This is a genomic window from Shewanella sp. 125m-7, assembly GCF_052977045.1.
In genome coordinates this window covers 57672-115342 of the sequence record NZ_JBRILQ010000008.1, presented here as the reverse complement: position 1 = coordinate 115342, position 57671 = coordinate 57672, and the positions used below count along the sequence as shown (strand labels likewise).

The window sequence follows — 57671 nt, the reverse complement described above, 5'->3', positions numbered from 1 at the left end:
GGTGTACTGCAGCTGTCCATAATGGATAGTCAGGAGAGGGCACTAACACCTCATCACCGCTATTAAGCAGGCCCTGCATCGCCATAACGATAAGTTCTGATACGCCATTACCAATATAGATATCTTCAATATCGACACCGAAAATACCTTGAGACTGGTAATGCTGCACAATGGCTTTACGAGCAGAGAACAGACCTTTGGACTCGCAGTATCCTTGAGCACTTGGCAGGTTCAGAATAACATCACGAACGATCTCTTCTGGGGCCTCAAATCCAAATGGGGCTGGGTTACCGATGTTAAGCTTTAGAATTCGATGACCTTCATCCTCTAGTCGACGGGCTTCTTTATGCACCGGACCGCGAATGTCATAACAAACAGAATCTAATTTATTGGATTTGATAATAGGGCGCATCTACACCTCGAAAATGCTGAAAATATGAGCCAAACAGACATTTGGCATCCTTGATGGCACAATAGCTAAAATTAAAGGATAAATAAAGGGGTAAATCACTAATTTAACGCACTTTAAAAGAGCATGATCTCAACTTGTGTCTCTGCACTTGCTGGTTTTGGTGTTTTACTCTGAACCGCGGCGATTAAATAGAGAAAGTGCAGCTTAGATTGATAGCGACACCATATAAAAAGCAATATGTAAAAATGTTAGCTAGATCTACCTTAGCGATTGTCAGGGTATTCGGGGCAATAAAAAAGCCAGCGTATACGCTGGCTTTTCAAAGCGTGTGTAAAATTAAACGCGCTTCTTGAACTCGTTAGTACGAGTATCAATTTCAATCATATCACCAGTCTTAACGAAATCAGCAACACTTAGTGTGCCGCCGCCAGTGATAGTCGCTGGCTTCATTACTTTACCTGAAGTATCACCACGAGCAGATGGCTCAGTGTAAGTGACTTCACGTACAACTGAAGTAGGTAGTTCAACTGAAATCGCTTTGCCTTCGTAGAAAGTTACCTGGCAATTCTCTTCCATACCGTCAACGATGTATGCAGACGCATCGCCTAGGTTCTCAGCTTCAACGTCATACTGGTTGTATTCTGCATCCATAAATACATACATAGGATCTGCAAAGTACGAATAAGTACAGTCAAGACGTTCAAGAATGATATCTTCCATCTTGTCGTCACCTTTGAAGGTGCTTTCAGTAGATGAGTCTTGTAGAACGTGCTTAAGTTTTAATTTAACGATAGCAGCGTTACGGCCAGAACGAGTTGTTTCAGTTTTTTGAACAACCCATGGGCTGCCATCTAACATGATCACGTTACCAGGACGGAGTTCATGAGCAGTTTTCATTACACTATTTCCTATTTTAGGTTTTTCTATTTAAACATAGTATCTTAGCTATTTTTGACGAATTGAACTAGTCGAGAAGCAAGATCTACGTCATTTATTACATCGATTGGCCATCGTTTTGCGTGTTGCAACAGTGGCAAATCAGCTAAATTAAGTTTCTGCCAATGAGCTGTGGTCTGCTCTTGCTGTTCTGTATTGAACGCAAGATTGAGCGCTTTCCAAGTTTCAGCTAATTCCGGCGGCAGATTATTACAGTAAAGCTGCATAAAGGCATCTAATTTTATTAGATGATAGTCATCTTCTTGTGCATAAATGTGCCAAATGAACGGTTTTGCAGCCCATTGGGCTCTCAAAAACGAATCTTCACCGCGAACAATATTAAAATCACAGCTCCATAATAACTTATCGTATCCCTCTTGATCTGTCATTGGCAATATATGGATGACTAAATTCCCCCGTTTTATCTGCATGCCTGCACTGAGTTCATCAATGGGGCAGGCGAGTAGCGATTGTAGGCTATTAAGGCTTCGCCCTTTGGGGAACAATGCATGAATGATTTGTTTGCTATGCTGCCAAGTTTCACAAAGCGCGAGTAATGCGCTTGATTCATAACTAAAAACGCTAATGACTTTGTCTTCAGTATTGATACCGCTAAGCCCGAGACTGGCAAATAGTGCCTGTCGATTTGTTTGGTCTTGCTGCCAAGCATCGCGCTTTTCAAACAGGCCATTCTCACAAATCAATCCACCCGTTTTTGCGATAAATCCCGGGAAATAAAAATATTTCTTTAATCCACTGGCTTGCATGGATGGCAATCCGTGGCAGCCCTCAACCCATGATTCAGCGCTGAGGTATTCAAGGTTCAGCCACACAGGTGGTTTTGGCGCATGAGGGTTGAGTTTCACGGCGTGTTGCATTGAGATCAAGCTGTTTTTAACCTGCTCAGGCAATTCACAGGCAAACGCTTCAATCAGCACATTACCAGCCTGGTAACTAACAGCTAACGGCTCTGACCATTGATTGATGGTGACACCAAAATGGACTTGGCTAATAAGATTTGGGTCCAACGCGGGTAATATGTGAGAAAAGCTTTTTAAATCATCCACCCATAGGGTAATGATAATAGATTTCTCAGCAGACAGTTGCTTAGCTAGCCGCCATGTGACGCCTATATCACCATAATTATCAACGACTGCACAAAATATATCCCAACATTGTGGGCTATTTCTACTTGCCATATTACAAAAACTCTCGGTATCGTCTCAATATGAGGGGGGAATCAAGCGATAGATTGGCCAAATTAATCAGACAAAAAAGCGGCATATTAATATGCCGCTTTTAAAGTGAATGCAAAAAGTAAATAATTACTCAATATCGCTATTCTTTAGTCTTCTAGCTCAGCTAAACACATCTCTTCGTAGATCTGCTTAACCCAAGCGTCAACACGCTCTTCTGTTAGTTCAGGTTGACGATCTTCGTCGATACCTAGACCAACAAAGTGCTTGTCGTCAGCTAAACCTTTAGATTCTTCGAAATCATAGCCTTCTGTTGGCCAGTGACCAATAACGATGGCGCCGCGAGCTTCAACGATTTCGTTGACCATGCCCATTGCGTCAAGGAAGTACTCTGCGTAATCTTCCTGATCGCCACAACCAAAGATTGCGACTAATTTGTCTTCGAAGTTGATTTGCTCAAGTTCAGGGAAGAAATCATCCCAGTCACATTGTGCTTCACCATAGTACCAAGTTGGAATGCCGAAAATAAGCAGATCGTAATCTGCAATTTGTTCCTTGGTACTTTTGGCAATATCTTTTACCTCAACCATTTGTTTACCCAATTTTTTCTGGATAATTTTGGCTACGGCTTCGGTGTTGCCTGTATCAGACCCGAAAAAAAGACCTACAGTTGCCATTGTTGTTCCTTTAATATCTAGTTAACTATTAATGGTATGCGTGCATAAAAAGTGGGTTAGTCACTAACCTTCTTTTGTAGTATAGATTCGATTAGTTGGCTGCGGCTGATATTACTGGCCATAGCTTGTTCATTCAAGGCGTCATACAAATCTTGTGACACCTTTAACTCTATTCGTTTTAATCCGTTCGCTCGATCACGCTGTATTTGGTTTCTTTTATTAATTTTGAGCTGTTGGTCCCGAGGCAAAGGATTGCTTCGAGGCCGACCACGTCGCTTTTCTGTTGCAAACAGATCAATGGTGGTTCTATCTGATGTTTCTTTTGCCATTGAGTTCGTATTTACCCGATCCCTGAGCTTTCCCAGGTAACCTGTATAATCCCTTTTGCAATAAACCCGGCGCAGCCGAGAAATAAAACTAGCCATACAATGTTTCGCCCAAACGTTGGCACATTACCTTGTTTGAGTACATCTCTTATGGCCATACCAATAAAAAAGAAAATGGCTGCAAAAAACAGGTTTAAGCCGAGTGCTTCAATCTGCTCCATATATTGCATTAACATTCGCCATTCCTTTCTAGGCTAAAAAAAGTTGCGCGAATATACCATATAAGTTTTCGAGCGGCTATATGCATTACAGCTTTCTGCGCTGAAAACTCGCGGATTAAGCTGTAATGAAATCTTTAACTATACGGTTAAAAATGTTGGCTTTTTGAGCATGTAGCCAATGGCCCGTACCAGCAATTGTTTTTGCTTTTACTGTTGGAAACTGAGTCATAATCGCTTGTCTATATTCCGCCGTTACATAATCAGAATCGCCGCCACGAATAAATAAGCATGGGCCGGTATAGCTGCGATTAAATTGAGGCCAATCAATAATATCAGCGTAACTCGCTTTAAGACCGGCCAGGTTCATTTTCCAAGCAAAACCTTGTTCTGTACGGGTGAGGGATTTTAATAAAAACTGCGCCGTACCGTCATCAATATCCCAAAACTGCATATGAGACAGCGCCTGACGGCGATCGATAATATTTGCTAATGGCATAGCTTCTAACGCGGCAAAAACCTTATCGTGACGACTTTGGTAAGTAACCGGTGCAATATCTGCAACCACCAATTGGCTGACAAGTTCTGGGTAACAAAGGGCGGTCGCCATAGCAATTTTTCCGCCCATGGAATGGCCAATAAGGATTGCTGTTTCGCAGCCAAGCTCTTCAATGAACTTCGCCATGTTATCTGCCAGTGTTTGATAATCCATACTCGCAACTTGAGGGCTGCTTCCATGATTTAATACATCGACACGGACCACGGTAAAGCGGTCTTCAAGCGATTTCGATAGCAGTTTAAGATTATCCGAATCACCAAATAAACCATGGATAAGAATTACTACAGGGCCTTGGCCACTTGTCACAAAATGCATTTTTTTTGCCGGTTACGTGGAACGTGTGGCGCAGATTGTGCCTTGGTTTACGATAAATTCCAACAATGGCCAGCTAACGGGCGTCTTGTTGCTGTAAAAGTAATCAGAGTTTGTTTAGTAAATAAGATCTTTCTTCTCTGGATCGCAGTTTTCATTTATTGACGCTTTATCAAGACTCTAAACCTCGCTACACTGAGCAGATCATTCGGGACAGTTATGCGATCTTTTGCATTTGAGAACACCGAACCGCTTTTCTACTTAAGGAAGATAATCGTTATGAAGTATATCGAAGTTGATGAAGAGCTTTATCGACACATCGCCAGCAAAACTGAACATATTGGTGAGAGTGCTTCGGATATTTTGCGCCGTATATTAGGGTTAGACGTTGACTCAGTGGTTCATCATGAACCAGAAGAGATCAGTTACCCAAGTCTTGAGAAATCTTCTCCTAAGGTCGAGAAAAAAGTAGCTAAAACGGCGGTAAAGCCTGTTTCTGAGTTTAGTTCTTTATTAAAAGCCGATGAGCTTGCCGCTCAAAAGGGTGCTGTAGGGCGTTTCCTATTTATTCTTGATACTGTTTATAGGGCTTCTACAGAGCAATTTGAGCAAGTGTTACAGGTCCAAGGTCGTGATCGCTTGTATTTCGCAACATCGAAAGAGGCTTTGTTAAAGGCCAGTAAATCGGCGAATCCAAAAGAAATTGGTCAAAGTGGTTTCTGGGTAACAACAAACAACAATACGGCGAAGAAACGCACCATACTGTCGGAAGTATTGATGCAGTTCGGTACTGACGAAGAGCAAGTTGCTCAAATTATAGAAAAAATTTAACGTCATCAAGCGTTAATGTAAAACGTATAAACTTGCTGTGGCAACATATAAATACGGTAAATAAAGGAGAGGGTACTTGGCTATACACAAGAGAGCAGGATTGATTGCTGAGCAAAAGGATTTGGTCAATATCCCCAAACTCGTTAGCCTATATTATAGCTTAACGCCTGATGTGAATAATGTGGCTCAAAAAGTCACATTTGGGACCTCGGGTCATCGTGGCAGTGCGATGCAAAAAAGCTTTAATGAAGCACATATTATTGCGATTACTCAAGCGGTTGCTGATTATCGTAAGCAAGCCAACATCACAGGTAAACTGATATTAGGCATCGATACTCATGCACTATCACAACCTGCAGCCTTGTCGGTTATTGAAGTGCTAACCGCTAACCAAATCAATGTTGTTGTGCATAAAAATGATGGTTATACACCGACCCCTGTGATATCTCATGCCATAATTTGTGCAAACAAACAGCAAGATGACGGCCTAGTCGACGGCTTGATTGTTACACCTTCACATAATCCGCCTCAAGATGGCGGGATTAAATATAATCCACCCCATGGTGGTCCTGCAGAAGGCGAGATCACTAGCTGGATTGAAGACCGCGCCAATGAATATCTTGCTAAACAGCTCAAGGGTGTAAAGCGCACGCCATACAGCGAAGCGCTTGATAGCGGCTATGTAATAGAAGCCGACCTGATCACGCCTTATGTTAAAGAGTTAAGTAACGTTATTAATATGCAAGCGATTGCCGATGCCAAAATTCGGTTGGGCGTTGACCCGCTTGGTGGCTCCGGGATCCATTATTGGTCACCGATTGCTAAGCATTACGGCATCGATATAACGGTACTTAACCAAAAAGTTGATCCAAGTTTCAGTTTTATGCCGCTGGATAAAGATGGCAAGATCCGCATGGATTGTTCGTCACCTTATGCAATGGCTGGTTTATTAGCACATAAAGATAATTTTGACCTTTGTTTGGGGAATGATCCTGATTTTGACCGTCATGGTATTGTCTGTCCGGGTAGTGGATTGATGAACCCAAATCATTTTCTTGCTGTCGCTATCGATTATTTAGTGACACATCGTCCACAATGGACTGAGCAGATGGTGATTGGTAAAACACTGGTATCGAGCGCAATGATCGATAAAGTCTGTGCGATGCATAATAAGCCGATGTCAGAAGTACCGGTGGGCTTTAAGTGGTTCGTTGAGGGCCTTGCCAACAGTGAATTTGCCTTTGGCGGTGAAGAAAGCGCTGGAGCGGCCTTTTTAAGAACTGATGGCAGCACTTGGTGTACAGACAAAGATGGCTTTATTTTATGTTTACTTGCCGCAGAAATGCTTGCTGTGACGGGTAAAACACCACAGCAGCGGTACGATGAACTAGAAGCTCAATTTGGTAAGAGTTTTTATCAACGAATTGATAGCCCTGTAAGCCTAGAAGACAAAGCTAAGTTTTCGAAGATCTCAGCAGATGCGATTGTAGCAAGTACCCTTGCGGGCGACCCTATATTGCAAAAGCTGACTCATGCTCCAGGTAATGGCGCTGCTATTGGTGGCATTAAAGTGGTGACTGAAAAAGGTTGGTTCGCAGCCCGTCCATCAGGTACAGAGGCCTTGTTTAAGCTTTATGGCGAAAGCTTTGTAAGCCAAGCGCATCTTAGCCTGTTACTTGAAGATGCCCAGCAGATTGTGGCCGCTGCATTAAGATAAATGGATCGTTTGTTATTAGAGGCAAGCATCAAACACAGTAGGTAGCTTTGATAGCTTGAGCATATAGCTTGAAATCCTTGGTGCATAAGGGATTGCAAAATCCACTGTCCACATATCGCAACTGTTAGCACATCACAACAAAAAGCCCCAAAATTGGGGCTTTTTCATCAGATTTATAGCCTGTTGCTGAATGTGCAAACACTTCAGTGACACGGTGAGTAAAGCGAAGCTTTGGGTTACGAACGAGAAGCATGGATGCTGAACTGGCCATTAGATATGGATATCGTTGCAAGCACATCTGATCTGAATTGTCCCTATAGCCTCTAAAGGCGGAATCAATCAAACTTCGTTTGATAAAGGTCGTGAGCTTCCAGCTCACACTCGGGCAAGGAGGACTGCTCGTCCTTATCCTCCTTGCATCCACCATGACGCCCCGACGAAGTTACATGCATTAGATACGGGCCTCATACTTATTCGAAATAGTCTAACGCTTCCGATGGGACATCCTGTCCCGCGAAAGCTATGCCCACATCCGTGTGGGCATTACGACAATTTCTTCAACGTACTTCGGCAACTTCGATGGGGAAAAGGTGTTATTCGTAAGGAGTATAGAAATACTAGATTACCTCTTTCTCTAAAAACCTAGTATGAATGCTCTAAACGGTAAATGGACAAAAGCTATTCACCACGGCGAATATGGCGAAGCATGTGCTAATAAGCGAGAGCTAGGGATAGCGAACTGGCCGTTAAACACGGATGTTATTGGGACACGGAGCGCTACGCTACACGAAGAAAAGCAACAGCTAGAACAAAAGCAACAGTAAAAGGCTCGTCATCAAACATTTTAATCTTTTGCTCTACGATCTTCTCCGTGACCTCCGTGAAAGCGAAGCGCTTCGTGGTGAGATTCGTGCTTTGAAAGAGTTATGCCTGTTCTAGATTTTCTGTTTCATTAGATTTATAGCCTGTTGCTGAATGTGCGAACACTTCAGTGACTCGGCGCGGCTGAAGTGTCCCTATAGCCTCTACGACAGCTTCCCTGCTGCCGAAGGTCACTGCCGTATTCACATCTCAGCATTCATCTCTCCGAATTAGCTACTTCAGATGTTACAAACTCATTTCTGGACAAAAGCTATTCACCACGAAGGACACGGAGCGCTACGCTACACGAAGAAAAGCAACTGCTAGAACAATAACAACAGTAAAAGACTGGCATCCAACATTTAGATCTTTTTCTTTACGCTCTTCTCCGTGACCTCTGTGAAAGCGAAGCGCTTCGTGGTGAGATTAGTGCACGCCATAATCGCTTGGTGATCACAGATACTTTCAGCGTTCGCTAACTCGTTTCTGGACAAAATCAAGTTAGAGTATCTACTTAATTCGATAAAAAACGAATTAATTTAAGTATAAAACAACACTGGCAGTATGGACTAGATTACAGGCCAGATTATCTGATGCCACATCAATTCCTATTATCTGCGCTTTTCCTCATCTTTTAGGATCTGGCACTTAAGCTCACCTATTTGATATAACTGATACACAAAAAAAGTTGGCATCAACAATGTCGATAAAAATGCTAAGATCATCATTAATGCAACTAATTTTGCCTTAATTCCAGTATGAATTACTTTATCTTTTGGGATTGAAAATTCTTTAAATGGCCAAGCTGATTTTATTAAAGATAGAATTTTAAATGCGATAAACCATAAGAACACAGTTAAAAAGGCATAGAGTAAAACTTCATAATTAGATAATGCACTGCAGGCATTATGAATGTTATTCATAATGAAGGTACCAGCCATAATAGCCCGCATCCTGCTTCGCCTATCAAATGACCAGTAACCTGCCCAGCAGTGTTGTTTTCAGTTCCATAACTGAAGACCAGTTTTCTTTTTTGAGCATTAAGCTTGCTTAACATTTCAGCTAGTTTTTCCCTTCTCTTGATATCTTTTACATCACAAGCTGTGATTTCAGTATTTACCATATTTATTTGTTCATTTAACGGTTCTAATAGATCACCAAGTTGACTATTTGATCTATACCAACTAACCAAGCCTGAACCAGCCACAATCACAGTGCAGCTTCCTCCCAAGATGGCCGACTGCCCATTCGGGTCAATAAATCCAACTGGATTTCCATCAACATACTCATAAGTATTAAGCCCAGTCGCTAAACCAATCGGATCTTTGGTTAACCAGCGACCTATACTTGGATCATAGTCTCTGGCTCCAAAGCGAGTAATACCGAGGTTTTGGTCATACAAGCCACCCGCAAACCCGAATGGTTGAAATGCCGGGTTGGTATCATTAAGGGTATTACCGAAGCTATCGTAATCTATCCTTTGTGCTATCGTCCCTGTCGCAGTATCCACTACCAACCTGACACTGCCTAAGTGATCTGAAGTGATGCGATAGATCTTGCCAGCTTTTGTCATGTAATTCGATCGGCTCCCTAAATAGACTATTAAAGAGCTGAACTCTCACTATCTTACATTTTTGTAGAGGCGCATTAGCTCCTATCGCTGTGCCATCAAATACAAAGACAATACAAACAATATAAATAAGCTAGCGAAGCAACTGAAATAAATGAGCTCAATTATTCTATTGTAAGACAGTAGTTTGATAGTTTTCTCATCTTCAACACCTTTCCAAAGATGGGGAGTTACGAAAAATTTTCCCAATTTTGCTGAAGATTGAATACTACGATTAAATATACCGGAATTTGAAAAGTACTCATCAAAAACCCGTGACTCATTGTGTTGCATTCTGGTTTTAATCTTTTTTCTGAGCGTTTGTACTAACACGGCCAAAAGAATCAGCATTAAGAGTAGTACTCCAATCACAAGCTCGAGTATTCCAATTAAAAATTCAATGTTCTCCATTATGACTCCCGCTAGTCTTCACAAGGTTTGCAGAAGTCAAAAGGGAATATTGACATTGTACCGCCCATCGTATTCCCCTTCGCCTGTAACCAACATCACTTGCGAAAACACCGTGAAACTTCCTAAATACCACTTCTTCCCGGGTTGCAGGTACTTTTATTATGACTCACTGAACCTGTTTGCTTATTTCCAATGATTTTTCCAATACACTTTAACCCTCTCTAATTTAACATTGGTAGAGATAGTGAGTTTATTGAACTTTAGGCCACGCGCTAACTCCCCGTTAGCATTAAAAAGAAGCAACCTTGCTTCCCCCCCACCAATAGAGGAATTACCTGTGTAATTCAACTTTACCTCCCTATTACTTTCGGTTCTAAGTGTTACTTCAATGGAATCAGCAGGAAACATTTCAGAAATCCAACCTCTAACTTCAATTAAATCACCTTCGCTGAAAGAAGGAAGCGATTCGGTTACATCAACCTGAACATTAGCCCCTGTGGTAATCGCGCTTAAAGGTTCATTTAACTCAATAACAAACTCGTAATCACCCGGGTTGATATTTACATAATCAGGCGTCAACAAAATCATTTTTGAAAAAAACAACATCAAGAAAAAATCAAACATTTTATTGGCTCTCTTTATATATTTCGCTCGCTCTATCTAAAACGTCATCGACCCAAGTTTGGCAATTCCGAGCTCCAAATAGATGTGGAGTAGTCAGCGGATAAGCATACACGTTATACATTGGCTCACCTATTTCACCGGCTGCTTTTCTTACAGCATTATCAAATACCTCACTTTCAGATATCACTTGGCATAGGCCATTGTCTAGGGATTCATTATCAGCAACCTTTCCCTGGCTCAGCAACATATTTCCTTCAGGTCCAAAACTAAATATTTCATCATCAACAATTAAATAATCATGCCTTAAAAGATTACCCGAAGGCTCCACTGCCGGCATAGTATTGTCTCCTAACCCCCTAGCACAGCGCTTTGTTATTAGTCCACTAGGGTCTACCCAATTGACAGGATCCCCCCGAACATACCCATAAATATTAAACCCTCCCGCTATGAAAATAAAGCAGGCCACCCACTGAAAATAAAGCAGGCCACCCACAATAAATGGTGCATTTTTCCTCCTCCAACTAAGCTTTGGTTATTGGTAGAACTAGGAGATTAATATGCCCCGCGCTAGACGTACTCAAATAAGTGTTGAAGACACGCCTTTTTATCACGCAGTTTCAAGGTGCGTACGCAAGGCCTGGCTTACAGGCGTTGATTCAGCGACCGGAAGGTCCTATGAACACCGACGAGAATGGGTTGAATCTCAGTTACTTAAGTTAGGTGAAGTCTTTGCTATAGATATAGCTGCTTATGCAGTGATGAGCAATCACCTGCATCTGGTGCTTCGAATAGATATTGAGTTAGCCAATAGTTGGAGTGATAGGGAGGTGGTAGAGCAATGGCATCAACTGTTTAATGGCACTGAGCAGACACAAAGGTTTGCCAAATAAAGCAGGCCACCCACAATAAATGGTGCATTTTTCCTCCTCCAACTAAGCTTTGGTTATTGGTAGAAGTAGGAGATTAATATGCCCCGCGCTAGACGTACTCAAATAAGTGTTGAAGACACGCCTTTTTATCACGCTGTTTCAAGGTGCGTGCGCAAGGCCTGGCTTACAGGCGTTGATTCAGCGACCGGAAGGTCCTATGAACATCGACGAGAATGGGTTGAATCTCAGTTACTTAAGTTAGGTGAAGTCTTTGCTATAGATATAGCTGCTTATGCAGTGATGAGCAATCACCTGCATCTGGTGCTTCGAATAGATATTGAGTTAGCCAATAGTTGGAGCGATAGGGAGGTGGTAGAGCAATGGCATCAACTGTTTAATGGCACAGAGCAGACACAAAGGTTTGCAAAAGGTGAATTAGTAGAAGAGCGAAACTTGGCACCGCTGAGGCATTCAATTGCTCAATATCGAAGTCGCTTGAGCGATATTTCTTGGTTTATGAGGTGCTTAAACGAACCCATTGCTCGAATGGCAAATAAGGAAGACAAGTGTACAGGCCGATTCTGGGAGGGGAGGTTTAAGTCTCAGGCTTTGCTTGATGAAGCTGCAGTTTTGGCCTGTATGGCCTATGTTGATTTAAACCCTGTTCGAGCGAAAATGGCGCAGACACCTGAGCAGTCAGATTACACCAGTATTCAAGCTCGCATAAAGGCCGCACTTAAAGGTGAGCAACCTCAGCCCTTGCTGAGTTTCGTTGGTAATGAAAAGCTAAACCAGCCTAAAGGGATTAACTTTGCCCTAAAAGACTATCTACAGCTAGTTGATGAAACGGGGCGGGTCATCCGTGATGATAAAAGAGGCTCTATATCTTCAAGTTCAGCTAAGATATTAACAAGGCTCAATATCTCATCGGAAAACTGGATAAAACTCGCCACAGAATTTGGTAAAATATTTCACGGTCCTGTGGGTAATACTCAAGAGTTAACCACCTTTTGTGAGCATCTTCAAAAGCGTAGGCGGCACTTTGCCAAGTGTTGCAAGTATCTAGAAGCTGGCTGACAACAAACTTAGCTAAACCTCCTTACCTTTAAAAGCTATTTTCACACTGCCCAATCCTCTTTAATAGCTTGAGTTCACCAGCCTTGCCTGAAATCCGTCTTTCTCCCTAGAAATAGCCAAATTAACTGGTCGTAAGCAGATTAAGTGACACTAGTATCTCCGAGTTGACCACTTAACTGGCTGTCTATGTTGAAAGCTTATCAAGGTAGCGCTATGTTATTGATTTATTGTGGGTGGCTATATAAATTTGCCGACCTAAACCAGCGTGAGCTCTCACGCCGCTACTTACTATATAAAGGTATCACTTCCTACAAACCCGGGCTTGTTCAACACTCGGGATAAGGACGCGGCTACGCGCGGCCTATCCTTATTCGTTATACCGCTGATTCACGGCTATCTAGTTGAAATGCCATAATAGAGTTACTAATTGTGTCTTTAGATTTAAATTCAGGTACGCACGAAAATCTAAGCCACTCATTTATTAGCAGATGATTTCCACGAAACTTTATAAAAGATTGAATTTTGGCGTAACGTTGCAATTGCTTAGAGTCAGTGTAAATACGAACCAATGTAAAAGCTTTTTCATAAGATAAAAAGTAATAGAAACAATATGTATAAGGCAGTAAACCAACAGAAAGCAACATTGGTACAAGAAAGTCTCTAAATGTATTAAGGCTAAAAAATTTACCATTGTTCTCTATGGCATAAAAAATAGAATCCGCTACAAGGTAAAAACCTATTATGTTAATAGTAATACCAACAAGTTTATGCACTTGTGCGTGTGATGGTTCTCTTTCTGACACAACACTAATACAGGCTAAAAGTGTTAGACAAGCAACTAATACAAGCTCTACAAAATAATTATAAGAATGAAATGCGACCAAGAACTGAACAAATACAATTAATTTTAGTTGGCTGTTTAGGCTCGTTCTCAAATATTGTTTTGGATTATCTATATTTGTAGTATTCAGTAGTTGAGAGCCACCAATAAAGAAAAGCCATATTAAAGTATTTTTTAATTGTCCTTGATTCAAAATGCCACTCCACTCCAGAAGTAACACTAAGCCTATTGTATATATGACAAATAGGCTTAGATGAATAACTATACTTTTTTGGAAGAAAGCAGATATCACATTAACTAAAGACGATCTGACACTTTCACTACGCATTGAGAAAAGAATAAAAACACAAAAAAGTGTGGTTGAAGCAAGCTCTCTATTATTGAATACTGCTAGCATATTTGCTCCGAATCCTTTCTGCGGTATAACGTCTTAGTATTTGTACGTTGCGCTGTTTGCAGGGCACAAATCGCTTGTTGGACTTGGCCACTGCCACATCCAGATTAGCTGGTACACTATCATGCGATAGGGATTTGCTTTTTTTGATGCTGGGACTGGGCTGTAGAGCAGGTCGACAACTGATATCGAGTAGATTGTAAGCTTTTCATTCAAATTCCTTTCTCATACTTGTGTTCCTTCACATATCTTTAAGTCTAACTGATTCAAAGTCGGTTAGACACTCAATTGAAGCTTATTTAGGCTCCGCGCAGCGGCATAGTTCAACATTTGTATTTGTGCGCATGTGCGTTTATTTGGCAAAACGCGCATGCACATTTAATAAACCTATTATTTAAAGCTTACTAAAGTAAAGCTATTGATTTATAAGCACTCTATCAGAGAGGCACTGAATAAACGAGCACGGCAAATTGCAAAGTGAGCATTGATATTGATGTCTTATCTAAAGATTTAGTAACAGTCACTTATCGATTAGCAAAAGTAGGTCAACTATCTTGCTACTGTTCTGTGCCGCTTATCGCCTGAAACTGGTTTTGGGGCATTTCCAAGCTAGCAATCAAACCTGCACGGCCCAAATGAAGGCACCAATTATCCGGTGTAGATACGGCCGTGACCGTCCATGTTTTGGTGAGAGGTAACGGAGTTATCAAGTTTTCGAACGAGAGGCAGGATGCCGAACTGGCTTTTTAGCAGGGATGCTATTCGTCATGGCCGAGCTTCCAAGGATGGACTTGCAGCGTGTCACGGCTGTGTCTGCACATGCGCCCGCTGCAGGCGATTGATAACTCTAAAGCGACTATTTCAAATTAGCAGCCCTGTAGCCACAGCTCAGACAAAAATGTAATGACCCTTCATTTGAAGGTAAACTCATTTTGGGGAAAAAGCGTGTTTCAACTTGGCCTAGTGAATGTCCGGAAATGGCACAAAATTACCGCCTTTAGCAACTAAATCTCTACTACGTTCTGCCGCTGATAGTGATAGAATCTCCGCATCAGAATTACCGAGAAACTCTATGTATATCCATCATGTTAACGGCATCGACTGGCTGGTGATTACAGCTTTTGAAGAACTGAAAACGTTATTTATCGAAGAAGCCGGTGCGCTCACCTTTTGCTTATCTACCGCCAGCGAATTGAACCTGATTGATCAAGCCAAGCGCACTTATGGATATTTGCCTACACTCAGCGGCGTAATCACCGATACCGGCACATTTCAAAGTCAGGATAACGAAGAAGATTTGAACCCACAGCTTGCCTGCCTAGTTGAGGGGCGTGGTCGGGTATTTATCTATCACGGCGGCTTTGTGGCTTTTGTGGATGACGAGCAAACCTTTATTACCCAAATGGACTGAAAATGATTCAGTAAGTTGAAATCGGCGAATTGGCATCCTTAGCAATTCACCACAGAGGACACGGAGAAGAGCCACTGCTTAGGCCAGTTAAGCTCTTCATCTTTATCTGCGTGCATTTGGTGAAAGCGCAGCGCTTGTGGTGACATCCGCGCTTTAGAATATCCTATTTACTCAAATTGAATAATGATAACTCTTGTGATCATTTTTTAATGGGTAAGGGGGGCAGGTCCACCCTTGTTCAAAGTAGAAGTGCACCTATCATTAGCTGACATGGCTAAAGTGGATAAACAGGTAAATGTCGTTCCTGTTACAGTCATGAGTTTCATTATGGAACCTTGAGTGCCTTTTTGTTGCCCTTAAATAATTGAGTAAGGAATATCAATTATGACGAGCTGTTTACCGGTATTAATAACTGATATGACAGCTAGGCAGTTCGTTCTTGGCTAAATAATCTTGATGGTATTCTTCTGCCTGATGAAACTGCTGGCAAGGGACGATTTCGGTAACAATTTGTCTTGCCCCCCATTTTTGGCTTTTTATTAACGCGAGTTTTGACGTTTCAGCCTGCTTTTTTTGCAGCTTGTCGTGGAAAAAAACAGTGCTTCTATACTGGTTCCCAATGTCGCCACCTTGTTGGTTTAGGCTTGTCGGGTTATGGTTTTGCCAAAATACATTGAGTAATTCGTCAAAAGTGACGATTCCTGCATCGTATTGGACTTGCACCACTTCAGCATGACCTGTAGAACCGGTTTTGACATCTTGGTAGCGTGTATAGCCGTCCTTACCGCCCATATAGCCACAAGTACAATCGATGACACCTTCGACTTCTCTAAAGAAATATTCAACTCCCCAAAAGCAACCCGCACCGAATGTAGCCACTGCCATAATTTTCCCCTTACATCTAATTCTTAATTTAGAAACGTATACTGTAGCCGTTTGGATGGCTAGATGTCTTTATCTTGTTTTATTTTTTTTACTTATGCAAGCATAAAATTTACTGGCTGGTTATTTGTTGAACTAATGCATCAAATTCTGTACCCGAGTAGGCTGCTAATTATGCTACTATCCGTGGCAGAATTAGTTGAGATCGCCATAGAAACAGTTGCTTGTAGTATGAATTGTTTTTACCGATATAAAGCTGACGTACCAATAATAAGGAGTAGTTTGTGTTTCACGATTTGAAACAGTCTAAGGACTTTTTAGCGCTGACCCTGGCACACCCACAACATTTACCTGAGCAGTTTGAATTCGAGCTTGAAAATCAGGTTCGTGTCGAAGTTTGGGACACTGGCGTTATCATGTTTGAGCCGATGAATGCTAAGCACAGCAAAGACATCGTCTTGTCTTGTGCGGTTCACGGAAATGAAACTGCTCCCATTGAACTGTGTAATGATCTAATGACACAGTTACTTAGCAAGAACATCACTTTGCAACAAAGAGTGCTGTTCCTTATTGGTAACCCGCCAGCAATTCATAACGGCACACGCTTTATAGATGAAAATCTCAACAGGTTGTTTAATGGGGCCTATTCTCGCGGTAAAGGATTATGTAACCCAGAGCGCGTGAGAGCGCAGAAGCTTGAACACTATGTAGACAAGTTTTTTGCGTCACAATCTGGTGAGCGCCATAGAATGCATTATGATCTCCATACCGCCATCCGCGCCTCTAAACATGAAAAGTTTGCGATTTATCCTTACCGCGCTAATCGTAAATTTAGCCGCCAGCAAATCATGTTTCTTGAGGCTTGTGGCGTAAACACGATTTTATTCCATCACGAACCGACGACGACCTTTAGTTACTTCTCTTCTGAAAATTATCATGCAGATGCATTTACCATTGAACTGGGTAAAGTATTCCCTATGGGTAAAAATGACATGAGCCGCTTTATTGCGATGAAAGAGATGTTGACGCTATTAATGACAGGGAAAGATCTCAAACTCGCTCCATTTGATATGAAGCGCTTAAACCTGTATCAAGTTTGCCGCTCGGTAAATAAGCACTTCGACGATTTTGAATTCACATTTACCAATGATGCAGAAAACTTCACGGCTTTTCCAAAAGGTTACACGCTGGCTAAAGAAGGCGGTCAGGACGTAAAAATAGAACATGAGTTTGAATCAATCGTATTTCCTAATGCCAAGGTGCCCATAGGACAACGTACGGTATTGATGCTAAAGACTGCAGACGATAGCAATATTGATTAAGGTTTAAATGAATAACCGTGCATGTAAACCAATATATACATGCAAGGAGCTGCTAAGTTGTCGTTTCAATGATGGGAAGTATTGAGAGTTAGTTTACGTTAACGTAATGTTCTTCCCGCGTATTAAAATAGAAAGGTGCTGCTAGTAAGTTGTTTAGCGACACCATCAATAACAAGAGCACATTATGAGCAACGCAACAACGAATGCTGAAACAGTCCATCGCGTGAGCTTTCTAGATAAAGATTCACTGGCGATCCCGATTTTAAAAATTTTACAAGCAGATGGTACCGCTTATGAAAATGCGGTATTACCGGTAATAGACCAAACACTGGCTAGAAGGGTCCACGATACTTGTGTATTCACTCGAGTATTAGATGAGCGTATGTTAGGTGCGCAGCGTCAAGGCCGTATTAGTTTCTACATGACCTGTACCGGTGAAGAAGCGTCAATCATTGGTAGCACAGCGGCCCTAGATGATGGCGACGTTATTTTAGCCCAATATCGTGAACATGCGGCACTGCGTTACCGAGGCTTTACTACTGAACAGTTTATGAATCAAATGTTCAGTAATGAAAAAGACTTTGGTAAAGGCCGTCAAATGCCGATCCATTACGGTAGCCAAGAACTTAACTATCAAACAATTTCATCGCCGCTTGCGACGCAAATCCCGCAAGCAACAGGTGTTGCCTATGCCCTTAAGCGCCAAGGTAAGCGCAACATCGCCATCTGCTATTTTGGTGAAGGCGCAGCTTCTGAAGGCGATTTCCATGCAGGCCTTAATATGGCTGCGGTATTAAACTCTCCGGTTATTTTCTTCTGTCGTAACAATGGTTACGCCATCTCCACGCCAACCGAAGAGCAGTTTAAAGGTAATGGTATCGCCAGTCGTGGCGTTGGCTATGGCATGCATACAATCCGCGTTGACGGCAACGATATGCTGGCAGTACTCGCTGCAACGCAGCAAGCCCGCGCTTATGCATTAGAGAATAATGCGCCGGTATTAATTGAAGCGATGACTTATCGCCTTGGTGCCCATTCATCATCAGATGATCCATCGGGTTACCGCTCTAAAGATGAAGAAGCTAAATGGCAACAACACGATCCGGTTAAGCGTTTTAAATTGTGGATGATTAACAAAGGTTGGATGGACGAGCAACAAGATGCTGACCTGTATGTGAAGTACCGTGAAGAAGTGTTGTCGGAGCTTAAAATCGCTGAAAAAGTGCCGATGCCTCATATCGATACCATAATCGAGGATGTGTACGACAAGCCAACACCTATTCTTGAAAAGCAATTAGCTGAGCTAAAAAAACACCTAAGAAAGTACCCAGAATCCTATCCAAAAAGCGCAGGGAGAGTATAAGCCGTGGCTCAAATGAATATGTTACAGGCCATTAACGAAGCCCTAAGCTCGGAAATGGAAGCGGACGAAACAATGACGGTATTCGGCGAAGATGTCGGACACTTTGGCGGAGTATTTAGAGCAACATCAGGCCTACAAGAAAAGTTTGGCCGTGATCGCTGTTTCAATACACCTTTGACTGAGCAGGGCATTGCAGGTTTTGCCAACGGTCTTGCCTCTAATGGCATGACGGCAGTGGCTGAAATTCAGTTTGCTGATTATATTTTTCCTGCAATCGATCAGATTGTGAATGAAAGTGCCAAATTCAGATACCGTAGTGGTAATGAGTTTGATGTCGGTGGATTGACCTTTAGAACACCTTATGGCGGCGGCATTGCCGGAGGCCATTATCATTCACAATCACCTGAAGCGTATTTTACGCAAACTCCTGGTCTAAAAGTGGTTGTGCCGCGTAACCCAGAGCAAGCTAAAGGCCTATTAATTGCCTCTATTCGCGATAAAAACCCGGTGATCTTCTTCGAACCTAAACGCTTGTATCGCGCATCAGTTGGCGAAGTGCCAGAAGGCGAGCATGTGATTGAACTTGGTAAAGCTGAAGTGGTTAAGCAAGGTACAGACATCACTCTGCTTGGTTGGGGCGCACAGATGGAAATTCTTGAAAATGCAGCTGAAATGGCCGCTAAGAAAGGTATTTCGTGCGAAATTATCGATCTCAGAACATTATCACCATGGGATGCTGAAACGGTTGCTGCGTCAGTAAAAAAGACTGGCCGTTTATTGATTAACCATGAAGCGCCGTTAACCGGTGGTTTTGCCGGAGAGATAGCCGCAACCATCCAAGAAGAGTGTTTTTTATATCTTGAATCACCGATTGCTCGCGTATGTGGCTTAGATACGCCGTATCCTTTGATCCATGAAAAAGAATATATGCCTGACGCGTTAAAGACATTTGAAGCCATCAAAGCTTCGGTTAAATTTTAGGAGTCGGCCATGATTAAAGATTTTATCCTTCCGGATATCGGTGAAGGCGTTGTCGAATGTGAGCTGGTTGAATGGTTAGTTGCCGAGGGTGATAGTGTTGTTGAAGATCAGCCTATTGCCGACGTGATGACAGATAAAGCATTAGTGCAAATTCCTGCACCGAACGCCGGTGTCATCACCAAGCTTCATTATGCTAAAGGCGAAATCGCTAAGGTGCATGCACCGCTTTATTCCGTTGATGTTGCTGAAGAGGAGCACGTTGCAGCGAGTGCTTCTGTTAATGACGCGCCAAGTGCCCATGTAGAAACGATTAGTACTAATCAAGATAGTGCTAATCAAGAAACGATCAATGCAAAGGCAAGCGCGCTAACGCCAGGCGTAACAATCGAAGAGTTCTTATTGCCAGATATTGGTGAGGGAATCGTTGAATGTGAGCTGGTTGAATGGCTAGTTAACGAGGGTGACACGGTCGTTGAGGATCAGCCTATCGCTGATGTGATGACAGATAAAGCATTGGTACAAATACCGGCGATGAAGAACGGTAAGATTGCAAAACTGCATTATCGTAAGGGGCAATTGGCGCGAGTCCATGCACCACTGTTTGCTATTGAAGTTGTATCTGACACAGAAAGTGCAACTGACTCAGAGGCAAGCGAGACGAGTACCGTCGCAGCTAATGCAACAGTCACGAAAAATGAATTCGTGCCACAAGGTAAAGCGTTAGCAAGTCCTGCTGTTAGGCGTTTAGCGCGCAGCCTGGATATTGATATCTCAACGGTTACTGGCTCAGGTAAAAATGGCCGAGTGTACAAAGAAGATGTTGAGCGCCACCAGACTGGTGCGGCTAACGCGTCAACGACTTCTCATTCACAAAGCGCGGTTAACACTGATTTACAAGTATCAGCAAAAAATGAGAACGTTAATCACCATGCTGACCGAGTCGAGCCGATCAAAGGCGTACGCGCGGTCATGGCCAAGATGATGATGGAATCAGTCTCTAGCATTCCGCATTTTACGTATTGCGAAGAGTTTGATTTAACTGATTTAGTTGCTCTGCGCGAAAGCATGAAGAAAAAGTATTCATCAGATGAGGTAAAACTCACTATGATGCCATTCTTTATGAAGTCTATGTCACTGGCACTGGCTCAATTCCCAGACATGAACAGCCGAGTCAATGCTGACTGCACAGAGCAAACGTATCTAGCAAGCCACAACATTGGCATGGCTGTCGACTCAAAAGTAGGGCTGCTCGTTCCTAATGTTAAAGATGTACAAGACAAAACAATTTTGGAAATCGCAGCAGAGATCACGCGTTTAACCACTACAGCACGTAGCGGCAGGGTGTCACCTGCTGATCTTAAAGGCGGCAGCATTTCGATTTCTAATATCGGCGCATTAGGTGGCACGGTGGCAACACCTATCATCAATAAGCCGGAAGTGGCGATTGTCGCACTGGGTAAATTGCAAGTATTGCCCCGTTTTAATGATAAAGGTGAAGTGGAAGCGCGTAAGATCATGCAGGTTAGCTGGTCTGGCGATCATCGGGTGATAGACGGCGGCACCATTGCCCGTTTCTGTAACCTGTGGAAACTCTATTTAGAGCAACCTCAAGAGATGTTATTGGCCATGCGATAACCATAAACAATCGATTTAAAGGCGCTAGTGACAGCGCCTTTTTTATGACTGCTATAGCGTTCGCTTACAGCAGCAGATTATAACTTATGGTGTTTTAACTGATTTTCAGCTAAAAGAGCAACGCTATATTTTTTGTCACTAATCAAAATGAGTATAGTAGTTTTAAATTTGTAAACTATTCCGTATAATTCCGCTAATCTGTTATTGCCCATTGGTTGTACTATGAGCGCGTTAGCCCCAATTATTGAAAATATTGATTATCCTTTTCCGCCTAAGCCGATTCCTTTATCTGATCAAGAAAAAGCTGAATCAAAAGCCAGAATTAAACAGCTTTTAAAAGAAAAAGATGCAGTGTTGGTTGCGCACTATTATACCGACCCTGAAATTCAAGCCTTAGCTGAAGAGACTGGCGGCTGCGTTTCAGACTCATTAGAGATGGCCCGCTTTGGCCGAGATCATCCCGCTAAAACTTTGATTGTTGCTGGCGTTAAGTTTATGGGGGAAACCTCAAAAATCTTAAGCCCAGATAAAACGATTTTAATGCCGACACTTGAGGCGACATGTTCGCTCGATCTTGGCTGCCCAATCGAGACATTCAGCGAGTTTTGTGACGCACACCCTGAGCATACGGTAGTGGTTTACGCTAATACCTCCGCGGCTGTAAAAGCCCGTGCAGACTGGGTTGTAACCTCTAGTATTGCCCTTGAAATTGTTGAGCACTTAGATAGCGAAGGCAAAAAGATTATCTGGGGGCCTGACCGCCACTTAGGTAGCTATATCGCCAAGCAAACTGGCGCAGATATGTTGATGTGGCAGGGCGAATGTATCGTTCATGACGAATTTCAAGCTAAAGCGTTACGTGAACTTAAAAAGTTACATCCAAATGCCGCCGTTTTAGTTCACCCTGAATCACCAGCAAGCGTCGTTGAACTTGCCGATGCAGTGGGCTCGACCAGTCAGTTGATCAAAGCTGCACAAACCATGGATAACGATATGTTTATCGTGGCAACCGATAAAGGTATCTTCTATAAGATGCAACAGGCTGCCCCTAACAAGAGCTTAATCGCGGCACCGACCGGTGGTAATGGCGCAACGTGTAAGAGCTGTGCCCATTGTCCTTGGATGGCCATGAATGGCCTTAAAGCCATTGAAAGTGCGTTAGAGAACAAAGACGCTAGTGACCATGAGATATTCGTTGATGATACATTGCGCCTCGATGCCTTAAAGCCACTGGATAGAATGTTGGACTTCGCGCAGACTTTGAATATGAAAGTCAAAGGCAATGCTTAAAAGATAAACAATGAGTTCAGTCTCTTAGCTATACTTTCGACTGACGTAGAAGTTTGAAAGTTGATCTAGATCAATAAGCCCGTTAATGCGGGCTTATTTTTTGTCGAAAATTAAAAAATTCATTTACCTAAATGACATTTAGACTATGCTAATCTATTAATTAATAACAATTAAATTGAGTTACGGATGAAACTGACTTGGATTGGCAATTTCTCATTAAAACAAAAATTATTCATCGTTATCTTACCGCCACTTATCGCCTCAATTGTGTTTGGCGGACTCTATGCAAAAACTCAATATGAATTGAAGCAGCAACTTACTCAAGTGCTAGTGCTAAGCGAACTTGCTGTTATGAATAGTAACTTGGTGCATGAGCTGCAAAAAGAACGCGGCATGAGCGCCGGTTTTATAGGTTCAAAAGGTCAATCATTTTCAAGCCCGTTACCCCTGCAGCAAAATGCAACTGATCTTCAGCTAAGTAGCTATCAACAATTCCTGAGTGTGCACACCTTGCCGCCTGCATTTTCGAGTCAGATTGAAACTGTACAACTGCTAATCGCGGATATTCCTACCATCCGAAACCGTGTTAGCCAGTTGTCGATTACAGTGGCCGAGGAAGTTGCTTTTTACTCCGAGCTCAACAGACTACTGCTCAGCATTGTCGATTTAACGGCGATTAATGCCGCCAGCCAAGAGATAGCGATACGTTCAGCAGCATTTGCAGCGTATTTACAAATGAAAGAGAGAGCGGGCTTAGAAAGAGCAGTGCTAAGCTCTACTTTTGGTAATGATGGCTTCAAAAATGGGGTATTTAGACGTTTTGTTACCTTAGTCGCCGAGCAGGCAAGCTATCAGGAACGATTTTTAGCCTTAGCAGATAAGTCTAGTCGTACTGACTATGCCGCCTTGCTCAACACAAGTGCGATAAAAGATGTTATTCAATATCGGGAAATTGCATTTAGTGGTTCGGCCCGAGAAATTGCACTACAAAAAGCAGAGCAATGGTTCCATACATCAACCAAAAGAATCGAATTACTGACAGATTTCGAGCATGTGCTATCTAACGATTTACTCGTTACGACAAAGCAGCGTTTATCATCAGCTACAACTAGTTTTTATGGCGTTGTTATAGCCATCGGATTAGCCGCCACCCTAGTGCTATTTTTCTCATTATCAGTGACCCATTATATTCTTAAGAGCGTTTCGAGATTGCATAACTCAGTGACTAAGGCGCGCAAAGATTTTGATTTAAGCATTCGAATCGATCAGCAAAGCAAAGATGAGTTTGGTGAACTCGCCTTGGCATTTAATGGCATGATGACAGACTTTGAGCGCGTGATAAAACATGTAAAAAGCAATTCAAATTCACTTTTACAAGCGGTCGCATTGATGGAGCAGTACTCGACTCAATTACGGACCGATGTCCAGCAAGGGCATGCAGAGGCGGAGCAGGTTGCATCAGCAATGACCGAGATGACTGCGACGGTTAACGAGATAGCAATCAATGCTGTACTAGCCTCAGAAGCATCTACGCATGCCAATATCGAGGCGCAAGAGGGAAATGCAGAAGTTAATCGAACTAGCGAGACAATAAGCGTGCTAGCTCAAGAGATCAGTGATTCTGCGGATGCACTACATCAGCTAGAGCATGATATTCAGGGGATTGTGGCTGTATCTGATGTGATAAGTGGTATAGCAGACCAGACTAATTTGTTGGCGCTGAACGCTGCCATTGAAGCCGCTAGAGCGGGTGAAAGTGGCCGTGGTTTCGCCGTTGTTGCAGATGAAGTCCGAAGCCTTGCTCAGCGGGCGCAAAGTGCTACTGGCGATATTAAGTCGATGACAGAAAGATTACGCAAGGGCGCAAATGTTGCAGTAGTGGCTATGGAGCGTGGTACTGCACAAACCCGTGAAAGTGTGTCGGAATCAAAACGCGCAAGTAATGAGCTCGAAAAAATTGTTAATCATATCGGTGTGATTGAAAGTATGAACGAGCAGATCGCAGCGTCGACCCATGAACAATCTGCAGTAGCGGAAGAAGTGAATCAAAACGCACTAAAGATCAGTGAGATATATCAGAAAACTCATACGATTGCTGACCATCTCAGCAATCTTACAGATAAACTGGTAGAAGACACTAGCGAGATGTCTAAAGAGGTCAAAAGATTCAAAATCAGTTGATACTTTAAGCAAACCCCATTTAAATGGTGAACAATTACCCAAACGTTTGAGAACATAGCTATTTGTCTTGACGCAATAGAGGCTTTTCAGTAAAGTACCGCTCCGTTGCTTAGCAAAAAACTGTTGTACAGTTTGATAGTTAGGTTGCCGTGGTGCTTAAACACGTAAAAGATATTGCATCGGTGAGCTGGCTGAGTGGCTTAAGGCGCACGCCTGGAAAGTGTGTTTAGGTTTATCCCTAACGAGAGTTCGAATCTCTCGCTCACCGCCATATTAGAAAAGCCCGTTATCGCAAGATAACGGGCTTTTTGCTGTCTGAAATTAATTCTTTGTCCGTTATCGCTCGCCAATAAAGATGCACACATTCTGTGGCTCTGACAATGCTAGTCGTTCACTCTATAAGCTTCTGTAGGACAGTGCTGCAAGGACTGTTTGCAGCACTGTCACGTACTGTTATCTTTTGGCTGCGTACTCAAAAAACTTTCTGTGTTCCGGCCCAGCGCTATTGGCATTCACTTTATTCGGATGCTTATGCTCGCTCCAACAAGCCACTTTTTTACCTATATTTAAATGGGGGAATGTGGGCGTACCTTCAAACTGAATATCGAGAAAAGTGAGTAGTTTCATCAAACTCTGTGCATCGCTCACATTGATACGAATAAGGTCGTCACGGTTTTTGAAATAGCTAACAACTTGCTGCTCATGGCGGCGGTAACACATTTCTAAGTGCGTAGGGTCATCGGGTACATTCGTTACTGCCAAATCGAAGGTATCATTAAAAGTGCGCTTGAGTATTGGGTTAAACGTACCGGTTTTGAGATCCAGTTGCGCCTTCATTTTATTGACCAGCATTTGCATCGAAGGGACCCAGAGCGATAAATCACGCTCAAGATAAACAAACTTAGCGCCAGGAAATAGCTTGTCTAACTGTGGGTAATCACAAAAACAAGGCGAGTCAGATATGATGTCGGCGAGATAAAAAGCGTGTTTGGTATAAGCCGTGTGAGCAACTTTATAGCCATAATCTAACATAGCAACACTGATACTCGTTGTACCAGTGCGCGGCAGACCGATAATAAAAACCTTATTCATAGGATTCCAGATAATGCTTAACAACAAATGGTTCTCACCCTAGGAGCTGAACCATTCAATTTTATTCAAAGCAAAGTGTTATCGATGCTTAACGTAAAACGCATTGTAATAAATTACAGTAAAGGACTAAAAAGATAGAAGATACGTTCTGCTGTGCGGCTTGCAAGTGAGCGTTTTTTCCATTCTTCAAAAGCGATCATATCAGCATCCTTTAAGTAGTCTTGCTGGACTTGCTCTAGCTTTTGCGTAAAGTCCAAATTATCAACCGCGAGTGTCACTTCAAAATTGAGCCACAGGCTGCGCATATCCCAGTTAACCGTCCCGATTAGGCAATGGTTACTGTCAATCACCACAGACTTTGTATGCAGTAAGCCGCCTTTAAAGCGATGAATGTTTACCCCAGCCTCCAACAACTCACTAAAAAAGGCACGACTAGCCCACTCAACCATCAAAGAGTCATTTTTATCCGGAACGATGATATCGACTTTAACATTACGCTGAGCGGCAATAATGAGCGCCATATGCAGGTTATCACTAGGAACAAAGTAGGGCGTGGTGATAACGATACTGTTTTGCGCCTGATAAATGCTTTGAAGTAGCACGCGGTGAATAACTTCTTCACGCATACCAGGGCCTGATGGAATCACTTGCACTAAATCCGTGATCTCGCTGTCTTCATGGGATAAACATTTCGGCTGCTCAGGAAGAAAACGTTCATTGGTTTCAACTTCCCAGTCCCAAGCATGAATACTATTAAGCACAGGTACTGAGGTGCCGGTGATCCTAACCATCACATCAATCCATTGACCAACGCCAGCATCTTGATTGAAAAACTGAGGGTCAACTAAATTCATAGAACCTGTATAAGCAATGTGATTATCGATAACCACGATCTTACGATGCAAGCGCAGATCTAAGCGCCTAAAGAACATTCGAAAAGGTGATACCTCAAGGGCGCTAACCACTTGTACACCGCTTTGCTTCAATAACTTGGGCCACTGGCTTTTGAAAAATTGTCGACTACCAGCAGCGTCGAGTAATAAACGAACCTTTACGCCGCGTTGTGCACTTTTGATAAGCGCATCGGCAACATCATCAGCTCTACCACCTGGATGCCAAATATAGAACTCAAGGAGAATGGTTTCAGTGGCTTGTTCTATATCTTCAATGAGATAATCTAGGATCTGATAGGTTTCACTGCATAAGGTTAACTGGTTATCTGCTAATGCTGGGATCCCCACTTGTTTCTCACAAATCGCACTAATTGATTGCCCGTAGAGACTAGCAACATGGGGACGGTACTGCCGGTATTCATAGAGCTTTTTAAACCATTCACCATAAGGTTTGAACATGAGTTCTGCGCGTACCGCTCTTTTCTTGCCTAAATTAAGTTCACCAAATAGCAAGTACGCAAAAGCTCCACCCAAAGGCACAATATAGATAATCATTAACCAGGCGAGAGAGACACCTATGGTTCGTCTTTTGGCGACGACACGAATGCTGATCCCGGCAATAATTAACCAGTATAAAAAGACCCCAGCTATAGTTAATAGCTGATAAAACTCATACATATTGTGTTTGATAATTTTATCCTTAGTCGCTTAACAGCAAGCGTGATAAGCCTTTGAAGATAAGCGTGAGCAATTAATCGCGATTTAGAATGAATATGTGATTAACGTTAAGAAGCTATTATAATGAAAAGATTACTTTAAATCTAAGAACAGAGCTGAATAAGTCCATTATGGCGAAAATTATCCGAAAAGTTATTTTTTTAGCGCTTATTGCTGCTGTTGGCGTATCCCTTTATGTTTATGACGCATCGGTTATACCTGCAGACGATATACTCGTCACCAACGACAGTACATCTAGCATCCAGGCTCAGTGCATGACACACCCAACCAAAGAGTCACTTGATCGGTTTGGAAAGCTCAATATCACCACTTGGAATCTTTATAAACAGAAAAGTTATGGCTGGGAGGAGACGTTAAAGCAACTCGCTGAACGTTCAGATCTGCTTTTGCTCCAAGAGGCTCAGTTATCTAAAGAACTCGGCGCTTTCGTTGAAACGCAGCAACTGTCAATGCTACTGGCACAGGCATTTAGGTTTGACGGCGAGCCTATTGGGGTGATGAACTTAACACGAGAGCCAGCTCTTAGCAGCTGTGTGTTTCGAAAAGCTGAGCCCCATATTAACTTTCCAAAATCGATGTTGGTTTCTTATTATTTACTGTCAGATCAGAGCCAACTTTTGGTGGTTAATATTCACAGTATTAATTTTACTATCGGTCTAGAAGAGTACCAAGGTCAGTTGAGGATTGCAGAAGAAGCACTGCAAGATCATCAAGGCCCAGTTATTTTTGCTGGAGACATGAATACTTGGAGTGACACCAGAGTTGATACGGTTAAGCAACTGGCAAAACGCACAGGCTTAATCGAGGTCATTCCAGATGTTGACTCTAGAACCACGATTCTGGGTCATCAGCTTGATCATATCTTTTATCGAGACTTAGAGTTAGTTAAGGCCGAATCAATCATCACTTCTAGCTCTGATCATAATCCGGTCAAAGCCTATTTTAGACTAGAGAAAAAACGCCCGCATAATAGCGTTACTACAATTAAATAGTCATCACATTACAAGTTAATACAGGATTTTATATGGATAACGCATTGGCGTTACTTAATCGCTATTTTGGTTTTAGTGAGTTTAGATTGGGGCAAGGCGATGTTATTAACAACGTATTGAATGGACAAAGTGCAGCGGCGATCTTTCCAACTGGGTCAGGTAAATCTCTGTGTTATCAATTGCCTGCTCTCGCTTTACCGCATCTAACACTTGTGGTTTCACCACTGCTAGCACTGATGGACGATCAACTACAGTTCCTTAATAGTAAAGGGATCCCTGCAGCGTCCATAGACTCGACTCAGACTAATGAGCAGTCCAGTGCGGTTATACAAGGCGTCACAGACGGGCGGATAAAAATCTTAATGATTTCGGTTGAACGCCTCAACAATGAACGTTTCAGGCGTTTTATCTCGTCGGTTCCTATATCGCTTCTAGTGATCGACGAGGCTCACTGTATTTCGGAGTGGGGCCACAACTTTAGACCTGACTACCTTAAACTTCCCGCTTATCAAAAACAGCTAAATATCCCACAAGTGCTGTTGTTAACCGCCACGGCAACCCCGAAAGTGATCGAGGATATGGGAAGTAAGTTCGGCATCGAGCAGCAATGCATAACCCTAACAGGCTTTTATCGCGCTAACTTAAATTTATATGCGGTAGGGATCAGTACACAAGATAAGATTAATTATTTAAGTCACTGGCTCGAGCAAAGGCAGAATCAGCTCCAAAACCAGAGTGGTATTGTTTACGTTACCTTACAACACACAGCGGAGATCGTCGCTAAAGCGCTAGTCAATCGTGGCTTTGCAGCCGTTGCCTATCATGCAGGCATGGATAGCGACAAGCGAAAAGCCATACAAAGTCAGTTTATGGCCGGTGAGATCCCAATCATTGTGGCGACGATTGCGTTTGGTATGGGGATCGATAAAAGTGATATTCGTTTTGTCGCCCATTATGACTTACCCAAATCAATCGAAAATTACGCCCAAGAGATTGGCCGAGCCGGTCGAGATGGATTAAGTTCCGATTGTTTAGTGCTCGCCAATCGCGACAATCTGAACGTTCTTGAGAACTTTGTTTATGGCGATACACCCGAACCTAGTGCAATCAAATTTGTCTTAGATGAAATTACTCAGGCGTCACAAACGGGAACCCAGTGGGAGTTGATGCTTAACCAGCTGTCAACGGCATCCAATATTCGTGCGCTAAGTTTAAAAACCTTATTAGTGTATTTAGAAATGCTACGGGTCATTAAGCCTAAATACAGTTATTTTGCCGATTACCGCTTCAAGCTATTATGTCCGTTAGAACAGATTATGGCGAACTTCGATCCGCAGCGACAAGCTTTTGTGAGTGCGGTGATAGACAGCTCTGATAAAGCAAAGATTTGGTACAGTGCCAACTTTAATACGCTAGAGCAAGAGTTACCTGACAGCCGAGATAGAGCGATTAAAGCGTTAGATTACTTACATCAAAAGCAGCTTATTGAACTGCAAAGTAAACAACTGACCCAAGTGTATGATATCTATAGCGCCAATATAAATGACTCGCTAGCGGCGCGATTATTTGAACGTTTTAGCATGAAAGAGCAAAGTGAGATCACTAGGATCAATCAGTTAGTCGACTTTTTTGACAGTGAAGAGTGTTTAAGTTTACAGCTTGCGCAATACTTTGCCGATCCACACTTAACGGCACCTTGCGGGCACTGCAGTGTATGTTTAGGCCAACCGGCTAAGTTACCTGTACCTCAACCACTAAAACCATTAACTGAATTCTACTTTAATGATGTGTGCCGCGAAGCCATCGACAAGTTAGCCCGTCATGTCTCGCCAGTGCTGTTAAGTCGGTTTTTATGCGGCTTGACTACGCCGATATTCACCAAGTTAAAATTGCGTCAATTAAAAGGATTCGCTCAGTTTGAACAGTACCGTTTTGCCGACGTATTAACTTGGGTAGAAGCTAACCTAAATCACTAAAACATAGGCGTCTGGCGCTATCAGTTTGATAACGTTTGTTGTGTAACAAAGGTTGTCAAACTGAGTATAGTTACTGAAAAAATGTAGAGAACATGATTAACTAAGGCGTTTTTAAAAGTGGCATTAGACCACGAGCTAACAAATTAAGGGAATACACCATGAAAAAAGCCGCACTGCCTTTGGCTATCGCGTTGTCTTTTATTGGCCTAACAGCCTGTCAAAGCCCGACTGCAACCGAACAAGCCGCTGTTGAGGTAACCGATCAAAATCTCGCCTTTGGTCAATTTAGTCAAAATTTTATTGATGCATTATGGATTGAGTCGCCAACATGGGCGCTATATAGCGGTTTTCATAAATATGACGGTGTATTAAAAGTCCCTAACAGCGAAACTCGCGCAGCAAGCCTTGCCTTTATCCAAACCCAACAAGCCGCTCTTGCTCAGTTTAATCCCAAAGTGATGACCCCAGCCACACTGACGGATTATCGCCTTATCGAAAACTTACTTGCCGAAATGAAGTGGAATATGGACACCTTCAAGTCATGGCAGTGGAACCCTGCGAGTTATAATGTCTCGGGTGGATTTGCACAGATTATTAATGAAGATTTTGCGCCACTCAGTCAGCGTTTGCGCTCAGTATTAGCGAGAATGGAGAATGTTCCAGCCTATTACGCTGCGGCGAGGGACAACATCCAAGATCCAACCATTGAGCATACTCAGCTCGCCATCATGCAAAACCAAGGTGCTTTCTCTGTCTTTTCTAATGATTTGCTCGATCAGGTACTACAGTCTGATCTGACCAACGAAGAAAAAGCCTTGTTCGCTAATCGTTTTAATAAAGTCACCATGGCGATTAATGAACATATTGATTGGTTAACGGCTTTAGAGGCAAAGCTTGAAAAAGAAGGGGCGAGAAGCTTCCGCATCGGCGAGGAACTCTACGAGCAAAAGTTCGGCTACGATATCCAGGCGGGTATGTCAGGCAAAGCCTTATATAACAAAGCGGTAAACGATAAAAATCGTGTACAGGCTGAAATGGCTAAGATTACCAAACAGCTCTGGGGAAAGTACTTTGACACCCCGATCCCAGAAGATGACAAAGTCGCCATTAAACAACTTATCAATAAGCTGTCTGCAAAACATGTTAAGCGTCAGGATTTTGTTGACGAAGTCCGAACACAGATCCCTGAGTTAATTGCATTTGTTAACGAGAAAAATCTGATTACTCTAGATCCTAATAAGCCATTAGTTGTGCGTGAAACGCCTGCTTATATGCGCGGCTATGCCGGTGCATCGATCAGTGCTCCAGGTCCGTATGAAAAGTCGGGTAACACCTATTATAACGTAACGCCCCTTGACGGCATGAGCGATGAGTCGGCAGAAAGTTACCTGCGCGAATATAACCACTGGATTTTGCAAGTGCTCAATATTCATGAAGCAATCCCAGGCCATTACACTCAGCTGGTGTATTCTAATGAATCGCCTAGTCTAGTGAAAAGCTTGTTTGGTAACGGCGCTATGGTTGAAGGGTGGGCGGTTTACACCGAACGCATGATGCTTGAAGAAGGCTATGGCGACTTTGAACCTGAAATGTGGTTGATGTATTACAAATGGAATTTACGCGTCATATGTAACACCATCTTAGATTACAGCATTCAAGTTAACGGCATGACTGAAGAGCAAGCGTTAGATCTGATGATGAACGAAGCGTTCCAACAACAAGCGGAAGCCGAAGGCAAGTGGCGCAGGGCAACACTTAGCCAAGTTCAGCTTACTAGCTATTATTCGGGCTACCGTGAGATCTATGACTTCAGAGAAGAGTACAAAACCTTAAAAGGTGACGACTTTGACTTGAAAGCCTTTCATGAGGAGTTTTTAAGTTATGGCAGTGCGCCGGTAAAGTATATCCGTGAGCTGATGTTAACTAAGTAACGCCTTATAGAAAAATCAAAGCCAGTAGCATCGGCTACTGGCTTATTATTTTTGCACTGTTTCTTTTGGCACGCCCTTTTTAAACCGTCTCGTCCTAGAGTGTGTTAACACATTTACGCGGCTAGCTTTTTGACTCTTTATCATGCAACTGGCGTAACTCGCTCAATCTTGCCTGAGCCAAACCTAAAATACTGCCCTTAGTATATTCCCCTTTCTTACTGACAGTCCCCACCTTAATATCAGTCAGTAATTCAATAGCTTGATTAACATGACTGATTGCCCATATGTGGAATTTACCTTTTTCAACGGCCTCCACAATATCTCGGCGAAGCATTAAATTATGGATATTTGATTGCGGGATGATAACGCCTTGGCTATTTTTACGACCTTTAATTTTGCACACATCAAAGAAGCCTTCAATTTTTTCGTTAACACCGCCAATAGGTTGAGCCTCACCAAACTGGTTCATAGAACCGGTTATAGCGATATCTTGGCGCAGTGCAACACCAGAGAACGACGATAACATAGCGCACAATTCAGCCATGGTTGCACTGTCGCCGTCTACGCCACCATAAGATTGCTCGAAGGTTAAATGGGTAGACAGCGGTATTTTATCTGTCTTGCCCAAAATTGAGGCGATATAGGCAGTTAAAATCATCACGCCTTTCGAGTGAATGCTGCCACTGAGTTCAACACTACGTTCAATATCAAATACACGGCCTTTACCAAAGGAGGTCGTTGCGGTGATCCTGCTCGGGGCGCCAAATTGATAATCCGTGGTCGACATAACCGATAAGCCATTCACCTGACCGACCGTTGTCCCTTGAATATCGATTAAGGTAGTGCCATTGACAAAGCTTTGCATATAGTCATCTTTGGCGCGGCAAATACGTTTCTCTTTATTTGCTAACGCTTGCTCGACATGGTTTACCCTGATCATGTTTGAACTGACTGCACGGGCGCAATAATTGGCTTCTCGTAAAAGATTGGCAATATCGACAGAATGCAGCGACAACATGTTTTGATCGTCAGCTTGTCTAGAGCTGAACTCAATAACACGGCCGATAGCTTTCTTATCACAGTGCAACATTTTATTACTGTGTACTATGCTCGAAATAAACTGAGCGTAATGGGACTCGGACTCATCACTTCGTGGCATTCTATCTTCAAAATCAGCCGTAACTCTAAACAGCTCAGTGAACTCAGCATCATATTGCTGCAGTAACTTATACGTGGCAAAGTCACCAAATAAGATGATTTTCACATCAAGCGGAATCGCCTCAGGATCAAGAGAGATAGTGCCCGATAGCGTGACTTCACGCTCAAGCGAGGTCAAACTCAACTTACGAGAACGTAGGGCTCTTTTCAGCCCATCCCACACATAAGGATGCTCAAGCACTTTAACAGCATCAATCATCAGTACGCCGCCATTTGCTTTATGTAAGCTACCAGGGCGTATTAATGAGAAATCAGTAAAAACCGTACCTTTGTAGGTCGCACTTTCCACATAACCAAAGATGGTGTGATAGTTGGGGGTCTCCTCAACTATGATGGGTTGCATTTGCGACGCTTGCGACACCAGCACGTTAATCTGATAACGTCTTGGCATTTTTTTGCTCATAGAAGCGTAGGCGAGGGCAGCTTGTTCTTCGCTTTCTTCTAGGAAAATATCTAAATTATCAAGAATGTCTTTATGCATCGCCTTGATATAGGCTTTAACGTTTGCCTGCTCTTTATATTGTTCTTTAAGGGCCGTTAACGCGTGGACTAGCACCTCTTCGGCGACTTCCTCGTCATGCTTTTGTTGTTTTTCGGAATACTCTTCTTCCCACACGGTGATCTGCCTAACGATGCCACGGAGCTGTGCCTCAAGGTTAGAGATGGCGCCTTGCATCAAATCCTGTTCTTTTTGCGACAGCGCTAAATAGGTTTCTTCGGTATGAGGTTCTTCGCCGTTGAGCGCCACCAGCTCATAGTTACCTTGGGGTGAAATTGAAAGAGCAACCGAATGCTTCTTTGCATCCTCCGTTAAGGTGAGTAGGGCTTCTTCTTGCTTTGCGGTCAGCTGATTTTTTAACTTATCGGCACGGGTGTAGTACATCTCGTTGTCAAAGGCTAAAGGCAACGACTTAAGCAACTTAGACATCAGTTTTTCAATGTCTTTTTTAAAGTTCAAGCCCATGCCCGCTGGCAGCTTTAACACTTTTGGACTGCGCGTATCGTCAAAATTTACCACATAACACCAGTCGTATAGTGTACGGCCATTTGAGTTTGGAGCCTGACGATTAAGGTGGCGTAAAACCATGGTGCGTTTACCTAGGCCATTTCGACCTAGCGCGTAAATATTGTAGCCTTTTTCTTTCATTGAAAGTGCAAACTCAACGGCTTGTTGCGCGCGAGCTTGGCCGACAATCTCATCTAACGGTTCTAAGTGTTTTGTCGATTTGCAGTCTGAAGAGAGCTTGTTTAGCGTCGATGCGCGATAAAGCTTGGTACTGCTGAGAGGTTTTATTGGCATAATACGTCCTTTTAATGACGGTCAATAATTTTACTGTATACAGTTAGATAACAGATTTCTGCATTTATTTGCCGTTAGGATGATTATTAACCAGAAAATAGCTTTGAGTGCCTAATAAATAGACATAATGGTTTTGTTTATGCTTTTGTAGTGACATCTGTCGACGGCATACCCTTAAAATATATGAGGATTTCAATGACTTTTCTCATTAGTGATAGTTAAACCTATTGCTAAATCATCCTGCGCATGGATAAAAGCCCTCTAGGTGTGAAGAGGGCTTGTCATTCATTTAAGCGTATTTATCGAGAAAGACTGCGTCATCAAGATATGAGCGAGACTAACCAAAATCGCGACATACAAATATAAGCAACAACAGATCTACTGTTTAGCATGTTGTTTCAAAAATTTGAGTACCTCAGCCTGTTCATCTGCATTTAACCCCGCTCTTGGGAACATACTACGAGTAATACCTAACCACTGTTTATAACTATGATCTGCAGGGTTTGGTGCCGCATGACACATGGTGCATGCATGGTAGAAGATCTTTTCTCCTTTACTCTGGGTTTGCTGTTTGACGACCTTTATCGATTTAAGGGCCGCTGCGAGTCCCAAGCTTTTTATATCGAAAGGCGTTGTTGGTGTTTCAATTTTGGGAGGCTGGTAAGCTTTATTCGGTGACTCAGGATCTAAACACTTTTTAAAGGCCGCCAAACAGGTATTCGCACTCGTGCCTTGGCTTAAGCCACTTGATGGACGAGCGGAGGTTAGCATGTTTATCGAGCCAGAATTACAGCGGCCTTTGTTATCTAATTGCAGCCAAGCCCCTTCATGGATATAAATAACCCTCGGCATAACATTGTCGGCTATCTTCGCCCCTGCTAACAACGTACCGCGCTCATTGTACACTTCAATCAAGTCTCCATCTTTAATGCCACGATGCGCAGCATCGTCTTTATTCATTGACGCAAATTGACGACCATCCACAGACTCATAGCTATTAACATCAGCATTTGCCATTTGAGAATGTAGACGCATCCATGGGTGTGGACTCAATACATGAACTTGATCGGGTTTGGCATTCCCCAGCCATTCGGCAGGAGGGATCCATTCCGGCATAGGCGGGCAGTCTGGCAAATTGTATGATTCAATCTGCTCACAATAAAGCTCAATTTTACCTGATGGCGTGTGCAGTGGATGTTTTACCGGGTCGAGGTAAAAATCACGATGTCGAACCCAGTCAGTTGCGGCTTTGGGTGTGCTGAGATGGGTAACGCCTTTAAGCCAGAAACTATCAAAGCTATCGCTCGCATCAGACGATGCATAAGCATCTTTAAGATGCTGCATAAATGTCTTACCTTGAGTGAATTCCTGCTGGACATTAAATATTTTTGCTAATGCAGAGAATATTTCATAGTCATTCCAACTTTCACCCACGGGCTCAAGTACCTGCTTCATGGCGTAGATCTTGTTGTTGGAATAAGTGCCACCAGAGCTAATATCATTGCGTTCAAGCGTTGTCGTACTTGGCAGTACAATATCGGCATAAACTGAGGAGGCGCACCACCAAGGATCTTGATTAATGATGGTTTCAACATTGTTATTTAGGGCTTGAATTAATTCGTTGGTATTTTGCTGATGAGACAGTAAATTATTACCTGCATTATAGATTAGCTTAGCGTTCGGGAATGTCAGGGTTTGGCCATTACGAGTGTAGTTGCTGCCAGGGTTATTCAACATTTCAGAGATCAATACTACAGGGCATCGCGCTGTGATAGGATTTCGGCCTTGAGATAAACCCGCGGGCATCTTTTTACCGGACTGCGGCATGCCACCATTACCATAATGCCAGCTAAAACCCGCTCCTTCGCCCGGTTTACCGATTTTGCCCGCCATAGCGGCAAAGTTAATAATAGCCCAGTGGATCATCTCGCCATGTTGCGCTCGCTGTAGTGACCATCCCGCACAGATCTGTGTGCGCTTTTTGACGACCTCTTCAGCTAATTTACGAATTTTCTCAGCACTTACACCGGTAATCGCTTCAGCCCACTCGGGGTTTTTTGGCGTGTTGTCATTAGTGCCTTTTAGGTAATCAAGGTATTGCTTAAAGCCGACCGTATATTTATCTAGATACGCTTTATCATACAAATCAGATTGGTAAATATGAAAGGACATCGCGGTAAACAGTGCGACATCGGTGTTGGGGCGAATATTGATCATCTCGCTACCCATAGCTTTGTCTGTTTGAGTTTGTTGAGGGTTTATAGATACAAACTCAATCCCTTTTTTCGCAAAGGCTTGCCAATGTTTGTGCATAGCATGATCAGCCACCCTAAACTCAATTCTATTCGTTTTATAGGGATCACAGCCAACTAATAACATCAGCTCTGTATTGTCTTCAATCACTTGCCATGCAGTTTGAGGGGAATACACCTCCATATCGCCTATGATATGCGGCAATATCACTTCCGATGCGCCAGCGCTGTAGTCACCGCTACAAGCACTTTGTCCGCCAATTAGATTGAAAAAGCGACCTTGTAAGGTTTGTGGACGCATTAAACCTGCATGGGACCATCCGCCGTAAGATGAGCTGAAAATAGCTTGGTTACCGTGTTTGGCTATCGTATTGGCAATCGCGGCGCTGACCATGGCCATCGCTGTGTTCCAGTCAACCCGTACAAAAGGCTCTTTTCCTCTAAGGTGTGGCTTATGATCGCCTAAAGGGTTCTCAAAGTAGGATTTACGCACCATAGGGTATTTTACCCTGGTGTCGCTGTACGTTCGGCTTAAGATCCCCTCTAACAACATCTTTGTCGGGAAGGGGTCAATATCTTTCAATGGCTGTACGCCTATCAAAACACCCTCTTTGACGATGGCGTTAAAGGGGCCGTAATGGCTGGCATGGGGAATAGTTTGCGTATCGGCTGCAAATACTTTTCCGGCAGGAAACAAGGTAAGCCCTTGCGCTGCAACTGCGCTTGCGAGTGCAGATTTAATGAAGTCACGTCTTGTTAATGTCATATCAGTCAGGCTCTCTTTTTATGGAGGTTGCAGAAGAATATGCTATTGGTTATGGTTCATACGGGTTGATTTGACAAGTCTTGCGCATTAAATATTACTATAACTTCCAATGTCTTTGCCCTATGTCAATAATCCTAGAACTTTCAGAAGACCTTAAATTAATTTATGTTAACCCCATTAACGCTAAACCATTAACTCTTAACGTAAACAGTCAAGAGTTAATGGTTAGAGATCATCAATAGAGTGAAGCTGTAAAAGTGGATATTGCTGTATTACAGGCCTTTTAGATACTGGATGTTAGTGGTGTGACTAATAAGGTGAGCAAAATCTGACATAGATTGAGAAGACAAAAGCTCTGAGCATTTGATCGCGGTATCAAACTGACTTTGCTGTAGCTGACTATTAGTCACAACGTTACGTAGATCCAGCATTACGCTATCAAAGTTACCTGATAGTTCAGTTAATATTTGTGGATTAAAGAAGTGCTGATTGCCATACAAGGCATTATGCTCGCGGCGTTTCTTGTCGATGATAAAATCCACACCTTTTACATTGGTAAGCGACGTTGTTTTCTTGCAAACCGTTAAGCACTCGTCATCCATCACCGCTTTATCACAACCACTTGACTGTAAAAACAGACATTGGCGGCTAGTCATTAACATTATCGGGTGGTAAAGGCTGTAGTGAACCGTAAAGCCCTTAGGTGCTTTAATTGCTTTTATCTGTTTTTTATTGAGTTCATTAGAGACAAATGCACCGCTACAGCCTTGTTGCTGCAAGCTGTACATACTGATTGAGTTACTCGTATTAAGATAAGGGCCGGCAACCCAATCAATTGCTAAGTCGGTTGCCACAACGCCAACGCCACTATTGTTAGTCACGATCAACTTAGGTTTCACCTCATCGAGCAAGTGTTTAGCGGCATTAAAATCTGTTTCCATAATGACTGCGCCAAACCAAGGAATAAGCTCAGGCTCTTGAGTAAATAGTAGCGTTAGCTTTTCGCGCTCAGCGTCTATCGCATCAGGTACTAGGTAATAGACTTGGATCTGCTTAAGAGCGATCTGCGGCTTTAACTGTCGATAGAGTACAAGATCTCGTCTATTGGCAATTAATATCGATAACTGAGTGGCTTGCTCGATATTAGTCGATAGCATCTGTTCTGTAACAATGGTCCCATCTAAATATGAGCTTGAGTCTAAGCTTGAGTCTAGCCCTAAACGTAAGTTCAAATCTAAACCAGAGTTATCGCAGCTATTACTCTCTATCTGTTGACGGACTTGTTGCAAGGATACCGGCTCAACATGTTCTCGACCGTTATTCAGCCAAGTGACTATCTGCTGTCTCATTGTGGTTAACTGTTTAAACGGCACGAACAAGTTTGCCGCTAAATCATCAAAGCACACAGGCGCCAGTGCATACTCAAGGTTGTCTAAACTTGCGAAACGTTTTACTAACTCCTCATTCAGGCCATATTTGTCTGATGTAACAAGCTTACTTTCTGATAAAAGAGTTAATTCGTGTCGGCCCGTGAGTGCGTTTGCATGGCTAACAGAAATTGTTACGGCTAATGCTTGACCTTCTTGGCCATAAAACGTTAGCGAAATAATTGGCTTAGCTAAACTCAGTCGTTCTATCTTGTCACCGACAGTCGCAATTATGTCCGTTTTTTCATCATATAGCGCCTTTTTAACATTCACCGAGCCTGAAGCACTTTTCTCTGTGAGCATTCTAAGGCTTTCTAATTGGGTAAAATGCTGCACAGCGTTATCACGTGGGTTATCTATGTACATGCTTTTACCCACAGCGCCATGTAAGTAACCATTAGAAAAATCACGGTTAAATACGGTATATAGCGGCGCTTTATCATTAGAAAGCACATTACGCTGCTCAAGCCTTGTGATCTGTTTACGCCAGGTATCAATCACACGGTATACATAATGTGATTTCTTTATCCGACCTTCCACTTTCAACGAGTCAGCGCCTGCTGCATACAGCGCATCAAGATCTGAAAATGCAGAGTTATCTTTCAGGTTAAGCGGGTATTGTGCACCTGCATCTGTAGTTTGATACTGATCGCGACAAGGCTGACTACAGCGGCCACGGTTACCCGAATTACCACCATGGGCCGAGCTAAAGTAACAAAGGCCAGAAAAACCGATGCAATTAGAGCCATGGACAAAGACCTCTGTAAGCATATCTAGCTCATGAGCTTTGTCTGACATCTGTTTGATCTCTGTTAGATTAAGTTCTCTCGACAAGTTTGCTCGAGAGGCTCCTAAACCAGACAAAAACTCGAGTTGGCCACTATTGTGCGTTGTTACCTGAGTAGATGCATGAATATCCAGTGTCGGGTAGTGCTGTTTTAGTAGGTAAAACAAGCCAAGATCTTGAACAATAACGCCGTCTATTGAGGTATTGACCAATTGGTTAAGCAGTTTAAGTAGCGCCGGCAGCTCTTGTTCTAACACTATGATATTTAAGGTCAGAAATAATTGGCAATCGTGCTGGTGGGCAATACGCAGAAGGCCATATAGATCTTCAAAACTTAAATTTTCGGCGCGCGTACGGGCGTTAAAGCTATTAAGGCCACAATACACGGCGTCAGCACCAGCAACGATAGCCGCTTTTATGGACTCAATATCACCACCTGGCGCGAGTAATTCAAGTTTTCTCATGGTCTTCCTAATAGGGCAAAATGCATAACACTAATAGCTGTATGGCAGGGGAGCTAATAGCAAACACGGGCGTTAATGGTTAATTGTAAAACCTTGGTAAAAGCAGGTCTATGTCAGCAAAATCTATTTTACCAAACTATGATATTGATCCAGTCCCGTCCTCATGGGGTGTTAAGCCTATAAATCTTATAAATTAGGCCTATAAGTTCAGTCTTGAGATATGTCAGACGGATTAACCGTGAGGCAAAAAGAGAGGGGGGATCGGCGCATAAGACCGCTTTGCTTTAGTAATACAGCGCAGTATTGATACGATAAGTCAGCTGATTTTAGTGAGCGGCGGCGAGTTATATATAACAAATAAACACAAGTGCTTAGCATAAATACAAACTGTGCGCGTTTGTTGCGCATAAGACTCTAATAAACGCACATTTTAAAGAGAAAGCATCTGAATTAGTGTAAGCTAAATGTTCTTATTCTCAAGTAATTTACTCCGCAGAATATCATCCGTATTCACTTAGCAATCCAATATTAGAAGTCCACTATGCTTTACACTCAAAATCACGCTGAACGTTTTCCCAAAGGCAAGTTTGCTATGTGGAGCGTTTATAGCTTTACTGGCGCCTCAATTCTAGCCTCTATTATCTTTTCATTATTGCTGTTTCTTTCTATTGATGATGATCCTGTCATGCAATTGCTGTTTGGCGGCTTAGCGGTTATTTTCGAACTGGGTAAATTTTTTGCGTGGTATGAAGTCGGTGAGCGTTACTCTAGAAAGAACTTCTTCGGTATGTTTTCAGCACTGGGTTTTTATGCGGTACTGGCGGCCATTTCGATAGGTGGTTCAATTGGCGGTATTAATAGCGCAACTAATAAAGCCCAAGAGCATGTACATGTTCAGCAAAGTAAAGTGAATGCGTTTAACATGCAGATTGAAGCCATCGATAAACAGATAGCGCTTAACAATGTTGCCGCTGAAAAGTATATTCAGATGGAGCGCATTGCTACCGGTGTGATGCGCATTCAAAAAGAGAACAACAAACTACGTAAGCAGCAACAGCAGCTAGCCATGCAGCGCGATAGTATTCCGGTTGTCAGCCAAGGCTCTATAGTCGGTTTGATTGAAAGCTTAGCCATGTCATTGAACATTAAAGCTGAAACCGCTCAGCTGGGATTAGTGGTGTTCTTATCTATCTTGTTAGACTTCTTTGCCGCGTTCTTTGTTGGCTTAATCGGTGAAGAGAATCGCTTTAGACAACGCTTTAAGCAACAATCTAGCCAGTTAGAGCCCATTACGCTCGATGCTTACCGACGTATGCATAGTGATGAGTCAGACTTTATTCCGCACTATGAGCCTAAACAGCTAACCGAAGCAGAGCCAAAACCTTTATATGAACAAGTGCTTGATGCATTGGGTCAGAAAAGGATTAATTGCAGCAAACGTGCCGTGAGTCAGTACCTCAATATTACGACTGAAGAAGTTGATGAGATTTTTGCCAAAATGTTTAATGACGGTATCGTCAGCAAAAAGCCTAACAACCATTACCAATGGCATGGCGTAAATACCGCTACTGAGGCGCAGGCCGTTTAGCATTAACTGGCTAATAATACCTCGGCAATATGGCGAGTTAACAATAGCGGACTAATATTCGGTCATTAGTATTTACTCGTTAAAAAACCTCAAAAAAGGAAGCCACGTTAAGTTGCTTCCTTTTTTATTGGCTTTTACACATAAATCTACCGTAACAATGCAATTGCTGTTTGAATAAAAATCCTAAAGCCCTTAGGATCGGTGCTACAGAATATATTAACAAGACAAGCGTCAATGCCAGCTAATCAGCCAAACATTCAAAACGAACCTTTAGTACTTTATTTTATTTATGATTCTCATTGTCCGTGGAGCTATGCTACCACACCGGTTGTCGCTGAGCTGATTAACGCGTTCGACTTTGCTGAGACTCACTTACTGCACTGTGCGCATTATAATGGCAAAGATGCGCCTAAAATGGCGCAAGTTGATCAGGTTAGAACACTTAGCCCTGTGACTTTCGGTGATGCTTACTTGAAACAAGGGAGCCATAAGGCTAACTCAATTAAGATGGCTAACTTTATGTCTTGGGTGCAATCTAAACAAGCCGATAAAGAGTTTGAATTACTGCAAGCCATGCAACAGCAACACTTTGTTGAAGGTAATGCATTAAATTCTCGTGAAGATTTCGACAAAATCATCAATCAATATAAGTTATCGCCATCAAACAAAGTCTTTAAAGATGCCATTAGCCATGAAGCTGAGAGTGTTTTAGCGGGTATTGCAGAGATAGGTCAGGCCATTGGTACTTCAGCGTTTCCAGTCGTTGTGATGACATTAGGCGATGAAGCGATATTTATCGATCACTCACTGTATTTAGCCAAGCCTGAGGATGTGGTTGCAGCGGTAAAACAAGAGTTAGCTGCGTTAAAGTAAACTCGGCATGTGATAGCTACTGTATAGTAACGCGCTAACAGAGAGTTATTGTTAGCGCGATTTCATAGCCATTTAAGCGGTTACTCGAGCCTGTAAATCATCACGGCATAACGCGACTTATTTAGCGCAGATCCAAATGAGCACAATATAAAAGATCACCAGCCCTAGCCATTTCAATGTTAACCCTGCACCAATAAACATAAAGCACCTCTTCTTGTGATACTTTTGCTCTAACTTTTGCCATGATTATTTTATCAATGCAGAGTTAAACGGAAATTAATAATGCTCTTGTTATGCTGATTTTTGCGCATAAACATGAATATAGCGGCCTAACGACAAAAACGGCTCCTCACGACATAGTTTTTGCTCCATCGCGACAATCTGCTCAAAACTAAAGTCACCCATGTCATGATTTTGCATATAATCATGGAAGGTTCTAACCCCAGTCTTACCCAAAATAGTGAAACCGGCTTGCGCCAAACATTGATAAACTAACTCGGGTTTAATCCCTTGCTGAGGCTGCAGTTTAAAGCGCTTACGGTGCGGCATACCCTGCTCGATATGATTGAGGTTACCGCAGATAAGATTCTTAAACAGCAGGCCGTTATAGTTGTAAAACATCACCGAGATAATCCCGCCCGGTTTGACTTGCTCACATAGTGAAGTGAGTGCGCTAATCGGCTCTGCTAACCATTCCATTACCGCGTGAAACAGTAGCAAATCAACGGGCTCATTCAAGTGCTCAGCCACATTTTGCACCGGACTATGAATAAATCGATATTTATCCAACAACTGATTTTCAATGATGTCTTGTTTAGCCAGCGATAACATTTCACTAGAGAGATCGCAGAGGCTGACATTGTGACCCAGCGCGGCAATCTTTTGCGACAACTGCGCTAAGCCGCCACCGGCATCGAGAACGTTCAGCACTTGATTGTGCTGGTGGACATCTTGATTGGGTGTTAAAGCCAATAAAATCTGTTCAATATCCTGCCAAACAACGGTTTGCCTTATTTCGCCTTTGGCGGTGCCGTAAATACTGGCAGCAAACTTATGGGCCAAATCGTCAAAATTTCTATCTTGTTTCACTGTAATCTTCTTTGGTTGAACGTTAACTGTTGGCGAAATTACGCGGGCGCGAATTCTCTCACAGCAAGCCATAAAATTAAATCAGTGCAGCAACAAATAACGACAGGGCGGCACAATAAACGCCGCTAGCGGCCTACTAAACTGATGTTTTTATCGAGCGCTTAGACATAGTTAGTGGGTGATTATGCGCTTTTATGAATAGGAGTTGAAAATATCTCGGGGTTTTACTTTTACTTATGCGTGTTGGTGATTATCTATTCACTTTGGTTTTCGCCTCATTCTTCTGAACTTCACTGAATTGAAGTACGACCAACTTAGAGAGATATTGAGCGTGGCTACTACCTTGAAAAACACCGAAGTTGTAGCATGACATTTCACTCTAAAGCGCCTTTTACAACAAGGCTACTTATTGGTAAGTTTTTGTGGCGGAAAGTTGTCTCAAAAATGCCGTTAAATAATTCGGTGCAATGGGCCTTTTTAAACGCGCACCTAAAATGATCCTTCAGCCTCATGAATTTTTTGAAGGAGGTTTGTCGGAAGTCGAAGACCGAGTACTTCGGGAAATAGCGTTAAGTGCAGGTACAAGAGAAGTACATCTTGTAGTGCAACAAACGCGTAGCAAGCCATTGAGACAAGATTGCTAACCGTTTGCTCGGTTTCGTTTCGTTGCACATTTTAGCAAGCTACAATCGGCGCTTAACAGAGTGTTAATGCCGTCAGGTTTTATGAATCCCAAGGTTTCAATACCACAGACAATGAAGCTGAAGTTAATGGTATTAGGTTTGTGCCTATGTGTTGGACATCTGAATAATAAAACGTTAGGTTTTGAGTTAAGCCAATTAAATGAATTTCTATTTATACACGTCAAAAAGCAGCTTGATGTATAACTTAACGCCCCCACTAATAGTTAACAACTAAGAGGCCATTGTATGCGACAGAAATTGAGAGACGCTTTTAATTCTGAAATGAACCAAGCTATACAGTTTTATCAATCGGGTGGGTTAGACTCGTCATTTCATCATCTTGAGCGAGCGCATATTTTAGGACAATCGTTTGTCATTACGCATGTAAAATCGCATTGGTGGATGCTGAAGATAGGTTGGCAGAAACGGGATTTTAAAGAAGTGTTTGGCCAATGTACGCGGATTATGGCCTCAGTGTTGTTTACGAAAATTTGGGTGCCACTCGGTAACACCGGTGGGGCAAATGTTAGCCCATTAAAGCCGATGCCAATTCCAGAAGATTTACAGCAATTGATTAGCGAGGATAGCGCTAATGGTTGAATATCGAGGCTGCCTGTAGAAACTGCCTGTAGAAACTGCCTGTAAAGAATGCCTGTAAAGAATGCCTGTAGAGCTGCAAGATTGATAATAAAAAGTGGTAAGCCTATCTGCGCTGCAAGATATGCTGAACACAAATAGATTTACCCTTTTACAGCCACATTTTTTTACAACCACGGCTATTTATAACCGCATTTGTTAATCTAACTGTTTTTTGCCATCGATGTTTAAGGCCGCATCGTTAATGCGAGCCTTAACTATGGCAAATCGTCTTAACGGCGGAACGTTACGTCTTCGACTTCGCTTAAATGAATTTGCGTTTGCGCAATTTTGGTTTCAGCTAAAATCGTACCCTGACGCACTGAATAGCGCACTGGCACTTGGCGGCGCACGGCATCAAAGCCATTATCAGCCGGTAAGATAAGCAAGTTACCAGGCTTACCCAGTTCGATACCGTAGTTATCTTGAATATTTAGCGTACGGGCTGACTTGCTGGTGATAAGCTCCAGCGAGTTGTTGATTTGATCGTAACCCATGATTTGGCAAACATGTAGACCCATGTGCAGCACCTGCAACATGTTAGCGGTACCGAGCGGATACCAAGGATCGAAAATATCATCGTGACCAAAACAAACGTTAATGTCAGCGGCGAGCATCTCTTTCACACGGGTAATACCACGGCGCTTAGGATAATCATCGAAACGGCCTTGCAGATGGATATTCACTAGCGGGTTGGCAACGAAGTTAATACCAGACATACCAAGCAGACGGAACAGACGCGAAGCGTATGCACCATTGTAAGAGTGCATTGCCGTGGTGTGACTTGCCGTTACGCGCTCGCCCATTTGATATTTATGGGCAAGGGCTGCTACGGTTTCTACAAAGCGCGACTGCTCGTCATCAATCTCATCACAGTGCACATCGATAAGACGGTCATACTTACGTGCTAGCTCAAACACATAGTGTAGTGACTCAACGCCGTATTCACGGGTAAATTCAAAGTGGGGGATTGCGCCAATCACATCCGCGCCAAGTTTAACGGCTTCTTCTAGCAGCTCTTTACCGTTAGGGTATGACAAAATACCTTCTTGCGGGAAAGCCACAATCTGGATATCGACCCAGTCTTTCATCTCTTCTTTCACTTCAAGCATGGCTTTAAGTGCAATCAAGGTTGGATCTGACACATCAACGTGAGTTCGCACATGTTGAATACCGTTAGCAATCTGCCACTTTAGCGTTTGCTTAGCGCGAGACTTAACATCTTCGATAGACAGCATAGATTTACGCTCAGACCAACGCTCGATACCTTCGAACAAGGTGCCTGAAATATTCCAGCTTGGCTCACCAGCAGTTTGGGTGGTGTCTAAGTGAACGTGTGGCTCACAAAAAGGGGGCACCGCCATGCCGCCTTCGCCATCAATCACTTGTAAAGAATCGGCACTTGGAAGTTCGATGCTTTGCGTCATAGCAGCAATTGCTTTGAACTTACCGTCTTCAATCAACAATTGTTGAAGGCCTTCTTGACCTTTTAGAGTCACATTTTTGATCAACATACTTGCTGATGACATGGTGTTTTCCTTATGCATTGGTAGCATTTTTACAATCTGATTTAACTAATTTGTTTTGCTTAATACGGTTTTGCACTTCATCAAGCAATAAGTAACTGAGGGCGCCTGCAAGTACTGCATTAATCGGTACTATGCCAGGTAATAAATGACCCGCTAGCACACCAAGGGTGACACCGGTAATCGCGGCCCAATTAACCGTAGCAAATTTGGTGTTGGTAAAGTCTTTATACTTTTCACGGTGTCTTAAGTAATCGGCAATAATAATGCCACCAATTGGCGGGATTGCCGCAGACAAGAAGGTTAGCCAACCGACGAAGTTATTATATAACCATAGTGCACATAAGGTGCCGATTATGCCGTTAAAAATCGACAAGTACTTGCTTGGTAAGCCAGTAATGTTTGCAAAACCAAGGCCTGAAGCATATAGCGCGTTATCGTTGGTGGTCCAAATATTTAAGCCTAAGATGATAATTGCTGGGATCAACAAGCCCTGTGCAATCATCACCTCTGAAATATCCGCTTGGCCAGTGGCGGCCGCGCCAGCTGCGCCAAAGATAAACATTAACGAGTTACCCACAAAGAAAGCAAACATGGTGACAAACACCGCGGTTTTTGGATTCTTACCAAAACGCACAAAGTCTGCAGTCAATGTACCGGCTGAAATGAACGAGCCAACAACCAAAACCAAAGCGGTATTAAAATCGATAGGGCTCTCAGGCTCAATTGCCATAAGGCCTTGCATACCGCCCATGGTATCGACCGCTTGAATAACTGAGAAGCCACCGAATAGTGCAATAGCTGGAACCGCAATGGCTGACAAAATCATAATGGCGCCAATGCCGAAGTAAACTGTGATGGTCATTAATAGACCCGAGATGATAATAAGCAGATTGGTGTCGATGCCTGTGGCTTTTTGAACGGGGATGGCAAACATAGCAACGCCAACACCGAACCAACCAACTTGAGTGCCGCCAAGAAGTAGCGAGGGTAACCAAGAACCTTTTAAACCGAAAGAGTAACGAGCGAGGAGGTGGGTTGAAAGGCCTGTTTGAGAACCAATATATCCAAGAAACGAAGTGTAAATACCGAGAATTAAATTACCAATGAGAACTGCGAGAACAAAATCATTAAAGGAGAGGCCAGTGCCGAGCGTTCCTCCTGTCCACATACTTGCTGAAAAAAAGGTCAGTCCCAACATTACCATTGTTAGGGATAAAACGCCTTTACGCGCCGAATTAGGTACCGGGATTAAACTATAATTATTATCGCTTGCCATTTATTGTCCTTGGATTAAATAAAGAAAATACACGGCTTACCTAAAATGAAAAAGCTACGCCAATACTGGGCTACAGCAGTTGCACATCAGGCAAACGGCGCGTAGTTTAGTGATTATTGACGCAGAGTCAAGCAAATATAGAAGCGAATCTAATAAATAAAAACAAAGGTAATCAAGCCGTAGACATAAAGCTAATGCTTAGTTGTAGCGCGATGTAAAATGAGGCGGATAACAATGCAAAATGTTAATGGCTGGCCGCTTTGAGTGGCGGCATTAACTTATGTTGAAGTTTGTATCAATAGCTTAAACGTAAACATTAGGCCGATATAAATTCATTTATCGAGCGTAAATTAATCATCCCTCTAGTGTTAACGAAGCAAGAGATATTAGACTAAATGATAAAAGCTAAGCGTCCTCAGACTGAACGCTTAGCTTATTATGTTAACCCGCTAGATAGGTAGAGAAGGTGAATTGAGTTATGGAGCTGATTCAATTTTGGGTTTAGGTTTAAATAACGCCAACAATGGAATTAAACATAAGTAGGAGACCAGTAAAAAACCGAACGTATATACGAACGCCGTTAATGTTGATTGCTGCTGTAGTATATTTTGCAGCTGGGCTATAAATGACGGATCAGTGATCGTGGTACCTTGCATCTGCGCCGCGTTCTGTAAAACCGGATTAGCTGGTGAAAGGGCGCCACCTAGCTGGTTCCACTCTTGTTGCTGGATCCGCGAGAAATAGGTATTCACAATAGAGATGCCGAAAGAGCCACCAATTGTTCGGCACAAATTAAACACCACTGCACCACTAATCGTGTCTTTCGGTGATAGGGTTGCATAGGCCAGCTGACTTAACGGTGCAAAAACCAATCCCATACCCGCGCCTTGTATAATACTCGGCAGTAAAATCCAGTAGATGTCGATTTCAAGCGAATACTGAGTCATCAAATAGGTGCCAAGGGCATTAAGAGATAGGCCAACAGTAATAAGCAGCCTTGCATCGATTTTGTCCATATAGCGTGCCATTCCTAGCAAAACAATTGCAGAGGCTAGGCCCCTTGGTGCCATTGCAAAACCTGTTGTTTCAACCGGATAATTCAATAGCTGTTCTAGCATCATAGGTTGCAGCTGAGTAATGCCAAACATCCCCATTGAGAAACCCGCCATGACAAGGCACGACATAGCAAGGTTACGATCGCGTAATAACCACACTGGCGCGATATCACTCTTAGTAATAAAAGAGCGCGCGACAAAGAAAATAATCGCAATCACGCTAATAATGGTGGCAAACAAGATGGTATTAGATTCAAACCAGGATTCTTGATTACCTCGGTCGAGCACCATCTGCAACAAACCAATACCAATGGTCATCGCGATGACGATTGGCCAATCAATTTTAGGTTTACCTTTGCCACCGAGCTTAACAAATAAGTAAATCAGCGTAAGGCAGATTGCACCAACGGGGAGGTTCACATAAAAAATCCAGCGCCAATTCATATTCTCGGTGATGATCCCACCCAGTGTCGGCCCTAAAATAGGCCCTAGTAATATCCCGACACTAAACAGTGCCATGGCTTTACCACGTTGGCTTGCGGGATAGATCTGCACCATTATTGACTGAGACAGTGGGATAACTGAAGCCCCAAATGCTCCTTGCATCACCCTAAAGGTGACCATTTCAGCAATGCTATCAGCTTGTCCACAAAGTGCAGAGCTGATCATAAATCCACTCACTGAAACCAACAGTAGATTACGCACACCAAATTTAAGCGCGAGGAAACTGGCTAGCGGAATAAATATCGCTTCAGCCATAGAATAAGAAGTCAGTACCCAGGTGATTTGATCAGACGTGACCCCCAATGCCCCCATCATATGTGGTAAGGCAACATTGGCGATGGTCATATCAAGCAATACCATGATGGCTGATAGCATTACCGCTAACGTGACGAGTTTGCGGCTTCTTTCACTCAATACCTGATTGTCATCAGTGTTCGGCATTGTCTCTGAATTATCGCTCATGTTACTGCTCTTGATGCTTTGGTTGGCTATTAACCGTATCAATGGTTACGTTAGCACTTGCACCCACACGTAGTGGAAAGTCAGGATGCTCACTTTCGTTAGAGAGGCGAATTAACACAGGGAAACGTTGTGGGACTTTAACCCAGTTTCCCGTGGCATTTTCAGGTGGCAACAGCGTAAAGGAAGCGCCACTGGCGGGGGAAATGGCTTCAATGGTGCCGTGATAATCCACCTTAGGGTAAAGGTCTAGGGTTATTGTTGCACTCTGGCCTGCGCTCAGTCGTTCAAGTTGGGTTTCTTTAAAATTAGCTTGAACCCAATACGTGTTATCAACAACCAAAGGCACAAGCGCTTGTCCGGGGGATACAACGCTACCGGCGTGGGCACTTAACTTGCCTAAATGGCCATCTTTAGGCGCGAAAATGTTGGTGTATGAAAGCGATAAACTTGCCTGACTCAGTGCTGCAGCCGCTTTTTTCACTTCTGGCGCAGCATTACCGTGTGCACCTTGAGATTTGATAAGTTGAGCCATGGTTGCCCGCGCGGCGATGACACTCTGTTCAGCTGCCGAAAGCTTGGCACGCGAGTCGTCAAGTTGCTGAGCAGGCAACAACTCTTTATCGACTAAATCTTTAATACGTTTATAGGTTACCTGAGCATCAGATAATTGAGCCACTGCACTTTTAACATTGGCACTCGCAGCCAGTATGGCGTCATCGGTGGCGGCATTATTTTGCAGCGCCATCTCATAGGCTGCGCGAGCTTCATCTAGTTTGGCTTGAAAAGGGGCAGGGTCTATCTGCACCAGTAAGTCACCTTGACTAATCTTTTGATAATCCGATGCATTAACACTGACGACTTTGCCACTGACTTGGGGAGCGATGTAGATAATATTGGCATGTACATAGGAATCATCAGTGCTCGGATAGTTTTTTTGATGTTGAATATAAAAATAACTCAGAGTAATAAGTACTGCGAGCACTACGGCTGCAAGAATAAGATTACGTACTAGATGGGATGGTGCTTGTGTTGAATTTTCGCTCATAATGTTAACCAGTCCGGTTATTCGACAGTCGTCGAGAAGGGGGTGAAGACTCATAACGCTTCAAGGCGTTCATTCGTCTCAACAAATACTAGTCCTAGTTTGTTTCAGTAACAATGTAAGTCGTTAAAAAAATTTAGAAAGTCCCCATCAACATTTAATGATAGGGATGTCTTTCCAGCGGGTGGTATATTGGGGGGTAAGCATCTCTCTGCGCATGCCCCATTTCTGTGATATGCCTTGAGCGGCCAGAAACAGTGCGTCAGTGCCATATTTAGCATTAATGCTATCTAATACCTGCATTCTATTAGGGTTTCTGCTGCTTTCGAACAAGTCCTGCTGCAGGTTGGCCTCACTACACAGATTAATTAGTCCTACGCCGATTTTGTAATAACGAATAGAGGAGTTGAATCTGACGATAGCCGCGCGTGTTGCAGCTTCTATCAATTCACACGTGTCATTCGTTGGATAAGCAAAATGATGCACAAACTTAAAACCGCTAGGCTGCTCATCAAAAGGGGAATTAGAAGCGAAAATTAACATGCTTTGACAGAGTGAGCCTTGAGCCCTGGCTTTGGCCGCGGCGGTTGATGCATGCTTGCTTAACGCCTGACACAATGATGTTATGTCGGTTATTCGGTTACCAACACTGCGGGTAGAAAAGATCTGTTGCTTGTCAGCTCGTGCTTCATCCCATGTTTTGCACACTTCGCCGTTCAACTCACGGACGGTACGCTCAAGCTCGATACTAAATTGCTTGCTTGCGATACCGGCTTTCATCTGTGACAAGGCAAAAGCACTGTGAATATTCATCATCGCAAGTCTGTTAGATATACGTCTGCCAACCCCCCATACATCGTCGGTCTTCATGGTTTTTAAAATGGCAATGCGCTGTTCATCACAGGTAATGGCGCAAACACCTTTATAGCCGGGTATTTTCTTAGCTGCGTGATTGGCGACCTTAGCCAGAGTGAGCGTCGAGCCAATCCCCACACAGACAGGAAGCCGTGTTTCTTTCCAAACGGCGCGCCTTATCTTCATCGCATGCTCAGTTAAACAAGGGATAGCGGGGTAACAGTGCTTAAACGATAAAAACGACTCATCGATACTGTAGATATGCTGCTCAGGTGCAAAACGGCCAATCACCTCCATCATGGCAGCAGATAATGAGCCATAAAGCTCATAATTTGAAGATAGCGCGATAACACCTTTTTGCTCACACAGTTTTTGCGCTTCAAAGTAAGGGCCGAACTTATTGACCCCAGCCTCTTTGGCCAATCTGTTAGCCGCAACAATCATCCCATCGTTATTACTTAGCACAACGATAGGGCGGTTACGCCAGTCCGGCCTAAACACCTGCTCTGCGCTGCAATAAAATGAGTTAGCATCCACAAGTGCGTACATGGTTAGTCGTTCTCTAGTATTGGGCTTTTACGATGGCAGCGAATGGAGCGGATCACCACGCCCTCAACACTAAAAGTGTCGTGCTCGAGGATAGGCGTGCTCATGTGAGATTCATTAGCAGATAGCAGTAATCGGTTCACCTTATCGATAATCTTGCATACGAAAGAACCGTTGAAGTTCGCCACGATAACATCTTGATTTCGCACATCAACATGCCTATCGACTATTAAAATGTCGCCATCGAATATGCCGACCCCCTCCATAGAATCACCACTGGCATGGCCAATAAATGTTGAGCTCGGATGCTCAATCAGCAATTCATCAAGACTTAGCGGCAGTTGCTTGTAATCAGTGGCAGGGGATTCAAAACCTGTTATGCCCGCACTGGCTGAAATTGGAATTATGTTCATGCTAAAAGATAGTTAACTGTATATTTATACAGTATAGTGACTTTGTGTGATTTTGCGCAATAAGGATGACAATTTTCTGTGAGCAGCCTGCAGTTTAAAACAGCCACGCATAATAGTTGTTTAACGGCTTCTTCTTTAAATTCTGGGTATATCGTTATCCACCCATAACATATCTCCTATGCAAAAAGCTTAGGTGAAATTTTTCATAAGACTCGGGGCTGTCTAAGTCAAATAGCCTAAATATTAGTGATTGAAAACTGTTTTATGCTTAATTTAGTGTACAACGACTTGAATATGGTTTTGAGAGCAGGGCCTGTTAAATATCCCCGATTATTTTGTTGATCCTAGAAAATGAAATAATTATGAATCCCCATGTTGCTTGCTGGCTAAGAGGCGAGAGGATTTTAAGTATACCGATGTAAGCTTTTAAAAAGTTGCAACCTAAAAATGCAATCAACCATTAATGGGGTTAGGTGTAATTGTTTATGTTTCATTATCTGATTTTGCTTGTTGGTTTGTTAAGTTTAGCTTTGCTCTATGTAAGATGAATCTACTTTAGGTAAGTAGTTAGAGGCAAGTCTCCCCTTATTGAGCCTCTTGCATCACTCTTTTTCAGTTGTTGTTTTTAATTGATAAAACTATATTTAAAAGCACGTAACGCATTGTGGTGAAAGTAATTGATCCCATAATTCATTTATTTAAACCCCTTTATTTGCTAGGTAAAAGCATTCGTTTTTACTTGAAATGATTTTAAAAAGAACCTGAAAAATTGATATGCCAACCACGCGCAATCAGCAACAATCTGTCGCTATAAAAAGTAAATAAAATGTAATCATGGCTCTCATACAAAACGTCCATTACTCGAAATGCTAGCTAAAAAAATCTGCCTCCCCCTTTCCGTGATCAAGTAGTTGTCAGATATGCTTAAAACTAGATCTATATCAAAGTTGCTACATGCCCACTGCAAAACCCGAACATATGATTGACGCAGATCAATACTATTGTTTTTGAGGAGGCTAGATTAGCACTAAGTTAGTTACAAATAACTTGTTTTAAATAACGGTTAAGCAACGTTTTTGATTGGTTATTTGAGCAAATTTATTAGTAATAAAGGTCAATGGCACCAAATATGTAACCGCTACTGCTGGATTAACTATTTTTGAGGTTCAAATTTATGAAAACAACACTGGCTTTAACACTGATTCTTTCACTATTTACAGCAAGCACAGTACAAGCTGCAACAGCTTTACCTCATGAGGTCCAGATAAAAAAGCACCCTGAAGCATTAGAGATCGTTGAAGCGAGAGAGATGAAGTTTCTCATCGACCCTGCTAAGGCGGGGCTGACCCCTCAAGAAGGCTTACAAACGATTTGGAATAAAGTTAAAGCATTTGCAAAAAAGGAAAACATTCAGCTTGAAGAGAAAACCTTTGATGCCGATGGACTGACTTTTTCAACCAAAGTGTATTACGACACGCCAAAAGGGGATCTAACCAAGCTTGGATATGTTGTCAGAATCACGACAAAATATTTAGAAGGAAAGCCCTCTTCGTCTGCGTTAACAGTTAAGTTTATCGATAGAGAAAAGCCTGAACTCGTATTTACCGCTATGGAAGATGAAGAGGATGCATCTGTTGAAGAGAATGTAGGTCCTGCTGCTAATCACTTACTCGATACCTACTTAGAAAAATCAGTAAAAGTAGAAGTTGAACTTACCAATTTACCAAAAACGCTAGCTGACTTTGCTCAATATGTTCCACAACTAGAAACCCTAGGTCTTGACCCAAGCATTCCCCTTGAAGGTGTTGGTGCATACAGTGTCAGGATGAAGCCTGGGTTCATGATCCTTCCTGGTTTGCCTTTTCCTGCGGGGATCTCCATGGAAGCATGGCTACCCATTGAGGGGGGAGAGCACGCATTTGTCTATGATTTCTCATTTGGCTACCCGACTGGGGATTACTACGACATGGCTGAAACTCATATTACAGCTGAAAAATTCATGCAAAAAATGTACGCGCAGATGGATAGCGAAATTGGTTTACCAAAAAATTCAGTTTGGCGCGGCTCAAAAACGACCTACTTGCGCAAAGGCGGATTGAAGCTTGAAAAGTTTACACAGCTTAAAGATGTAGATTTAAGGTCCTACAAAGAGCCAGCTAAGAATCCGGATGGGACAGTGGCATTTAATGACGACCCATCATAATTGCACCAGAAGTATGTAAACAAAACTCTACAATAAAACACCTTTTTTTTAAATAACTTAGGATAAAGATAATGAAGAGAATACTGTCTTACACATTAGTTGCAGCGGCTGTTTGTTTAACAACAACAGCAATGGCTAGCGTCGCTCCCCATGTTTCAGTACTCCAAGGAGAGAAAAATTTTCTCTCTGGATATAGTGCTCATAACATCGATGGCACCGTCAATGTCGTCGTCGAGATCCCTGCTGGCCAAACTGCAAAATATGAAGTAAATAAGAAAACTGGCATGTTAGAGCTGGAGCAGAAAAACGGTAAACCGCGTTATGTAAAATATCTTGGATACCCTGGCAACTACGGTATGATCCCGAGAACTATTTTACCAAAAGATCAAGGTGGTGACGGTGACCCAATGGATGTTTTAGTCTTGGGTCCAGCAGTGCCAATTGGCTCAGTAATTAAAGCACGCCCAATTGCCGTCTTAGATCTAGTGGACGGTGGCGAAAATGATTATAAAATTCTGATGGTTCAAGATGGTAGTCCACTTTCTGTATGTAGTGATGTTGCATGTCTAGATGATAAGTTTCCAGGCATTACCACTATTATCAAAACTTGGTTTACTTCTTATAAAGGCCGCGATGAGAAAGGTAACTTTAAGCTTGAAGCGCGTGGATTTAAAGATAAAAACACAGCGATTCAACTTATCGGTGACTCAATCTTAGCTTACGAAGAGGGCCAAATTAGTGATCAAGATAAAATCGCGCTGCAAAAAAATGGTAACCCAAAGTTACATTTCTGGCCTGGTTCTAAAAATAATGGCTACAAATTTGCGGGGCAAACAGCCCAAGGCGACAGTGAGTTAGATAAACTATACGGTACATTAACGCTACCTTCTTATATTAAATATTATGAAGTTGATCAAGCCGACGACATTATGCTTAACCCGTACTTACAGGTTGCGACTATAGACCAACCAGCAGTGATCGATCCTGAAGTTGGCGTCTATAACTATATAGTAAACGCAGATGGTAATGTTGCGATTGTCCAAGAAGCGACGCACCCGATGGGGCGTATCTACAAAAATGGCTATATCAGACCTGAAGATGGTAGAAAGAAAAAAGTTAAAGTTAAAGGCGGCAAGAAGAAATATCCAAAAGAGAAATTTGGTCACACATCTGGTGTAGCGGGTGGTGTTGCTCGTCTAGGCGGCGAAATTTTATTTGAAGATGGTACTTGGGTGATTAACAACAAGTCAGGCCGCTACTCTAAAAATAACGTCGATCGTACTCCTGAGCAGCTAGCTAATGTAGCTAAACTAATCAAAGCAACCGTTAACCCGTCAGGCAAGCCATGGGGAGAAGTGCAATACCGCTTAGCCTATGGTAACGAAGCAACTCAAAATAAATACGAAGGCAGCAGTCAAATAAAATATCTTGACGAGAAGAAAAAGAAAAAACCTTACATTTTAGGAGAATAGGCTTATTTAAGTAGCCAGTAAGTAATAAACCCTCGCTTCAACTGATAAGCGGGGGTTTATAATATTATATAAGGCATTTTTTTAGTTTCAGGATTCGCATAATAAACATTTAGAGAGTGAAAAGCGGCCTTCATAATGTCTTCAGGACCATATTCTAATAGATAAATAGTAGGCCCCCAAGCCTCTCCACCAGTCTCAACCCACTTTCTAATTAGTTTAGCGGCATAAATCAATTTGTCAGGTGTACGATCATCGATGTGTTTACTGTATCGTCCAGATTTATTGTTAACTAGCCAACGCTCTCCATTTTTATCGTAGACGATCTCACCACAAAATCTGGCTTTTTGCCCTGCAGTCGCCGAAACGTGTCCATATTTCTCTGTATACCCCGTTAATTTTGTATATCCATCTTCTGGTCGAACAAATTTACCGGAATATTGACGACCCCTTGGGTGTGGCACAGGCTGAATAATGACAAGCTTGCCTTGTTCATCTATGCACCAATCATAGGCAGATTTCGTAGCATCAATCACTGCCGACCACTGCTCATTCGCGACCTGAAGATAGGGGTTGAGCATGATGTTGTCATGGGGATCAACTTCATAATATTTTACGTGGGAAGCGCTAACAGGCATACCATATAGTCTATCAAGATCAGCGGTATCATTTGCATT

The 57671-nt window shown here is 42.8% G+C and carries 44 protein-coding genes, 1 tRNA gene and 2 pseudogenes (2 of these 47 cut by a window edge); 21 read left to right on the top strand and 26 right to left on the bottom strand.

Annotated features, from left to right (window positions below; translation table 11 throughout):
* The 7 genes from ACVBIL_RS06000 to ACVBIL_RS05970 all read right to left on the bottom strand — a co-directional run.
* Positions 1-412, bottom strand: partial view of a pyridoxal phosphate-dependent aminotransferase gene (locus ACVBIL_RS06000; RefSeq protein WP_447166072.1) — the 5' end (the start) only. Its footprint begins 803 nt before the window's first position; only the first 412 of its 1215 coding nucleotides appear in the window; the start codon lies at positions 410-412; the stop codon falls past the left edge of the window.
* Positions 413-748: 336 nt separating this feature from the next.
* Entirely contained in the window at positions 749-1309 is a 561-nt protein-coding gene (gene efp, locus ACVBIL_RS05995) for an elongation factor P (protein WP_447166071.1), read from the bottom strand.
* 44 nt (positions 1310-1353) lie between these two features.
* On the bottom strand, positions 1354-2547 hold the full coding sequence (earP, locus tag ACVBIL_RS05990) for an elongation factor P maturation arginine rhamnosyltransferase EarP (RefSeq protein ID WP_447166070.1): 1194 nt from the start codon (positions 2545-2547) through the stop codon (positions 1354-1356).
* A gap of 146 nt (positions 2548-2693) precedes the next feature.
* Positions 2694-3221: a flavodoxin FldA gene (gene fldA / locus ACVBIL_RS05985; RefSeq protein WP_447166069.1), complete on the bottom strand. Its 528-nt coding sequence runs from the start codon at positions 3219-3221 to the stop codon at positions 2694-2696.
* Positions 3222-3277: 56 nt separating this feature from the next.
* The gene (gene ybfE / locus ACVBIL_RS05980; protein WP_447166068.1) at positions 3278-3550 is read right to left on the bottom strand and encodes a LexA regulated protein; all 273 of its coding nucleotides are present in this window, start codon (positions 3548-3550) and stop codon (positions 3278-3280) included.
* A gap of 11 nt (positions 3551-3561) precedes the next feature.
* Entirely contained in the window at positions 3562-3783 is a 222-nt protein-coding gene (locus ACVBIL_RS05975; protein ID WP_447166067.1) for a DUF2788 domain-containing protein, read from the bottom strand.
* Between the two features lie 100 nt (positions 3784-3883).
* Positions 3884-4639: an alpha/beta fold hydrolase gene (locus ACVBIL_RS05970; RefSeq protein WP_447166066.1), complete on the bottom strand. Its 756-nt coding sequence runs from the start codon at positions 4637-4639 to the stop codon at positions 3884-3886.
* Between the two features lie 276 nt (positions 4640-4915).
* On the opposite strand from ACVBIL_RS05970, the gene seqA reads away from it, so the two are divergent.
* Entirely contained in the window at positions 4916-5467 is a 552-nt protein-coding gene (gene seqA, locus ACVBIL_RS05965; protein ID WP_447166065.1) for a replication initiation negative regulator SeqA, read from the top strand.
* A gap of 76 nt (positions 5468-5543) precedes the next feature.
* The gene (pgm, locus tag ACVBIL_RS05960) at positions 5544-7184 is read left to right on the top strand and encodes a phosphoglucomutase (alpha-D-glucose-1,6-bisphosphate-dependent) (protein WP_447166064.1); all 1641 of its coding nucleotides are present in this window, start codon (positions 5544-5546) and stop codon (positions 7182-7184) included.
* Between the two features lie 1472 nt (positions 7185-8656).
* Here pgm and ACVBIL_RS05955 read toward each other — a convergent pair.
* The 4 genes from ACVBIL_RS05955 to ACVBIL_RS05940 all read right to left on the bottom strand — a co-directional run bounded on the left by ACVBIL_RS05955 (position 8657) and on the right by ACVBIL_RS05940 (position 11026).
* Positions 8657-8986, bottom strand: a complete 330-nt coding sequence (locus ACVBIL_RS05955) for a hypothetical protein (RefSeq protein ID WP_447166063.1) — start codon at positions 8984-8986, stop codon at positions 8657-8659.
* The gene (locus ACVBIL_RS05950; RefSeq protein ID WP_447166062.1) at positions 8965-9555 is read right to left on the bottom strand and encodes an RHS repeat-associated core domain-containing protein; all 591 of its coding nucleotides are present in this window, start codon (positions 9553-9555) and stop codon (positions 8965-8967) included. Before ACVBIL_RS05950 ends, ACVBIL_RS05955 begins: the two co-directional genes overlap by 22 nt.
* 693 nt (positions 9556-10248) lie before the next feature.
* A complete protein-coding gene (locus ACVBIL_RS05945; protein WP_447166061.1) occupies positions 10249-10689 on the bottom strand; it encodes a hypothetical protein in 441 nt (146 codons plus the stop codon).
* Position 10690: 1 nt separating this feature from the next.
* On the bottom strand, positions 10691-11026 hold the full coding sequence (locus tag ACVBIL_RS05940; RefSeq protein WP_447166060.1) for a hypothetical protein: 336 nt from the start codon (positions 11024-11026) through the stop codon (positions 10691-10693).
* A gap of 220 nt (positions 11027-11246) precedes the next feature.
* On the opposite strand from ACVBIL_RS05940, the pseudogene ACVBIL_RS05935 reads away from it, so the two are divergent.
* Both ACVBIL_RS05935 and ACVBIL_RS05930 read left to right on the top strand, forming a co-directional pair.
* A pseudogene (locus ACVBIL_RS05935) lies at positions 11247-11576 on the top strand (transposase); the annotation flags it as partial.
* A gap of 81 nt (positions 11577-11657) precedes the next feature.
* The gene (locus ACVBIL_RS05930) at positions 11658-12635 is read left to right on the top strand and encodes a transposase (protein ID WP_447166059.1); all 978 of its coding nucleotides are present in this window, start codon (positions 11658-11660) and stop codon (positions 12633-12635) included.
* 374 nt (positions 12636-13009) lie between these two features.
* Here ACVBIL_RS05930 and ACVBIL_RS05925 read toward each other — a convergent pair whose 3' ends face one another.
* A complete protein-coding gene (locus ACVBIL_RS05925) occupies positions 13010-13873 on the bottom strand; it encodes a hypothetical protein (RefSeq protein ID WP_447166058.1) in 864 nt (287 codons plus the stop codon).
* Positions 13874-14942: 1069 nt separating this feature from the next.
* Between ACVBIL_RS05925 and ACVBIL_RS05920 the strand changes: the two genes are divergently transcribed.
* Positions 14943-15281, top strand: coding sequence for a cytosolic protein (locus ACVBIL_RS05920; RefSeq protein WP_447166105.1), 339 nt, complete (start codon positions 14943-14945; stop codon positions 15279-15281).
* A gap of 405 nt (positions 15282-15686) precedes the next feature.
* Here ACVBIL_RS05920 and msrA read toward each other — a convergent pair whose 3' ends face one another.
* Entirely contained in the window at positions 15687-16166 is a 480-nt protein-coding gene (msrA, locus tag ACVBIL_RS05915) for a peptide-methionine (S)-S-oxide reductase MsrA (protein ID WP_447166057.1), read from the bottom strand.
* A 281-nt stretch (positions 16167-16447) separates the two neighbouring features.
* On the opposite strand from msrA, the gene astE reads away from it, so the two are divergent.
* The 7 genes from astE to ACVBIL_RS05880 all read left to right on the top strand — a co-directional run bounded on the left by astE (position 16448) and on the right by ACVBIL_RS05880 (position 25206).
* Positions 16448-17485 (top strand): succinylglutamate desuccinylase, encoded by a 1038-nt coding sequence (gene astE, locus ACVBIL_RS05910; protein WP_447166056.1) that lies wholly within the window; start codon positions 16448-16450, stop codon positions 17483-17485.
* Between the two features lie 184 nt (positions 17486-17669).
* A complete protein-coding gene (locus ACVBIL_RS05905) occupies positions 17670-18848 on the top strand; it encodes a thiamine pyrophosphate-dependent dehydrogenase E1 component subunit alpha (RefSeq protein ID WP_447166055.1) in 1179 nt (392 codons plus the stop codon).
* 3 nt (positions 18849-18851) lie between these two features.
* Positions 18852-19829 (top strand): alpha-ketoacid dehydrogenase subunit beta, encoded by a 978-nt coding sequence (locus ACVBIL_RS05900; protein WP_447166054.1) that lies wholly within the window; start codon positions 18852-18854, stop codon positions 19827-19829.
* A gap of 9 nt (positions 19830-19838) precedes the next feature.
* Positions 19839-21464 carry a dihydrolipoyllysine-residue acetyltransferase gene (locus ACVBIL_RS05895; protein WP_447166053.1) on the top strand — a complete coding sequence of 542 codons (1626 nt, stop codon included), beginning with the start codon at positions 19839-19841 and terminating at the stop codon, positions 21462-21464.
* Positions 21465-21686: 222 nt separating this feature from the next.
* Complete coding sequence (gene nadA / locus ACVBIL_RS05890) at positions 21687-22754, top strand: quinolinate synthase NadA (RefSeq protein ID WP_447166052.1); 1068 nt, start codon at positions 21687-21689, stop codon at positions 22752-22754.
* Positions 22755-22940: 186 nt separating this feature from the next.
* A complete protein-coding gene (locus ACVBIL_RS05885; RefSeq protein ID WP_447166051.1) occupies positions 22941-24935 on the top strand; it encodes a methyl-accepting chemotaxis protein in 1995 nt (664 codons plus the stop codon).
* 181 nt (positions 24936-25116) lie between these two features.
* Positions 25117-25206 (top strand) — tRNA-Ser (locus ACVBIL_RS05880).
* Between the two features lie 182 nt (positions 25207-25388).
* Here ACVBIL_RS05880 and ACVBIL_RS05875 read toward each other — a convergent pair.
* A complete protein-coding gene (locus tag ACVBIL_RS05875; RefSeq protein WP_447166050.1) occupies positions 25389-26027 on the bottom strand; it encodes a sulfotransferase in 639 nt (212 codons plus the stop codon).
* Positions 26028-26140: 113 nt separating this feature from the next.
* Positions 26141-27598: a cardiolipin synthase gene (cls, locus tag ACVBIL_RS05870; protein ID WP_447166049.1), complete on the bottom strand. Its 1458-nt coding sequence runs from the start codon at positions 27596-27598 to the stop codon at positions 26141-26143.
* A gap of 170 nt (positions 27599-27768) precedes the next feature.
* On the opposite strand from cls, the gene ACVBIL_RS05865 reads away from it, so the two are divergent.
* From ACVBIL_RS05865 to ACVBIL_RS05855, 3 genes are all read left to right on the top strand, one after another.
* Positions 27769-28650 carry an endonuclease/exonuclease/phosphatase family protein gene (locus ACVBIL_RS05865; RefSeq protein WP_447166048.1) on the top strand — a complete coding sequence of 294 codons (882 nt, stop codon included), beginning with the start codon at positions 27769-27771 and terminating at the stop codon, positions 28648-28650.
* A gap of 32 nt (positions 28651-28682) precedes the next feature.
* Positions 28683-30626: a RecQ family ATP-dependent DNA helicase gene (locus ACVBIL_RS05860; protein WP_447166047.1), complete on the top strand. Its 1944-nt coding sequence runs from the start codon at positions 28683-28685 to the stop codon at positions 30624-30626.
* Between the two features lie 158 nt (positions 30627-30784).
* Positions 30785-32557 (top strand): DUF885 domain-containing protein, encoded by a 1773-nt coding sequence (locus tag ACVBIL_RS05855; protein ID WP_447166046.1) that lies wholly within the window; start codon positions 30785-30787, stop codon positions 32555-32557.
* A 121-nt stretch (positions 32558-32678) separates the two neighbouring features.
* Here ACVBIL_RS05855 and ACVBIL_RS05850 read toward each other — a convergent pair whose 3' ends face one another.
* The 3 genes from ACVBIL_RS05850 to ACVBIL_RS05840 form a co-directional block, all read right to left on the bottom strand.
* Positions 32679-35075 carry a Lon protease family protein gene (locus ACVBIL_RS05850; RefSeq protein WP_447166045.1) on the bottom strand — a complete coding sequence of 799 codons (2397 nt, stop codon included), beginning with the start codon at positions 35073-35075 and terminating at the stop codon, positions 32679-32681.
* A 378-nt stretch (positions 35076-35453) separates the two neighbouring features.
* A complete protein-coding gene (locus ACVBIL_RS05845) occupies positions 35454-38093 on the bottom strand; it encodes a molybdopterin-dependent oxidoreductase (protein WP_447166044.1) in 2640 nt (879 codons plus the stop codon).
* A gap of 272 nt (positions 38094-38365) precedes the next feature.
* Positions 38366-40771: a peptidase U32 family protein gene (locus ACVBIL_RS05840; RefSeq protein WP_447166043.1), complete on the bottom strand. Its 2406-nt coding sequence runs from the start codon at positions 40769-40771 to the stop codon at positions 38366-38368.
* 541 nt (positions 40772-41312) lie between these two features.
* Between ACVBIL_RS05840 and ACVBIL_RS05835 the strand changes: the two genes are divergently transcribed.
* Positions 41313-42359 (top strand): Preprotein translocase subunit SecY, encoded by a 1047-nt coding sequence (locus ACVBIL_RS05835; RefSeq protein WP_447166042.1) that lies wholly within the window; start codon positions 41313-41315, stop codon positions 42357-42359.
* Between the two features lie 234 nt (positions 42360-42593).
* Complete coding sequence (locus ACVBIL_RS05830) at positions 42594-43232, top strand: protein-disulfide isomerase (protein ID WP_447166041.1); 639 nt, start codon at positions 42594-42596, stop codon at positions 43230-43232.
* 291 nt (positions 43233-43523) lie between these two features.
* Here ACVBIL_RS05830 and cmoM read toward each other — a convergent pair whose 3' ends face one another.
* A complete protein-coding gene (gene cmoM / locus ACVBIL_RS05825; protein WP_447166040.1) occupies positions 43524-44321 on the bottom strand; it encodes a tRNA uridine 5-oxyacetic acid(34) methyltransferase CmoM in 798 nt (265 codons plus the stop codon).
* Positions 44322-45036: 715 nt separating this feature from the next.
* Here cmoM and ACVBIL_RS05820 point away from each other — a divergent pair.
* Positions 45037-45132: pseudogene (locus ACVBIL_RS05820) on the top strand (GNAT family N-acetyltransferase); the annotation flags it as partial.
* A gap of 118 nt (positions 45133-45250) precedes the next feature.
* Positions 45251-45604, top strand: a complete 354-nt coding sequence (locus ACVBIL_RS05815) for a DUF3703 domain-containing protein (protein WP_447166039.1) — start codon at positions 45251-45253, stop codon at positions 45602-45604.
* A 269-nt stretch (positions 45605-45873) separates the two neighbouring features.
* Here the strand turns inward: ACVBIL_RS05815 and ACVBIL_RS05810 are convergent, their stop codons facing one another.
* The 6 genes from ACVBIL_RS05810 to ACVBIL_RS05785 all read right to left on the bottom strand — a co-directional run bounded on the left by ACVBIL_RS05810 (position 45874) and on the right by ACVBIL_RS05785 (position 53322).
* Complete coding sequence (locus tag ACVBIL_RS05810) at positions 45874-47169, bottom strand: cytosine deaminase (RefSeq protein ID WP_447166038.1); 1296 nt, start codon at positions 47167-47169, stop codon at positions 45874-45876.
* 10 nt (positions 47170-47179) lie between these two features.
* On the bottom strand, positions 47180-48445 hold the full coding sequence (codB, locus tag ACVBIL_RS05805; RefSeq protein ID WP_447166037.1) for a cytosine permease: 1266 nt from the start codon (positions 48443-48445) through the stop codon (positions 47180-47182).
* A 476-nt stretch (positions 48446-48921) separates the two neighbouring features.
* Positions 48922-50466 carry a DHA2 family efflux MFS transporter permease subunit gene (locus tag ACVBIL_RS05800; protein ID WP_447166036.1) on the bottom strand — a complete coding sequence of 515 codons (1545 nt, stop codon included), beginning with the start codon at positions 50464-50466 and terminating at the stop codon, positions 48922-48924.
* Position 50467: 1 nt separating this feature from the next.
* The gene (locus tag ACVBIL_RS05795; protein ID WP_447166035.1) at positions 50468-51511 is read right to left on the bottom strand and encodes an HlyD family secretion protein; all 1044 of its coding nucleotides are present in this window, start codon (positions 51509-51511) and stop codon (positions 50468-50470) included.
* Between the two features lie 147 nt (positions 51512-51658).
* Complete coding sequence (locus ACVBIL_RS05790; protein WP_447166034.1) at positions 51659-52912, bottom strand: Y-family DNA polymerase; 1254 nt, start codon at positions 52910-52912, stop codon at positions 51659-51661.
* A 2-nt stretch (positions 52913-52914) separates the two neighbouring features.
* Positions 52915-53322: a LexA family protein gene (locus ACVBIL_RS05785; protein WP_447166033.1), complete on the bottom strand. Its 408-nt coding sequence runs from the start codon at positions 53320-53322 to the stop codon at positions 52915-52917.
* 1174 nt (positions 53323-54496) lie between these two features.
* Between ACVBIL_RS05785 and ACVBIL_RS05780 the strand changes: the two genes are divergently transcribed.
* Both ACVBIL_RS05780 and ACVBIL_RS05775 read left to right on the top strand, forming a co-directional pair.
* A complete protein-coding gene (locus tag ACVBIL_RS05780; RefSeq protein ID WP_447166032.1) occupies positions 54497-55525 on the top strand; it encodes a hypothetical protein in 1029 nt (342 codons plus the stop codon).
* Between the two features lie 71 nt (positions 55526-55596).
* The gene (locus tag ACVBIL_RS05775) at positions 55597-56997 is read left to right on the top strand and encodes an inorganic diphosphatase (protein ID WP_447166031.1); all 1401 of its coding nucleotides are present in this window, start codon (positions 55597-55599) and stop codon (positions 56995-56997) included.
* 56 nt (positions 56998-57053) lie between these two features.
* On the opposite strand, the gene ACVBIL_RS05770 is transcribed toward ACVBIL_RS05775, so the two are convergent.
* On the bottom strand, positions 57054-57671 hold the 3' portion of the coding sequence (locus tag ACVBIL_RS05770) for a hypothetical protein (RefSeq protein WP_447166030.1). Its footprint extends 81 nt past the window's final position; the window shows 618 of its 699 coding nt (coding positions 82-699); the start codon falls outside the window, past its right edge; it ends in the stop codon at positions 57054-57056.

Bases quoted from the DNA above. Each gene is read 5' to 3' on its own strand.
- efp (WP_447166071.1), bottom strand. From the start codon at position 1,309: ATGAAAACTGCTCATGAACTCCGTCCTGGTAACGTGATCATGTTAGAT.
- earP (WP_447166070.1), bottom strand. From the start codon at position 2,547: ATGGCAAGTAGAAATAGCCCACAATGTTGGGATATATTTTGTGCAGTC.
- fldA (WP_447166069.1), bottom strand. From the start codon at position 3,221: ATGGCAACTGTAGGTCTTTTTTTCGGGTCTGATACAGGCAACACCGAA.
- ybfE (WP_447166068.1), bottom strand. From the start codon at position 3,550: ATGGCAAAAGAAACATCAGATAGAACCACCATTGATCTGTTTGCAACA.
- ACVBIL_RS05975 (WP_447166067.1), bottom strand. From the start codon at position 3,783: ATGTTAATGCAATATATGGAGCAGATTGAAGCACTCGGCTTAAACCTG.
- ACVBIL_RS05970 (WP_447166066.1), bottom strand. From the start codon at position 4,639: ATGCATTTTGTGACAAGTGGCCAAGGCCCTGTAGTAATTCTTATCCAT.
- seqA (WP_447166065.1), top strand. From the start codon at position 4,916: ATGAAGTATATCGAAGTTGATGAAGAGCTTTATCGACACATCGCCAGC.
- ACVBIL_RS05955 (WP_447166063.1), bottom strand. From the start codon at position 8,986: ATGGCTGGTACCTTCATTATGAATAACATTCATAATGCCTGCAGTGCA.
- ACVBIL_RS05945 (WP_447166061.1), bottom strand. From the start codon at position 10,689: ATGTTTGATTTTTTCTTGATGTTGTTTTTTTCAAAAATGATTTTGTTG.
- ACVBIL_RS05940 (WP_447166060.1), bottom strand. From the start codon at position 11,026: ATGCCGGCAGTGGAGCCTTCGGGTAATCTTTTAAGGCATGATTATTTA.
- ACVBIL_RS05930 (WP_447166059.1), top strand. From the start codon at position 11,658: ATGCCCCGCGCTAGACGTACTCAAATAAGTGTTGAAGACACGCCTTTT.
- ACVBIL_RS05925 (WP_447166058.1), bottom strand. From the start codon at position 13,873: ATGCTAGCAGTATTCAATAATAGAGAGCTTGCTTCAACCACACTTTTT.
- ACVBIL_RS05920 (WP_447166105.1), top strand. From the start codon at position 14,943: ATGTATATCCATCATGTTAACGGCATCGACTGGCTGGTGATTACAGCT.
- msrA (WP_447166057.1), bottom strand. From the start codon at position 16,166: ATGGCAGTGGCTACATTCGGTGCGGGTTGCTTTTGGGGAGTTGAATAT.
- ACVBIL_RS05905 (WP_447166055.1), top strand. From the start codon at position 17,670: ATGAGCAACGCAACAACGAATGCTGAAACAGTCCATCGCGTGAGCTTT.
- ACVBIL_RS05895 (WP_447166053.1), top strand. From the start codon at position 19,839: ATGATTAAAGATTTTATCCTTCCGGATATCGGTGAAGGCGTTGTCGAA.
- nadA (WP_447166052.1), top strand. From the start codon at position 21,687: ATGAGCGCGTTAGCCCCAATTATTGAAAATATTGATTATCCTTTTCCG.
- ACVBIL_RS05885 (WP_447166051.1), top strand. From the start codon at position 22,941: ATGAAACTGACTTGGATTGGCAATTTCTCATTAAAACAAAAATTATTC.
- ACVBIL_RS05875 (WP_447166050.1), bottom strand. From the start codon at position 26,027: ATGAATAAGGTTTTTATTATCGGTCTGCCGCGCACTGGTACAACGAGT.
- cls (WP_447166049.1), bottom strand. From the start codon at position 27,598: ATGTATGAGTTTTATCAGCTATTAACTATAGCTGGGGTCTTTTTATAC.
- ACVBIL_RS05865 (WP_447166048.1), top strand. From the start codon at position 27,769: ATGGCGAAAATTATCCGAAAAGTTATTTTTTTAGCGCTTATTGCTGCT.
- ACVBIL_RS05860 (WP_447166047.1), top strand. From the start codon at position 28,683: ATGGATAACGCATTGGCGTTACTTAATCGCTATTTTGGTTTTAGTGAG.
- ACVBIL_RS05855 (WP_447166046.1), top strand. From the start codon at position 30,785: ATGAAAAAAGCCGCACTGCCTTTGGCTATCGCGTTGTCTTTTATTGGC.
- ACVBIL_RS05850 (WP_447166045.1), bottom strand. From the start codon at position 35,075: ATGCCAATAAAACCTCTCAGCAGTACCAAGCTTTATCGCGCATCGACG.
- ACVBIL_RS05845 (WP_447166044.1), bottom strand. From the start codon at position 38,093: ATGACATTAACAAGACGTGACTTCATTAAATCTGCACTCGCAAGCGCA.
- ACVBIL_RS05840 (WP_447166043.1), bottom strand. From the start codon at position 40,771: ATGAGAAAACTTGAATTACTCGCGCCAGGTGGTGATATTGAGTCCATA.
- ACVBIL_RS05835 (WP_447166042.1), top strand. From the start codon at position 41,313: ATGCTTTACACTCAAAATCACGCTGAACGTTTTCCCAAAGGCAAGTTT.
- ACVBIL_RS05830 (WP_447166041.1), top strand. From the start codon at position 42,594: ATGCCAGCTAATCAGCCAAACATTCAAAACGAACCTTTAGTACTTTAT.
- ACVBIL_RS05815 (WP_447166039.1), top strand. From the start codon at position 45,251: ATGCGACAGAAATTGAGAGACGCTTTTAATTCTGAAATGAACCAAGCT.
- ACVBIL_RS05810 (WP_447166038.1), bottom strand. From the start codon at position 47,169: ATGTCATCAGCAAGTATGTTGATCAAAAATGTGACTCTAAAAGGTCAA.
- codB (WP_447166037.1), bottom strand. From the start codon at position 48,445: ATGGCAAGCGATAATAATTATAGTTTAATCCCGGTACCTAATTCGGCG.
- ACVBIL_RS05800 (WP_447166036.1), bottom strand. From the start codon at position 50,466: ATGAGCGATAATTCAGAGACAATGCCGAACACTGATGACAATCAGGTA.
- ACVBIL_RS05795 (WP_447166035.1), bottom strand. From the start codon at position 51,511: ATGAGCGAAAATTCAACACAAGCACCATCCCATCTAGTACGTAATCTT.
- ACVBIL_RS05790 (WP_447166034.1), bottom strand. From the start codon at position 52,912: ATGTACGCACTTGTGGATGCTAACTCATTTTATTGCAGCGCAGAGCAG.
- ACVBIL_RS05785 (WP_447166033.1), bottom strand. From the start codon at position 53,322: ATGAACATAATTCCAATTTCAGCCAGTGCGGGCATAACAGGTTTTGAA.
- ACVBIL_RS05780 (WP_447166032.1), top strand. From the start codon at position 54,497: ATGAAAACAACACTGGCTTTAACACTGATTCTTTCACTATTTACAGCA.
- ACVBIL_RS05775 (WP_447166031.1), top strand. From the start codon at position 55,597: ATGAAGAGAATACTGTCTTACACATTAGTTGCAGCGGCTGTTTGTTTA.